Raw genomic sequence first — 54,947 nt, forward strand, 5'->3', positions numbered from 1 at the left:
CGTCGAGGCGCATTCGGGCACGCTGTTCCTGGATGAGATCGGCGACCTGCCGCTCGACGTGCAGGTCAAGCTGTTGCGCGCCGTGCAGGATGGCGAGGTCGATCCGGTCGGTGGCCGTTCCACCGTCAGGGTCGACATCAGGCTGATCTCGGCCACGCACCGCAACCTTCTGCAGCAGGTCAAGGACGGCAAGTTTCGCGAGGACCTGTTCTACCGGCTCAACGTTTACCCGATCGTCGTGCCGCCGCTGCGCGACCGCCGCGACGACATCCCCTATCTGGTCAAGCATTTCATGGACAAGGTGGCGCCGGCGGGCAATCGCCTGCACGGCATCTCGGATGCCGCACTGGCCATGCTGCAGGCCTATGATTGGCCGGGAAACATCAGGCAGCTGGAAAACGCCGTGTTCAGGGCCTCGGTGCTTGCCGAAGGCGATGTGCTCACGACTGACGAATTTCCGCAGATCCGGGCGCAGGTCGACGGCACCGTCAATCTCGACGCCGATGCGTCCTTGTCGGACCCCGGCATGGCCTTGAGCACCGGATCGCAAGGCGATGGCGCGCAGACTGATGACGCCGGTACGGCAGCTGCCGAGCTCGCCCCTCCGGCCAGGTTGCTTCAGCGTTTCGGCACATTGAGGGCGCTGGACGAGCGTGGCAATGTGCGTGCGCTGGCCGATGTCGAACTCGAAATGATCAAGCTCGCCATCGACCATTACAACGGCCAGATGAGCGAGGTCGCACGGCGTCTCGGCATCGGCCGCTCGACGCTCTACCGCAAGCTCAAGGAATACGGCATCGACCCGGAAACCGGCCGCCTCGACCGCCTTGCCTCCTGAACGCCGAATTCCACAGCTTGCCAACGCAACGCCGGGACCAGCTTGCCATGCCACATCCGGCGCTGCATAAGGGGTTGGGGCGGGAATATGGCTGATGCGACGCCGTTGTTCACGCATTAAGGCCAGCGGTAACAGATCGTGTAGCGGGAAAAGGCTGAATCTTGATCTAAACCAGCAGTTTACCAAGAAATCCTGTGTATTATTTTTGACGGGATATCGCCACGGTGTTACCGCATTTCGGCTTCAATAAGCGATGATTAACCATTAGGATCGATATTCGGATGTGAGAACCACGCATCCGTTTGGACAAATCCGGGGACAAACGGCAGCCTGCAAGGCCTTTTGATTTGAACAAAGTCGAACGACACAGAAACGGGCGGCGCGATCACATGGGCGTCTGGCCGAGATGGCTGGCAGCGTTGATCGTTGCGTTCGCTTTCCTCGCCGCAACTGCTGCCGGCGCTAGCGCTGAAACGCGCTCGCTCAAGCTCTATCACCTCCACACGCACGAAAAGGCCGAGATCGTCTACAAGCGCAATGGCCGCTACGATCCGGCAGGCCTCAGGAAGATCAACATCATCCTGCGCGACTGGCGTCGCAACGAACCGACCAAGATGGATCCGCGCCTGCTCGATCTGGTGTGGGAAGCTTACCGGCAGGCCGGCGCCACCGACTACATCCAGGTCGTTTGCGGCTATCGCTCGCCGTCGACCAATTCGATGCTGCGCAGCCGCAGCCGCGGTGTCGCCAAGGAAAGCCAGCATATGCTGGGCAAGGCGATGGACTTCTACATTCCGGGTGTGCCGCTGAAAAAGCTGCGCAACATCGGCCTGAAGATGCAGGGCGGCGGCGTCGGCTACTATCCGTCGTCGGGTTCGCCCTTCGTCCACATGGACGTCGGCAATGTGCGGCATTGGCCAGGCATCAGCCGCCAGGAACTGGTCAGCCTGTTCCCCAATGGCAAGACGCTGCATGTGCCGAGCGACGGCAGGCCGTTGCCGGGTTATGACCAAGCGCTCGCCTCCTACAAGGCACGCAAGGGCGCCGGTTCTCCTGCCATCATGATGGCCAGCGCAGGCGGCAGCACCAAGAAATCCGGTGGCTTCCTGTCCGCGTTCTTTGGCGGTGGCGGTGAAGACGAAGCCGACGACAGCGCCGATGTCGCTACCGCCGCGCCGCCGCCGAGAAGCGTGAAGCCGGTGCTGGCTGCCACGAGCAACAACAACAGCAATCTGCCTGGCATCGCGATCGTGTCGCCGCAGAACGCCAAGCGCGCCAACATTCCGCAGCTTGCCGACGACAGCGCTGACGATGCGGAGCCGCAGGACACGCCGGAGACGATCATCGCCGCGCTGCCCGCCAAGGAAGTGCCGCTGCCCGCTTTCGCACCGCGGCCGAAGGCCGATGTCGGCGCGCAACAACCTGAGACCGTGCCGTTCGGCGTGGCCGATGCCACCACCGAACAGACGGTGGCGACGGCGCAGGCGCCGGCCAATGTGCCGTTCGGAACGGCCGATGCGAGCAATGCCGACCAGGGGGCCGATCAAGCTGCCGCTCCGGCGCAGGTCGCGGTCAACGTCCCGTTGCCGACCTGGCGTCCCGACCGCTCTTCGCCGCCGGCTGAGCTTGCGCCGCAGGACAAGGGCGTTCTGCTGGCGCTGGCCGATACGGCTGCCCACAAGCAGACCGCAACCGACGCGTTCTCGGTGCTGCCGTCGCAGCGTCCGGACGAGGTCAAGGCGGTTCTCGAACAGGCCAGCGCCGCCGATACAGCCGGTGCTACCGACGACTATCAGGTTGCGTCGCTTGAGCCGCGCTCTGCGTTCAACGATCCGTCAGGTGTCGATGCCGCATCGCCGCGCGGCGCTATTGCTGCCCGTCCCGCCGGTACCGATCCAGCCTCGGTGATCGGCGCCGGCGTCAAGACGACACGCAAGGAAGCCAGGGCTTCGGCCCGCGACCTGAAGCCAGGACCGAAGGCAGTGGTGGTGGCGGCCGAACCGCAGGCGGCCCGCTGGGCGCTGAGCAGCGGCGACAACATCGCCACCGTTTCCAGCCCGACGACAGCGCCGCGCTATGCCTACAACATCGTGCATACGCCGCCGAGCGAGGTCTACACCGCAGGCTTCCAGGCGGACAACCAGATGGCCGATGCCAACCGCTTCACCGGCAATGCCGTGAAATTCCTTTCGGTCGCCCGCTTCCAGACGAAGTAAGAGCTCGACGGGGTAAACATCGAAGCCGCGCTGGGCAACCCGCGCGGCTTTTTGCTGTTGGCGAATCTCCAGCGCTGGCTTCTAGCGTCCCGGAATGCTAACCACCAGCCTGCATTCCCGCTTCGTCTAATGGTAGGACAGCGCCCTTTGAAGGCGTGAATCGAGGTTCGAGCCCTTGAGCGGGAACCAAAATCTCAACGCGTAGCAAACCCGGTCGGCGCAGCTGGCGGGTTTTTGTGCCGAGTGCAATTCCGGGAACACTGTGATTTTCCCGGGAAAGCGCGGAGCGCTTCCCTTGGGATTGCGCAAAGATAAAGTAGCGGAGGTTATTTTCCGAGCTTGCTCGCGCTCTGTGCGAGCGCCTCGATCTCATCCCACTTGCCGGCCTTGACCAACTCGTCCGGCGCCACCCACGAGCCGCCGACGCAGATAACGTTGGACAGGCTGAGATAGTCGGCGGCGTTCTTGGCCGAGATGCCGCCGGTCGGGCAGAATTTCACGTCGGCCAGCGGCGAGGCAAAGGCCTTCAGCGAGGCGATGCCGCCGGATTGTTCGGCCGGGAAGAATTTCAGGAACCGCAGGCCGGCCTCGCGGGCAGCCATGATCTCGCCGGGCGTGATGGCGCCGGGCAGCAAGGGAACGTCGCTGTCCTTGGCCGCCGCCAGCAACTCGCGCGTGATGCCGGGGCTGACGATGAACTTCGAGCCAGCCGCCGCTGCCTGGTCGAACTGCTTGGCATCGAGAATTGTGCCGGCGCCGACAATGGCGCCCTCGACCTCACCGGCCACGCGGCGGATCGCTTCCAGCGCATCGGCGGTTCTCAACGTGATCTCGATCGCCGGCAGGCCGCCGGCGGCCAGCGCCCGGGCGAGCGGGACGGCGTCCGCGACATTGGCGATCTTCAGCACCGGAATGACCGGCTGGCCATTGAGCAGCGACAGGAGCTTTTCGGTCTTGCTGGGCATTGGCTTTTCTCTCCCTGGGTGATTTCAACCGATTAGCAGAAGGCCGATTCCGAGTCCACGAAACCCGGCCTGCCGCGATGTCACATGTCGGCCAACGAGCCTGCGGGCGAATACCGACGAAGTGTCTTTAGCTCTGCCTTGAATCCGCTTTGACCACGGTCTAGTGGCTTGGCGATGACCAACCATGAACCCCTGCGCGTCGCCGCGCTCTACAAATTTGCGAGGCTGGGCGACTTCGACGCGCTGCGGGTCTTGCGCACGCCGCTTGCCGCCTTCTGCTGCGGGCGCGGCATCAAGGGCACGCTGCTTCTGGCGCAGGAGGGCATTAACGGCACGGTCGCCGGCAGCGAAGCCGACATAGCCGACCTGATCGCTTATCTCGAGGCCATCGAGGGTCTTGCCGATCTCGAGGTCAAATACAGCACTGCCGCCGAAATGCCGTTCCATCGCATGAAGGTGCGGCTGAAGCGCGAGATCGTCACCATGGGCGTCGAAGACCTCGACCCGGCGACGGGTGCGGGGACCTATGTCGCGCCGGCCGACTGGAACGCGCTGATCTCGGACCCCGGCACCATCGTCATCGACACACGCAACGCGTACGAAGTGTCGATCGGGACGTTCGAGGGCGCGGTGGACCCGCGCACGTCGAGCTTTCGCGAATTCCCGGCCTGGGTGGAAAAACACCGCGACCAACTCGACGGCCGCAAGGTTGCGATGTTCTGCACCGGCGGCATCCGCTGCGAAAAGGCGACGGCCTATGTGAAGTCGCTCGGCTTCGAGGATGTGTTCCATCTCAAGGGCGGCATCCTCAGATATCTTGAAGAGGTGCCGGCCGAAGACAGCCTGTGGCAGGGCGAGTGTTTCGTCTTCGACGAGCGGGTCTCGGTGTCGCATGGGTTGACCGAAGGCGAGGCCGAACTCTGCCGCGCCTGCCGGCATCCGCTGACGCCGGAGAACCGGCTGTCGCCGCATTTTTCCACCGGCGTGTCATGCCCGCATTGCTACGAGGCACGCTCGGATGAGGATCGCACCCGCTATGCCGAGCGCCAGCGCCAGGTCGAACTTGCGCAGGCGCAGGGCAGGGGACATATCGGCAGTTAAGTGCCGCCGACGCCCTGACTGGATCACCACACGACAGAATAGCGGTCGATCACCCACAGCCATGTGCCGTCGGCCTGCCGGCGCGCGACCTCTGAGGTTATCGAGCCGTCGGCAAGCCTGGTCGACCCGAGGTCGCCGTTAATGGCCGCCGGGCGCTGCTCGCCGCGCTGGAATTTTCGCCAGCTCGCGGCAAAGGCTTCGAACAAAGCGCGGATCGCCTCATGGCCACGCGTCAATTCGGCTGCTCCGGTGTCGATGACGGCATCGGGTTCGAACAGCGCTACCATGCCCTCAATGTCTCCCGCCCATTGCCGATCAATTAGCAGGCGCTCCAGATCCTGGGGATCTCGTGCTTGGTCGCGGTCTGGCTGATCGGTCACGGCAAAACTCCTCCCTCGCCGACGTTGCGGCGACACTAACCGAAGCCGAGGCGGGTTTCGACACATCGAATTTGATTTGCGGCATTGCCGGCGCCGATAGCAAAGCGCCGGTCCGTCATTGTAATGTCAACAATCGGGACCTACGTCTGCAACGTCCAAAACCTGCCCGTCCACGTTGGCGCGGGCCCTTTTCTGGAGGCACCATGTTCGACCCCAAGAAGCTTCTCGACGATCTGCTCGGCTCGCAAGTTCCCGGCACAACCGGCACCGTTCGCGACAAGGCCGGGCAGGCTGTGCAGATGGCCAAGGACAATCCGCTGGCCGCCGGTGCGCTGGCCGCGGTGCTGCTTGGAACCGGCACGGGACGGCAGGTCACCGGCACGGCCGTGAAGCTCGGCGGACTGGCTGCGATCGGCGGTCTCGCCTACAAGGCCTACCAGAATTACAAGGCCGGCAATGCACCCGAGCAGGCGCCGGCGGCCGGCCAGCCGGAATTGCTGCCGCCGCCCGCCGACACCGGCTTTCATCCTTCACAGGCGCCACAGGGGGAGGACGAGTTCACGCTGACCCTGGTGCGGGCGATGATCTCGGCGGCCAAGGCCGATGGCCATGTCGATGACGCGGAACGCCAAAAGATCGCCGGCAAGCTCAGTCTGGCCGGCATCGGCACGGAAGCGGAAAAGTTTCTGATGGCCGAGCTGGACAGCCCGCTCGACCTCGATACGCTGGTCGCAGGCGCCAAGACCGATGAGCAGAGGCTCGAGCTCTACACGGCGTCCCGACTGACGATCGACCCCGATACGCGCGCCGAACGCGGCTATCTCGACCTGCTCGCCGGCCGGCTCGGCCTGCCGGATGCGCTCGTCGATCATGTCGAGGCGACGGTGTCGGCGGCCAAGGTGCCGGTTCCGTCAGGCACGGCGCCGAACCCGCGCTGGTAGACAACGCAGCCGCGGCGGGAAAAGCGTTAACTTCTCGTTTACCGAGGAAGCGCATGATTTTAGTTAGTCGGATCGGCTTTTCCTCCTCCCAAGCCCGGTTCAGATCAGGGGGCGGTCGCCAATGACCGCCCTTTTTGTCGGACCGATCACATAAAGCGCGTGGCGCTTCATGTTTTTGTCCGGATGCATGTCGTTCTCTCAGAACCGGGGCCACTTTTGAGCGACATGCATTAGTGTCCGACTTGCCATGATCGCCTTCATTTGCGATGGGTCGGTGCATTCGGATGCACCCCGATCTGTGCCGGGGATGCGCGGCGCGCAGGAGCAAAATCATGACAGTCCTCACAGAGAAAACCGCCATTGTTACCGGCGCCGGCACCGGCATCGGCAAGAGCGTCGCCACGGCGCTGCTCAAGGCGGGCTGGAACACGGTGTTTTGCGGCCGCCGCAAAGCGGTGCTCGATGCCGCCATTACCGAGGCCGGGAAAACGGACGCCAAGGCGCTGGCGGTTGCCTGCGACATCAGCAAGGCCGGCGAAGTCGATGACCTGTTCGAGACGGTGGCCGCAGCCTTCGGCCGCGTCGACCTGCTCTTCAACAATGCCGGCATGAGCTACAAGTCGACGCCGATCGACGAGATCCCGGTCGAGGTCTGGAACGATATTGTCGGCGTCAATCTCACCGGATCGTTCCTATGCGCCCGCGCCGCCTTCGGCGTCATGCGCAAGCAAAAGCCAATGGGCGGCCGCATCATCAACAATGGCTCTGTGTCGGCCTATGCGCCACGGCCGGGCTCGGTGCCCTATACCGCGACCAAGCACGCCATATCGGGGCTGACCAAGACGCTGGCGCTCGACGGCCGGCCCCATGACATCGCCTGCGGCCAGATCGACATAGGCAACGCGCTGACCGATATGGCGCACGCAATGACGGTCGGCGTGCCGCAGGCCAATGGTACCATCGCCGCCGAAGCGGTGATGGACGTCCAGCGCGTCGCCGACGCCGTCGTCCACATGGCCAGCCTGCCGCTCGATGCCAATGTGCTGTTCATGACGGTGATGGCGACCAAGATGCCGTTCGTGGGGCGTGGGTGAAGAGCCGAAGGCCTACCTCTTCAAAAACGACTCGATCCGCTCCAGCGCGCGCAAGATGTTCTCTTCGGAATTGGCGTAGGAGAGCCTGATGTAGCCTTCGCCGAGAATGCCGAAATCGGGGCCGCCGATCAGCGCCACGCCGGCCTCCTCGAGCAGTGCCGAGGCGAGCTTCTTGGCCTTCCAGCCGGTCTTCGAAACATTCGGGAAGGCATAGAATGCGCCCTTGGGCGTGATGCAGGAGACGCCGGGCAGCGCGTTCAGCCCCTCGACCACGATCTTCCTGCGGTTGTCGAAGGCGCGCATCATCTTGTCGACATCGTCCTGGGGGCCGTCGATGGCGGAGATGCCGGCGAACTGGCTCGGCGCGTTGACGCAGGACCAGCAATTGACCGCCAGCTTGCGCACCTTGTCGTAGAGATGCGCGCCCTTGTCGCCATTCGGCCAGATCGACCAGCCCATGCGCCAGCCGGTCATCGCCCATGTCTTCGACCAGCCGTTGAGCACGATCAGCCGGTCGCGAATTTCCGGAAAATTGAGCAGCGAAAAATGCGTCTCGCCGTCATAGGTCATGACGTCGTAGATTTCGTCGGAGAGGATAGCGACCTGCGGATGCGCTTGCAGTCCCTTCACCAGCTTCTCGATCTCGGCGCGCGGCGTGACGCCGCCGGTCGGGTTGGCCGGTGAGTTGAGGATCAGGAGCCTCGTCTTCGACGTGATCAGCGCCAGCGTCTCTTCTGCCGAGAAGGCAAAGCCGTTCTCCTCGCGGATCGGCACCGGAATGGGCGCGGCGCCGGTGAACTCGATCATCGAGCGGTAGATCGGAAAGCCTGGGTCTGGATAGAGGATCTCGGCGCCGGGTTCGCCGAACATCAAGATGGCCGCGAACATGGTCGGCTTGCCGCCGGGCAGGATCATCACATTTTCCGGCGAGACCTCGACGCCGGTGGTGGCCAGCGTGCGCCGCACCACCGCTTCGCGCGTCGCCAGCAGGCCGTTGGCCGGGGTGTAGCCATGGTGACCGTCGCGCAGCGCCTTGATCGCGGCCTCGACAATGTGCTGCGGCGTTTTGAAGTCGGGCTGGCCGATGCCGAGATTGACGATGTCGCGGCCCTGTTGAGCCAGTGCGGTCGCCCGCGCCAGCACGGCAAAGGCGTTTTCCTCGCCGAGACGGTCGAAGGCCGAAATCGTGTGGAGCATTTTTCCCGTCCGTGTGGTTCTTGCTGTTAGGTCGCGTTTTTGTGAGCGTCTGCTCACAAAAGTCAAACGGATTGGAGTTTTGCGTGTCGGAAAATCTCAAAGATTGGCAAGCGCGTCCGCGGCCCGAGCGCAAGCCCATTGACGGCCGCTATGTCCGGCTCGAACCGCTGAGCGCCGAAAAGCATGGCGATGGGTTGTACGAGGCGTCGTCGGTGCCCGACATCGATGGACGCTTTGCCTGGCTGCCCGACCACCCGCCGCAAACCCGCGCCGATTTCCAGCCATGGCTGGACAAGGTCGAGGCGAGCGAGGATCCGCTGTTCTTCGCCGTCATCGACAAGGCCAGCGGCAAGGTCGCCGGGCGACAGACGCTGATGCGCATCGATCCTGCCTATGGCGTCATCGAGATCGGCAACATCTATTGGGGGCCACTGATCTCGCGCAAGCCGGCAGCGACCGAGGCGCAGTTCCTGTTCATGAAGTACATTTTCGACGGGCTGGGCTATCGCCGCTACGAGTGGAAATGCAACAACCGCAACGACCCTTCGAAGCGCGCGGCGGAACGGTTCGGCTTCAAGTTCGAGGGCATTTTCCGCCAGCATCTTGTGGTCAAGGGTGAAAACCGCGATACGGCATGGTACTCGATCATCGACAAGGAATGGCCGGCGCTGCGCAAAGCCTATGAGGCATGGCTCGATCCTGCCAATTTCGATGGCGAAGGCCGGCAGAAGCGGCGGCTCGAGGATTTCCGCGCCGAGTTCGGCGCGTAACAGGAGTTTTTTTCGATGGCGCACAGCCATGATCATGGTTCGCATGCTGGGCATGGCGCCGGCCACGTGCATGGCTCGACCGACAAGAAGCGTGTGCTGATCGCAGCCTGCCTGACCGCCGGCTTCATGGTGGCCGAAGGGCTTGGCGGCCTTTTGACGGGATCGCTGGCGCTGCTGGCCGACGCCGGCCACATGCTCGCCGACTCGATTGCGCTTGGCCTTGCCTGGTACGCCTTCCATCTTGGCGGGCGGCCGGCGACGGTGCGCCTCACCTACGGCTTCGGCCGAGTCAAGACGCTGGTTGCCTACACCAACGGCATTGCCATCTTCGCCATTGCGCTGTGGATCGTCTACGAAGCCTGGGGCCGGCTGATGACGCCGGCGCCGGTGCTGGGCGGGCCGATGCTGGTGGTGGCGATCGCCGGCCTTCTGGTAAACTTCGCCTCGTTCTTCGTGCTGCATGGCGGCGACCACGACAGCCTCAACATGCGCGGCGCCATCCTGCATGTGCTGGGCGACCTGCTCGGTTCGGCGGCGGCGATCGTGGCGGCGCTGGTCATCCTGGCCACCGGCTGGACGCCGATCGATCCGATCCTGTCGGTGCTGGTCTCCCTGCTGATCCTGTCCACCGCATGGTCGCTGATGCGCGAAGCCGCCCATGTGCTGCTCGAAGGCGTGCCGGCAAGGCTCGACCGCGATCTCATCGCCAAGGATATTGCCGGTACGATCAAGGGCGTGCGCGAGGTGCACCATATGCATGTCTGGTCGCTGGACGGGTCGAGCAACATGGCGACGCTGCATGCCTGCCTCAACGATGGCGTCGATCCGCACCAGGCGGTCAGCGCCATCAAGAAGCGGCTCGCCGCCGAACACGGCATCAGCCACGCGACGGTCGAACCGGAATTCGGCCAGTGCGCCGACAGCCATGACGAGCACGATCATGACCACGACCATGGTGCGCCACCGCATCACGGCCATTATCACTGACAGGGAATTTCATGGCATTGGCATCCGAGTTGACGAGTTCCCGCTGTGGCGGGACGGCATGATGGATCGCGACACGCGAAACGCGCTGATTGCCGCAGCCTGGATCATGCTGCTGTTCGGCATCGCGGCGTTCTATCTGCCGACCGTGATGCTGGCCGTCGGCAATGTCTCGACCGTACTTGCCGGCATCGTCGGCATCGCCTTCGTGCTGGCATTCTTTCTGGTGTTCTGGTTGCGGGGCCGCAGCCAGACAAGGGCAAATAAGAGGCTTTGAAATGCGCATCCTGATTACTGGCGCCGCCGGCATGGTCGGCCGCAAACTTGTCGACCGGCTGGCCAAGGACGGCACGCTCAACGGCCGCAAGATCACCGGGCTCGACCTGCACGACATCGTGCCGCCGCAGGCGCCGGCGATGGACGGCGTCAGCATCGCCACGCATACCGGCGACCTTGCCGATGCCGGTGCTGCCGAGAGCCTGGTCGCCTCACGCCCCGACGTCATGTTCCATCTCGCCGGCATCGTGTCGGGTGAGGCGGAAGCCAATTTCGATCTCGGCTACCGCGTCAATCTCGACGGCACACGGGCGCTGTTCGACGCCGTGCGGCTGGCGGGCTTTTCGCCGCGCCTCGTCTTTACCTCGTCGATCGCGGTGTTCGGCGCGCCGTTCCCGGATGTGATCCCGGACGATTTCCACCCGACGCCGCTGACCTCCTACGGCACGCAGAAGCAGATGAGCGAAGCGCTGCTTGCCGACTATTCCAGGCGCGGCTTCTTCGACGGCATCGGCATAAGGCTGCCGACCATCTGTGTGCGGCCGGGCAAGCCGAACAAGGCGGCTTCGGGCTTTTTCTCCGGCATCATCCGCGAGCCGCTCGCCGGGCAGGAGGCGATCCTGCCGGTGCCGCGTTCGGTGCTGCATACCCATGCCAGCCCGCGTTCGGCGGTGAACTTCCTGATCCATGCCGCTGGGCTCGACGGTGCCGCTGTCGGGCCGCGCCGCAACCTCACCATGCCCGGCGTTGCCGTCACCGTCGGCGAGCAGATCGAGGCGCTGGAGCGCACTGCAGGCGCCGAGGTGGCGAGCCTGATCCGTGAGGAGCCCGACGAAACGATCTGGGCGATCGTCAAGGGCTGGCCGACGCGCTTCGAGGCGCGCCGTGCAAGGGGCCTCGGCTTCAGCGCCGAAAACAGTTTCGATGAAATCATCCGCGCTCATATCGAGGATGAGCTGGGCGGAGATATCGCGGGTCAGGCCTGACCCGCCGAGGTCACACAGCTCCGGACAGGCTCGCCGACAACAGCAACAGCCCGAACAGGAAGACGAAGGCGGCGCCGCCGATTTCGACGACTGTGTGGATGCGGTTGCCCATGCGGCCATCGCCGGCGAAATAGACCGCCCAGTTCTTGGCTGTCACCGCGATCGTCGCCAGCGCCGAGACTGTGATGGCGGTGCCGATCGACATCGCCAGCACCGAGAGCAGGCCGCCGAGCCACAGGCCGTTGAGCAGCGCGAAGCTGAGCACAATCAGCGCGCCGGAGCAGGGACGGATGCCGACGGCGGCTACTGCCGACCAGGCCGTGCGCCAGTCGAAGCGATCGCCCGACAGCAGCGCCGGATCGGGCGCATGCGAATGGCCGCATGTGTCGCAGACCTCGCCGGCTGGGTGATCGTGAGCGGCGTGATCGTGATGGGCGTGGTCGTGATGGGAATGATCGTGCGTGTCGTCGTCGTGCGCTGCGTGATGATCATGCGAATGGTCGTGATGCACATGCAAGGCGTGCGAATGCGCCTGCGCCGCGTGGCTGTGACCGGCATGCGAATGGCCGCTATGGGAATGACCGGCGTGGGCTGCCGACAGGCTGTAGGCGGGCGCCCTGCCGAACCAGCGCTGGACCGTGGGCCCAAGCTTGCGCCACAGCAGCCAGGCGCCGAACAGAGTGACGAAGACATAGCTCATGATCTCCATGAACCAGGCTGCGTCGGTCATCGAGATGGCGGTGCCGCGCAGGACGAAATAGGCAAGCAGCATCACCAGGATCGCGGTCAGGCCCTGCAGCAGCGCCGAGACGAAGGACAGCAGGATACCGCGCCTGAGCGCCACTTCATTGGCCACCATGTAGGACGAGATGACCGCCTTGCCGTGGCCGGGGCCGGCGGCGTGGAAAATGCCGTAGGCGAAGGACAGGCCGATCAGCAGCCACATCTTGCTGCCGTCCTCGCGCATTGCTTTCATCGCCGTGGCCAATGCGCGGTAGAATTCCTGCTGGCGCAGATTGATCCACATCAGGATGTGGGCGAACGGGCCGGTGGTGGGCGCCATGCCGTCATTGACACCGATGCCGAGTGAGCTCTGGGCATGGGCCTGCCCGAGAAAGTGCGTCATCAGCAGGGCAGCGGCCACGAGGCCGAATGCCAAACGCAGGGACGGTTTCATCACCGGATATATCCTTCTGGCGGGCAATTCAGTTCGAGCTTGGTGGCGAAGATCTTGCTCATGTCGGTGCCTGTCGGGTCGTTGAAGAACGCGTCCGTCAGGGTCTTCTGGTTTTCCTTGATCGCCTCGTCCGGGTCGGGCCGGATGACGCTCTTGGTGCAGTTCGAGGGCAGGCCTTCCACCGTGATGTTGCTATCCTCGGTGAAGTCGATCGCCGTATAGAAGGTTGGATCGTAGACGCCGAAATCGATCTTGCCGGCGAGCTTGATCGGCATCTTGGGTTCGGATTCGAACAGGATGATCAGCTGGTCGTTTTCGAAATTGGCCATAAGATGCGGTGGCGGCGTCATCGGCACGTCCTTGCCGTCGACGGTGACGAGCTGGAAATAATTGAACTCGGCCAGCGAGGCATGAACGGTGTCGGCGACATCCTTCAGCTCCTTGTCGTCAAGCTTCAGGTCGGAGTTCTTGTCGAACTCCATCATCACCGTACTCGAAAACAGATCATCGAAACGCCAGAGGTGACGCAGCGCTTTCACACTTTGGTGATCCGGAGAGAGGATCACGTCGAGGCGGGCCTCGGCGAAGACATGAGGATGCGCGCCAGCCGCTCCGACGGCGGCAAAAGGCGCCGCCAAGGCCGAAGCCAGCATGATTGCGTGCCGTTTCAGATGCATTCTCGGTCGCTGTTCCATCGGCCTCGGAGAGATGTCGAGAGGTTACCAGAAACGGGGCGAAATTGGGACCGCGGCACGGCAAGACCGGGTCAGGCGCTCTCGCGGTTCTTGAACCACTGCACCAGGAAATCGACGAAGACACGGACCTTGGCCGGCAGATAGCGACGGTGCGGGTAGACGGCGAAAATCCCGCTGCCCGACTGGATGCGGTCGTCGAGCAACGACACCAGCAGCCCGGATGCGAGGTCGGGGGCGGCGATGAAATCGGGCAGGATGGTGAAGCCCAGGCCGGACACGGCGGCGGCTCGCGCTGCCATCGGGCTGTTGACCTCGATGGGACCCGATACGTTGACGCTGACTGACTCCTCGCCATCGCCCCTGAAGCGCCAGTTGGCGAGCGAGCGGCCATTGGTGTCGACGATGCAGGGCAAGTTGGCGAGATCCTGCGGGCGCGTCGGCTTGCCGTGCTTGGCGATCAGCTCCGGCGAGGCGCAAAGCTTGATCGAAAACGGCCCCAGGCGGCGGGCGATCAGCGATGAGTTCTCCAGCCGCGAGATGCGCACGGCAAGATCGAAACCTTCCTCGACCAGATCGACAAAGCGGTCGTCGAGATGGATGTCGAGGACGATGTCGGGATGCTGCTTGGCGAAGTCGATGAGCGACTGGCCAATCGGCGCATCGGCGAAGGTGCGCGCCGCCGACAGCTTGATCCTGCCGCGCACGTCGCCGGAGGATTCGCGCACGGCGTCGGCCAGGCTGTCGACCTCGCGCACGATTTCCGAAGCGCGGCTGTAATAGGTATGGCCGGCCTCGGTCAACGAGAACTGCCGCGTGGTGCGGTTGAGCAGCAGCGCGCCGAGTTCGTCCTCGAGTTCGCGCACATATTTCGACAGCAGCGCCTTGGAGCGACCGATCTTGCGCGCGGCCGCCGAAAAGCCTTCGGCCTCGACGACGTCGATGAAGGCGCGCATGCGGGTCAGTGTATCCATCATCAGGCCTTTCGTGCCGCATCGAGAATTCGCCGGCCGAGCCGTATCAGGGCAATGTCGCTGCCGGGAGGGCCGAGCAGCGAGAGGCCGAAAGGGGCACCGTCAACCGAGCCCAGCGGCAGGGTGATTTGCGGAAAGCCTGAAAGACCCGAAAGGCACAAAAGATGCAAGGCCCTTTCGCGGTAGGCCTGGAGCTGCTGCGGCTCGCTTTTGACCAGAGGTGCGGGGCCTGGAACGGTGGGCAGGACAAGAAACCCGTCCTGGCCGAGCAGCGCGGCTAGCTCGGAGCGGAACGTCAGGCGGCGCACCGCCTCGGCCCGCGCGGTCTTTTCGTCGATCGTGCGGCCAAAACCAAAGCGCTCCTCGACGCCCGGCCCGAGATCGCGCTCGCCAGAAATGATCCAGGCGCCATGCTGCTGCCATGCCTCGGCGGCCTGGAGGCGGCGAAAGCACCAGTAGAGCTCGTCGGGGAAGGAGGCGAAGCTGTACTCTACCGGCGCCGGCTCACCGATAAGACTGGCGGCCAGCGCTCTCATCCTGGCATATTCGGCTGCCTCAGCGGGGCCGGCCACGAAAGCGTCCAGCCAGCGGATCGAAAGCGGCCGGGTGAGCGGATACGGATGCGGGTCGCGGCCGAGCAGCAATTTGCCGATTGTCTCATAGGTCTCGATGTCGTCGGCGAACCAGCCGAATGTGTCGAAGCTCGGCGCCAGCTTCATCGTGCCTTCGAGCGAAATGCGGCCATGCGTGGTGCGCAGCCCGATCAACCCGCAAAAGCTCGCCGGGGCACGGATCGAGCCGCCGGTGTCGGAGCCGGTGGCGATATCGGCAAGCTTGCCGGCCACCGCCGCCGCCGAGCCTGACGAGGAACCGCCGGTGACGCGATCGGGAGCGGCCGGGTTCACCGGAAACGGAAAATGCGCGTTCTGGCCCATCAGCGAGAAAGCGAACTCGTCGGTCTGCGTCTTGCCGATGAAGCGCGCGCCGGCGTCGAGAATCATCTGCACGGCCGGTGCCGTGCTGGACGCGGCATGCGCCTCGTCGAACTTCACCGGATTGCCGCAACCGGTGCGGTAGCCGGCGACGTCGTAAATGTCCTTTACCGCCAGCCTGAGCCCGGCCAGCGGCCCCAGTTCCGCATTGGCGACCGGCATGCGGCGCAGGTCAAGAAAGGCGTTGAGCGGGCCGTGCGTGCCTGGCATCGTTCGATATCCGTATACAGTAGGCCCAGCATTGTTCGATGCCGGAAATTTTACAACCTGGGATACGATTTTTATTGATTGTGAAATCTTTCGATCTTATATCGCGCTTGCCCAAAGTCGCACGTGCCTGTGGGTGTCCGCCGATCCTCGAATGGTGAGGGAAATCGGTAAGGTAACTGGAGCTAACCCCTCCAGTCGGTCTAGCGGCCAACCGCCAGCCCGAGGACACCTTGAAGCAACGACGGTGCGGGCCTTTCTGGTGTTCTGCCGGTCGTCCAAAGACCGGGGTTACTGAAGAGGCACACCTTCATTGCCGGCAGTGCGGACGGGTCTCCCATCCAAGCCAAGGCAGACAAAGCGAACCGAGGCCGGGCAAGGCCAAGGTTCACCGCCGCGAGACGGCGTTTCATGGTTCCGGGGTCTCCACCGGCTGGTTCCATGAATTTCCGTCCCGCCTTTGTTTGACCGCGCGTCGCGAGGCCGAGAGCCCGCGTCCGCAGCCTTATTGCGCGCCGCAAGGCGTTAATGGAGAGACCCCGATGGCCACTCAGCGCATCCTCGACTTCCTCGCCACCCGACGTCCGTCCGGCCCCTGCCTCGTCGTCGACCTCGATGTCGTGCGCGACAATTTTCGCGCCTTCGAAAAGGCGCTGCCCGATTCCCGGATCTACTATGCGGTGAAAGCAAATCCGGCGCCGGAAATCCTGCGCCTGCTTGCTGCGATGGGCTCATCCTTCGACACCGCTTCCGTTGCCGAGGTCGAGATGGCGATGGACGCCGGTGCGCCGGCGGACCGTATCTCCTTCGGCAACACCATCAAGAAGGAGCGTGACATTGCACGCGCCTACCAGCTCGGCATTCGGCTGTTTGCCGTCGATTGCGTCGAGGAAGTCGACAAGATCGCCCGCGTCGCTCCCGGCGCGCGCGTGTTTTGCCGCGTTTTGACCGATGGCGAAGGCGCCGAGTGGCCGCTGTCGCGCAAGTTCGGCTGCGTGCCGGCGATGGCCGTCGATGTGCTGCGCCATGCCAGGACGCTCGGCCTCGACGCCTATGGCGTGTCGTTCCATGTCGGCTCGCAGCAGACCGACCTGACGGCGTGGGACCGTGCGCTGGCCGACGCCAAGAAGGTGTTCGCCACGCTCGCCGATGAAGGCATCGTCCTCAAGATGGTCAATATGGGCGGCGGTTTCCCGACGCGCTATCTGCGTGACGTGCCGGCGGCCCAGGCCTATGGCCAGGCCATCTTCTCGGCGCTGCGCAAGCATTTCGGCAATGCGATCCCTGAGACCATCATCGAGCCGGGTCGCGGCATGGTCGGCAATGCCGGCGTCATCAAGTCGGAAGTCGTGCTGATCTCGAAGAAGGCCGAAAACGACAATGTGCGCTGGGTGTTCCTCGACATCGGCAAGTTCGGCGGTCTGGCCGAGACGATGGACGAGGCGATCCGCTATCCGATCGTCACCCGCCATGACGGTTCGGAGACCGCACCTTGCGTGCTCGCCGGCCCGACCTGCGATTCGGCCGACGTGATGTACGAGAAGACGCCGTATCCGCTGCCTCTGTCGCTGACCATCGGCGACGATGTGCTGATCGAAGGCACCGGCGCCTACACGACCACCTACTCGGCGGTCGCCTTCAACGGCTTCGAGCCTCTCCGATCCTACGTGATCTGACGGCTTCGGCCTTCAGATCACCCCAGGCGGACGTTTGCGTCCGCCCGGGTTCGCCTGTGGAACAAGCTCCGCTCGTGAAGGATCGCGGAAATGGACATTGTAAATTACATTGACGGCATTGGATTCTCCCCCCCCGAGGGGGAGATGGCCGGCGCCATTCCCATCGTCGCCGAAACTGCGGCAGACATTGCATCGCGTGAAGCGTTGCTCGATCGCGCCATGGGGCCGATGCGGCGCAAGAAATCGTCGGAGAAGCTGCGGCGCGGCCGCCGGCCTTCCGAAGGCCTCGCTTTTGTCGTGCGCGATGCAACCGGCGCGGTTGCTGGTACGGTGCGGCTGTGGGACGTGCGTCTTGGCGAGGGTGGCCCGGGAGCACTTCTGCTCGGACCGCTCGCCGTCGATCCGGCGCTGAAGAACGCCGGCATCGGCTCGGCGCTGATGCGCCATGCTTTGGCCGAGGCCGCGCGTCTCGGCCATGCCGCGGTGCTGCTGGTCGGCGATGCGCCTTACTATGGCCGCTTCGGCTTCTCGGCGGAGAAGACCGGCGCGCTCGCCATGCCTGGTCCGTACGAGCGGCACCGCCTGCTGGCGCTGGAACTGATCGATGGTGCGCTCGACGGCGCGCATGGCACGCTGAAGGCTGCAGGTCGCAAGCTCAAGGCACAGAGGCTGTCGCTGGCCGCCTGATTGTCCAAAAACAAACGCCGCCGGTCCTTTGCATTTCAGCGAGGGCGGCGTTTTGTTGTTGCGAAGGGCTCAGCCGATCAGTTGGCTGAGCGCCATGGCGACCGACATATCGCCTTCGACCTTTATCTTGCCGGACATGAACGCCATGGTCGGGTTGAGGTCGCCGGCGATCAGCGAATCCAGATCGTCGAGCGACAGCTTTATGGTGCAGTCGGTCGGCGCGTCGGTGGTCGAGACGGTCGCGCCGTCGATGACGATGACGCCGTTGCTGCCGGTATCGAACTTCACGGAATGTTCGAACCCGGCGCTCGCCACGCGCGACCTCATCTTCTCGGCAATATCCTGAACGCTCATGACTGTTCTCCTGGTCTCGTTGCGTTTTGCCGCGCTTCAGTGACCGGCCTCCGCCGAAGTCACTGTCTCGCGCGTACCGCGATCTGGTCGCTTGGCGCATATAGCTTCGAGTTGACGTAAACGTCAACGCGCGATGCGTCATCTCGTTTCAGTCGGAAGGAATGCGGCAGAGAACATTCGCCCTGCGACGAAGGTTAGTGTTCAGCAGCGGGCTTCGCCGCCTCGGCCTGGGCCGATTCCGCCGGGGCCGGTTCGGTCGGCGTGGCCGGATCCTTGCGGCGGCGCATGGCGTTGTCGCGGATTTCGTCCTTGGTCAGGAAGTTGACCTGGTCGATCAGCACTTCATGCACCAGGTCGGCGCCGACGCGGGCGTTGACGGTGTCGCGTATGGCCTTGCGGAAGGCATCGAGATCGATGGTTTCCTTCTTGGTGAAGTCGATCTGAGGATTGGAGTAGAGATAGGAATAGACCTGATCGGTCATCAGCGCTTCGGCCGGGATCGACATCTTCTTTATCTCGGCCGGCTCGACCGTGTAGACGAGCTTGGTGAGGAAATAGCCGTCGATCTTGGAATCGCGGATCAGCGGCACCGAGATGATGTCGGTCTTGACGTAGTCGAGGCCACCCAGCATCGGTTTCGGCGTCTCGCCGACGCCGCGCTCACCGGCCGCCTGGAACGAATAGAACACCGCGCCAAGCGTGGCGGCGCAGATCCAGATCGCGGCAGCGATGAATTTGATCACCGGTTGTTCCCGCCTGTTGCCGAGATCATCAGCTCGCCCAACCGAATTCGCCGGCCGAATAGGTGCCGTCGGCTTCGGCGCGCTGAATGGCGTTCTTCAACAGCGTGGCGACTTCGTTGACCGCGTTGAGGTGGGCGAGGATTGCAGCCTCGTTTTTCGCGAGCTTCTGGCGCAGCCGCGCCAGACTGTCGCGATGCTGTTCCAGGAATTCGATCTCGTTGGCGCCCTTCATGGCGCGGGTCAGCTCATAGAGGTAGCGGCTCTTGCGGGCGTTGGAGGCCTTGAGGTCATAGCTGGTGTCGTTCTTCAAACCGGCCGTCTCTTCCTCGACCGCTTCCTCGATGCGGCCGATGATGGCGGCAAGGTTGCCCGGCCGTGCAAACGGGATCGGCGCTTCGGACGTACGCGCCGGCAGGTTGGAAGAGTATTTTGAAAAATCGGCCATTGAAAATCCTGGTCTAGATCTTGATTTCGGTTTTGATGGTCGTCTCGTCGCCGGTCATCGACCCTGCGGCCTTGCGCTGCAATTCCTCGACCAGCGAGGTGGACAGCCGGGTCTGCTGGTCGATCTCGGTCTTGTGCGGCCCGGTTGACACCGGGCCGATCGGCACGGTGCGCTTGCCGTCCTTGTAGTGGTCGGCGAGCAGCGATTTGGCGATGCCGATCCCTCCGCGCTCGGCCATGACGTCGGCGACACGCTCGGCAAGCTGCGATTTCCATATGTCGCCGGCCAGCCCCTTGCCGTAGACGCCCTCTGTGTCCTTGGGCAGCATGTTCTGGATGAAGGTCTGCAAGACCATGGCCTCGAACTTCTTGAATTTTCCCGCGGGATCGGCGCCTGCCGCGGCCTTGTCGGCCGTGGCACGCGACAAGATCGAGCCGGTATCCACCGAAGCCGCCATGTCGACCAAAAAGGCGCCGCCAACGCCGTTGGCCCGCTTGGCCAGCGCGGCACGGGCAGCCTCGATATCCGCCGGGTCGACGGCTCGGGCAACATCGAGAACGATGTCGCTGGGTGGAGAAATCGCCAAGAAAGTCCGCCTCTTTGCCGGGTTTCCTGAGCGACCATGCCGCAGCAAGCTTGTGGCAGGCTTGCCGGCTCGAAATCCTTCGCCGGATGCTAGGCCATTGCTATCAGCAGCGGCAACTCCGGCTGGGTCGATGCGATCTGGTCGTTTGCGGTGGGCGCTGCCGGCGTCGCCATGGTCAGATCGTAGGTGGCGTAGGCGCAGAGGCCGAACACGGCGCCGTACACCCAACACAGCCCGCCGCACGGAACGAAACCGAACGCCGTCCGCAGGTGACCCGGCTCTAACTTCCGATTATTCCTGCCCTCGCCTCTGCGCGATCAGATCGAGCCGGTCGCGGTCGGAGCGTTCGCGTTCGTCCTGTCGGCGCACGTCCTTGTAGGCGCGCTCGACCATGTTGGTGCGCGCCGTCGCAGTGGCGATGAGCGTGACCTCCTGCCTGGCGCCTTCCAGGCTCGCTTCCTGCCGGACCAGCGCATTGGCGATGCGGCGATGGTAGAGGTCAGGGAACAGCACCGCCATCGACTGGTCGGCGTCGAAATGCTGGACAAGTTCCCTGGCCTCGGTTTCGGCGGTTGCCGCTGCCGCCAGGAAGGCCGCATGGCGCGTCTCGTGCAGGGCCTTCAGCTGCTCCTGCACCTTGACCAGTTTCTTCAGCCGTTCCTTGCGCGTGCTCATCTCACCTCGCCAGCGTCAGATCGACAAAGCCGTCGACGAACAGCGACAGCATGGTGCCGATGGCGAAGTAGAAGATGATCATGCCGCCGGCGATGACGAAAGGCAGTGAGATGAAGTAGACCGGAATCTGCGGCGTCAGCTTGTTGACGAAGCCGATCGTCAAATTGACCAGGATGGCATAGGCGATGAACGGGCTGCCGAGCCGGATGACCAGGAAGAAGGCGTCCGACACCGTGTCGGTGAGATCGACCAGGGCGGCCTGCGGATTGAAGAAGACGTTGACCGGCGCCACCGTGTAGGAGGCGACCAGAGCGCGGATGATCTCGTGGTCGAAATCGAAGACGAAGAGCAGCAGCAACGCTGAAAACGAGATGATGGCGGCGAGGGCCGCCTGCGGCTCTGGCTCCTCGATGGCGGGGCCGCCGGTGCCGCCATAGCCGATCAGCATGGCGATGGCCGAACCCATGAAGCGCAGCGCCTCCATGTAGAGCCTCGTCATCGCGCCGATCAGCCCGCCGACCAAAAGTTCGGAGATGATCATCGGCGCCAGCACCTGCGGACGCGCATCGACGAAGGGAAAGATCTTGTCCCACAGGAAGGCGAGCAGGCCACCGGTGGCGGCGATCGACACGAACAGCCGGACCTGGACCGGCACGCGGGCGCTGGACAGGCCCGGCATCAGCATGAAGCAGGCGCCGATGCGACAGAAGGCGAGGAAGGCGGCGATGACGAGGCCTTGCGACAGTATGTTCACGAGATCGTCCCGAGCACCTTGATCTCGACGCCCTTGGCGATTTCGACATGGGAGAGAACGGGAAGCGTCGTGAACAGGCGCTCGATGATCATGCGCACATAGGGGCGAGCATCGGGCGCGGTGACGAGGACAAAACGCTCGCCGGCCTCGAGATGCTTGCGGATCGCCTTGGTCGCGTCCTGGCCGAATTCCTCCAGCTGGCGCGGGTCGATGTCGAATTCGCGCACCTCGCCCTTGGCGTCGCGCTTGAGGCTCTGGTGGAAGGCGAGGTCCCAGCGGTTGCCGAGGCGCAGCACCTTGAGCATGCCGCCCTCGGAGAGATCGCCGCAGATCTGCTGGGCCATGCGGATGCGGACATGCTCGACGATCTGCTCGGTGCGGCGCACATGCGGCGCGATCTCGGCGATAGCTTCGATGATCAAATGCAGGTTGCGGATCGATACGCGTTCGGCCAGCAGCAATTTGAGCACCGCCTGCAGGCCGGGATAGGAGATGTGCGAGGTGCAGATCTCGTCGGCGAGCTTGCGGTATTCCGGATCCTGGCGCTCGAGCAGCGCCTTCATGTCCTTGTAGGACAGAAGCTGCGGCAGGTTGTTGCGGATCACCTCGGACAAATGGGTGAGCAGCACCGACATGTTGTCGGCAAAGGTATAGTTCTCGCGCTTCAGATCCTCGGCGAAGGTTTCGAGCACCGAGAAGGCGCGCATGCCGAAGGCCGGCTCGCGGATTTCCTCGCCGGGAACGTCGGGCAAATCCCGGTTGCCGAGCAGCACCATGATCTCACCGACGCGCATCTGGTATTCGGCGACGACGGTGCCGTGGACCTTGATCTGATAGCTTTTCGGCGGGATGCCGAAATCGTCGGCGACGCGCACTTCCGGCACGACGAAGCCATATTGCGTGGCAAATTTCTTGCGCATCTTGGCCATGCGGAACACCAGTTCCTGATGCGACACCAGCAGCCGCGTCGACAGCTGTTTGCCGATCAGAAGCTCGATCTCGGCGGTGGTCAGCGAAGCCTTGACCGAGTTCTTCTCTTCCTCGACCTTGTTCGCCTTCTCCAGATCCTTGATCGCTTCGGCGGCGGCAGCCTCGCGGTTGGCGCGCATCGGGATGACGTAGCCAAGGCCGGCCATGCCGGCGGCTAGCGTGAAGAACGGGAAGAACGGCAGGCCGGGCATCAGGCCGAGCAGGACGAGCAGCGAGGCCGCGACATAGAGCGCGCGCGGATGCGCACCGAGCTGGCCGAACACCGCCTGGTTGGTCGAGCCGCGCGTGCCGCCCTTGGACACAAGCAGGCCGGCGGCGAGCGAAACGATAAGCGCCGGGATCTGGGTGACGAGGCCGTCGCCGACCGACAGTTTGATGAAGACATCGGCGGCTTCGCCCATGCCCATGCCGTGCCTGATGTAACCGATGGCGATGCCGCCGACGATGTTGATGGCGGTGATGATGAGGCCGGCAATGGCGTCGCCGCGGACGAATTTCGAGGCGCCGTCCATCGAGCCGAAGAAGGAGGATTCCTCTTCCAGCTCGCGGCGGCGCAGTTGCGCTGTCTTGTCGTCGATCATGCCGGCGGACAGGTCGGCGTCGATCGACATCTGCTTGCCGGGGATGGCGTCGAGGGTGAAGCGGGCGCCGACTTCGGCAATACGGGTGGCGCCTTTGGTGATGACGATGAAGTTGACCACAATCAGGATCATGAAGACGATCAGGCCGATGACGAAATCGCTGGCCATCACAAGTTTGGAGAAGCCGGCGATGACATAGCCGGCGGCGTGCGTGCCCTCATTGCCGTGCGACAGGATCATGCGCGTGGTGGCGATGTTGAGCGATAGCCGTAGCATGGTGGCGATCAGCAGCACGGTCGGGAAGGACGAGAAATCGAGCGGCCGCTGGATCCACAGCGCCACCATCAGGATCAGCACCGACAGTGCGATCGAGAAGGCGAGGCCGATGTCGATGAGGAAGGCAGGGATCGGGAGGAACAGCACGGCCAGGATGATGACGATGCCGATGGCGAAGAAGACATCGCGGCCGTTCTTGGCCACTGTTCCTGTCGCTAAGCTTTCGCTGACGGCCATATCGTCCCCAATCACAAGCCTGCCGAGCACGCGACAGCCCTTCGAGCCTAACCGGTCAAGCTTGCGCGAGGGTGGGAGGACTGGTTACTTGCCAGGACGACAGAGGCCTTGAGGAGAGAGATCATGCTGGTGATCATCGGCACCATTCGCCTGCCTGCGCAACGGCTCGACGAGGCAAGGCCGGCCATGCGGCGCATGATACTGGGCAGCTGGGCGGAGCCCGGCTGCATCGAATACTCCTACGCGCAGGACGTGCTCGACGCCGGGCTCATCCATGTAATCGAGGTGTGGAGCGACAGGGCCGCGCTCGACGCGCATTTCCGCTCGCCTCACATCGCCGATTGGCGGGCGAGCTGGGCATCGCTCGGCATAGGCGAGCGCAACCTCATGCTCTACGAGGCCGGCGAGCCGAAGCCGATCTGAGGACCAGGCACAGTCAAGAAGGCGTGGGCCCAAGAAAGTCTAGCAGGCGTTGACCTGTCTGCAGACCATCCGCCGCCATCGGTATCGTGGCAGTCTTCATAGCTGCCGTAGCAGGTGTTCGTCGAATTGCGATACCAAGGATAGCCGCCAGGACAGCAAACATCTTGTTGTGCAGTCTGGATAAATTCCTTTGCCGGCCGGCTTTGGTTTTCCGGATTGCCTCCCGCCAAAAAAAGAGACATCGGGTGTGACACAACAGACCTAACCGGCATATCCATGCTTGAATTGCTCACCGCAGACGAGCTCAAAAAAATCATGCCAACAGCTAATGAAAAAAATCCCCGCGCACTCATCTTCTCCTCCTTGAGGGAAATAGAGACGGCCAAAAATAACACAGCTGCGTCGATTGCGTAAGCGATCGCTCATATACCTCGACGCGCTCGCGGGGAATTGAAGCGGGGCGGCAAGCCTGACTGCGCCTCAGCGCCAAAATGGCGCCGCAAGCAGCCGGCATTATGTCGGCGTGCTGATCGTCGCCGAACTGCACAGCGATCCGTCCGATGGTGAGACGCCGGTGCTGGCGCCGGCCAAATTCCGGCATGCGGTGCTGGTGCCGACCATGAACGTCCAGTCCACCGCCGAAACCATCCAGCGCGCCGTCGCGGAGGAACTGGAGGTGGTCGAGAATTTCGACAACCGGGCCGTTGTCGGGCTTTTGACCGAGGGCCATCTGATGCGGCGCTACGCCGAGGAACTCGACAAGGCGCGGCGCGACCTGTCGGGCGAAGACTAGGCCTCGGCCGGCATCTTAAATGTCCCTACTCGGCGCTTGCCACGTGTACAGTGTCACTGTACAAATTGTTCAGTGGGAGAAAAAGACGGGATGAGCACCGACCAGGCTCCGGTCAAGAATGGCGTCGCCTCGACGGCGACGCATGCCCATCAGATGTTGGGCCAGCGGCTGAAGAGCCTGCGTCTCGGCCGGCGGCTTTCGCTGCGCGAACTCGCCGAGCTGACCGGGACCAGCGCCAGCTTCATCAGCCAGCTCGAGCGCGGCCTGACCGGCGCCAGCACCGCCTCGCTCAACCAGATGGCCTCGGCGCTTGGGGTGAGCGTGGCGATGCTGTTCGAGGATAGTGCCGCCGGGCAGCGCGGGGTCTTGCTGCGCAGCGAGCGGCCGAGCCTGCCGCCCAGCGACGGCTGCCGCAAGATGCTGCTCTCGCGTCCCCCTTTAAGCGACATGGAAGTCTATGTCGGCGAGTTCGAAATCGGCGGCTCGACCGGCCCAGCGCTCTACACCCATGGCGACGCGCACGAGATGCTCGTCGTGCTGCGCGGCATCGTCGAGGTTTCGCTCGGCGATGTCAGGCATGTGCTGGAAGAGGGCGACAGCATCGAATACGCGACATCGACAGCACATCGCTCAGAGAACATCGGCAGTGGCCGAGCCGAGGTGATGTGGATCATTGCGCCACCGACTTCGGTGCGCGCCGAACTCGATCAATACAGGGCCTGGAAACCGCTCGCAGCCAGGTAGGTTCAATCCATGCGGGTCAAATGGGAGAACAATAATCATGCTGAAAACAAGACATCTTGGCCTTGGCGCCGTGCTGGCGCTCGGCGTTCTGGCAACCGCAGCGTTCGCGCAGGAAAAGCCTGTCGCGGGTGAGGTCAAGGAAGGCTCGCTCAAGGGCAAGACGCTGACGCTCGTCTCCTATGGCGGCATCTACCAGGACGGCCAGGCCGCCGCGCTCAAGGAGTTCGTCGAAAAGTCCGGCGCCACGCTGCTCAATGACGGGCCGACAGAGATCGCCAAGCTGCAGGCGCAGGTCGAATCCGGCAACGTCACCTGGGACGTCGTCGACACCGCCGACCTGCCGCCTTACGTCTATTGCGGCAAGCTGTTCCAGAAGCTTGATTTCAGCAAGCTCGACGTCTCCAAGGTGCCCGAGGGCCAGGTCGGCGAATGCTCGGTGCCGGCCATGAACTACGGCGTCGTGCTGATGTACAACAAGGAGAAGTATGGGGATAACCCGCCCAAGAACTGGGCCGATTTCTTCGACACGGCAAAATTCCCCGGCACGCGCGCGCTCGACGGTTCGGGCGACCCGACGGGCGGCCTGCTGGAGCAGGCGTTGAAGGCGTCTGGCGGCGACCCGAAGGCGATGACGGTGGCCGACATCGACAAGGCCATCGATGTCATCCGCAAGCTCGGTCCCGACACGATCTATTGGAAGACCGGCGCTGAATCGCAGCAGCTTGCCGAATCTGGCGAAGCCGACATGCTGATGATGTGGACCGGACGTGCCATGACGGCGGTGAAGAACGGCGCCAAATATGCGCCGGCCTGGCAGGACTGGCTGGTGGTGATGGACCAGATGACCATTCCGGTCGGCATCAAGGATACGGATGCGGCTTATGCGCTGCTCAATGCCTATCTCGGCAAGGGGGCGCAGGAGATCCTGGCGCAGCAGACCTCCTATACGCCGATCAACAATGACGCGCAGCCCAAGGTCGATGCGTCGGTCGCCGCCTTCCTGACCAACACGCCCGAGCGCCAGAAGCAGGGTTACAAGCAGAACATCAAGTTCTGGGTCGAGAACTTCCCGGTGGCGCAGGAGAAGTGGTCGGCGCTGATGGCCGGCAACTGAACAGCCAAGTGAGAGCCAGGCCGTGAGCGCGTCCGAACCCATCGCCCAACCCGCCGCCCATGCGCGGTCGGGTCGGGCATGGCGGCCGTTCGCGCTCACGGCGCCGGCGCTCATCCTGCTCGTCGCGGTGATCGGGTATCCGCTGCTCACCATCGTGCTGCGCAGCCTGTCGGAACCTGAGTGGGGGCTGCAGAACTATGCCTGGTTCTTCGGCGCGCCGGTCAACCTGACAGTGCTGCAGCGGACTTTCGTCATTTCGGCCTGGGTGACGCTGGTCTGCGTCATCGCGGCCTATCCCTATGCCTATCTTATGACCGCGGTCGGGCCGCGCGTCCGGCTGGTGCTTGTGCTTTGCGTGCTGATCCCGTTCTGGGTGAGTGGTGTGGTGCGAACGCTGTCATGGGTGATCCTGCTGCAGGATTCGGGCGTCATCAACTCGTTGCTGCGATCGGTCGGGTTCGGCGGCGTCAAGCTGATCCGCACCCAGACCGGCGTGGTTATCGGCATGGCGCAGGTGCTGTTGCCGTTCATGATCCTGCCGCTCTATTCCGTGATGCAAGGTATCGACCTCAGGCTGATGCGGGCGGCGCAAAGCCTTGGCGCGCGGCCGTCCCGAGCGTTCTTCACCGTCTATCTGCCCCTGTCGCTGCCCGGCGTCTATGCCGGCGCGATCATCGTCTTCATCCTGTCGCTCGGCTTCTACATCACGCCGGCTTTGCTCGGCGGCCCGCGCTCGACCATGCTGTCGACGCTGGTGCAGACGCAGGTGCTCAGCCTGCTGCAATGGGGCAGGGGCGGCGCCATGGGCGTCGTTCTGCTGGTCACCACCTTCGTGCTGCTGGCGCTGGCAGCACCCGTGATGCGGTCCAGGCATCGGGAAGCGGGGCGGCGCTGATGGAGATGAAGCCGCTCACCCGCGTTCTTCTCGGGCTCGTCTGCCTGCTGGTGGCGATATGGCTGGTGGCGCCGACGCTGGTCGTGGTGCCGATGTCGTTCAACGAAAACAAATCGCTGGCGTTTCCGCCGCAAGGCTTTTCCTGGCAGTGGTACCAGAATTTCGCCACCAATCCGGACTGGTCGAACAGCTTCCTGAACTCGCTGAAAGTCGCCTCCATCGTTGCCGTCCTGGCAACGGTGCTCGGCACGCTTGCCGCCTTCGGCCTCGACCGCATGAAGGCGCGGCCGGCGAACCTTTTGCGTATGCTGATGCTGACGCCGATGGTGGTGCCGGGCGTGGTGCTGGCGATCGGCATCTATGCCGTCTATCTCGACACGCAGCTCGTCGGGACGCTGCTCGGCTTCGTGCTGGCCCACACCATCCTTGCGCTGCCCTTCGTGCTGATCGCGGTCTCGGCCAGTCTCGAAGTGTTCGACCGCCGGCTGGAGACAGCCGCCGCGAGCCTGGGCGCCGGCGCACTGACCACGTTTCGCACGGTGACGCTGCCGCTGATCGCGCCGGGCGTGCTCTCAGGCCTGCTGTTCGCTTTCGCCACGTCGTTCGACGAGATTGTCGTGTCGCTGTTCATCACGAACCCCTATCTCAAGACATTGCCGGTGCAGATTTTTGCCTCGATCACGCGCGACGCCGATCCGACGGTGGCGGCTATCGGCACGATCCTGCTTTTCGCGACCACGATCCTGATCGGCGGCGGCATGCTCCTTCTTGGCCGCGAGCGGAAAGGACGCCAATGAATCCGAAGCCGACAAGCAAGGGCGCGGCGATCGATCTCGAAGCGATCAGCAAGGCCTATGGCGGCTTCAAGGCGCTGGACGGCGTGTCGCTGCGCATCGAGCCCGGCGAGTTCATGACGCTGCTCGGCCCCAGCGGCTCGGGCAAGACGACGACGCTCAACGTGATTGCCGGTTTCACCGATGTCACCAGCGGCAAGCTTCTGGTCGGGGAAAAAAGCGTCGTCGGCGTGCCGGCGCACAAGCGCAACATCGGCGTCGTCTTCCAGCATTACGCGCTGTTCCCGCATATGAGCGTCGGCCGCAACGTCGCCTATCCGCTGACGCTGCGCGGCGTCGACCAGGCGACGCGGCAGACACGCGTGGCAAGGGCGCTCGACATGGTCAAGATGGGCGATTTCGCGCATCGCTATCCCAGCGAATTGTCGGGCGGCCAGCAGCAGCGCGTGGCGTTGGCACGCGCCATCGTCTTCGACCCGCCGCTGCTCCTGATGGACGAGCCGCTCGGCGCGCTCGACAAGAAGCTGCGCGAATGGCTGCAGCTCGAGATCAAGCGCATCCATCGCGAACTCGGCACCACCTTCGTCTATGTCACGCACGACCAGGAAGAGGCGCTGGTACTGTCGGACCGCATCGCCGTGTTCAACCGCGGGCGCATCGAGCAGGTCGGCACCGGCCGCCAGCTCTATGACGAGCCGGCAACGCTCTTCGTCGGCCGCTTCATCGGCGATTCCACCGTGCTGCGCGGCAAGGCGCGCAGCGATGGCAACAGCACCGCGCTGAGCATCGCCGGCGAGACGGTGACGGTACCGCGTAAGCTGTCGGGGGAAGCCAGTCCGGTGATGCTGCTGCGTCCCGAAAAGCTCGCGATCCGAAGAGCCGGCCAAAGTGCTGCCAATGGCGCCAACCGCCTGTCGGGGACGATCGCGGAAGCCATCTATCTCGGCTCGGAATCGAAATACGAAGTTAAGCTCGCCGACGGCTCGGCCGCGATCGTGCGCTCACCGCTAACCGGCGAGAGTTTTGGCCTCGGCGACAAGGTCGAGCTCTGCTTCGACGGCAGCGATGCCAAGCTGCTCGCGGACGACGCAAGCGCCGACACCACACTCACCTGATTCCATCTGGCCTGATCCCATCTGGCCTGATCCCATCTGAAAGTCATTCCATGCAAGCCAAGCGCAACGGCGACATATCGTTCTGGTATGCGGATCTGGGGGCGGTTCCCGTTCCGCGCCCGCCCTTGCCTGGAAACATCGAGGCCGATGTCGCCATTGTCGGCGCCGGCTATACCGGCCTGTGGACCGCCTACTATCTGAAAAAGGCGAAGCCATCGCTGCGCGTCGTGATCGTCGAGCGCGAATTTGCCGGCTTCGGCGCTTCGGGGCGCAATGGCGGCTGGCTGTCGGGCGGCTTCAGCTGGTCGCGCGAAAAATATCTCAAGACATCGAGCCGGCAAGGCGTGATGGCGATGCAGGCTGCGATGGCAGGCTGCGTTGACGAAGTGATCCGGGTCGCGACCGAGGAAGGCATCGACGCCGACATTCGCCGCGTCGACAACCTGACGGTGGCCACCAACGCAGCGCAGTTGGAGCGCGTGCGCGAAGAATGTGAGACGATCCGTTCCTGGGATGTCGACCCGAACCGCGCCGAGATGCTGGACGCCGCCTCAACGCGCACGCGCATCAACATCCGTAACGTCATGGGCGGCTTCGTCGTGCATGGCCAGGCGCGGGTGCAGCCGGCCAAGCTGGTGCGTGGGCTTGCCGATGCCGTCGAGCGGCTGGGCGTGCCGATCTATGAGAAGACGACGGTGACAAGCATCGCCAAGGGCAGTGTGACGACAGACCGCGGTACGGTGCAGGCGGAGACGATCATCCGCGCGACCGAGGGTTTTACATCAGGCATCCCCGGCGAGGAGCGGACCTGGCTGGCGCTCAACAGCGCGCAGATCGTGACTGAGCCGCTGCCGCCCGACCTGTGGCGCGACATCGGTTGGGAAGGGCACGAACTGCTCGGCAATGCGGCGCATGCCTATTGCTATGCCCAGCGCACGCGTGAGGGACGCATCACCATGGGCGGACGCGGCGTGCCTTATCGCTACGGCTCGCGCACCGACGTCAACGGCCAGACGCAGCAGGCCACGATCGACCAGCTGCACACGATCCTGACGACGCTCTTGCCGCAGACCAAGGGATGCCGCATCGATCACGCCTGGTGCGGCGTGCTCGGCGTGCCGCGCGACTGGTGCACCACGGTCGGCCTCGACCCCGCGACCCGCATCGGCTGGGCCGGCGGCTATGTCGGCCTCGGCGTGTCCAGCGCCAACCTTTCGGGGCGCACGCTGGCTGACCTTGTTCTCGGGGCAAACACCGAGCTGACGAAGCTGCCCTGGGTCAACCGCAAGGTCAGGCCATGGGAACCGGAGCCCTTCCGCTGGCTGGGCGTGCATTCGATGTACCAGCTTTATCGCATTGCCGATGGCCGCGAGGCGGCAGGGCTTGCGCGCACCTCGAAGCTGGCCGCGTTGGCCGACAGCATCACCGGCCACTAAAGCCATTTGTTCTCACGCAATTCCGGGGCAGACACCTTTCCTGGAATTGCTCTTATCCATGGAGCTAGACTTGATCGATCTTTCGACCTTCCACGATCTCGCCAAGGCCGAGATCGGCGCGTTCTCTCCTAAGCCAACCTCGATTGAAGGGGATCAGGTCGAGGCCGTGCGCTCATTCTTTCAATCGCCGGACGGGACTGTCGATGTCGGCATCTGGGAATGCACGCCCGGCCGCTTCACCGCCGATCGTTCGGACTCGTCGGAGATCTGCCACATCATTTCGGGGCGCGTGGAACTGAGCCGCATCGATGGCGAGGTGCGGGAACTCGGTCCGGGCGATCTCCTCGTCCTGCCGCAGGGCTGGAAGGGCGAGTGGCTGATACGCGAGACCACGCGCAAGCTCTACATGATCCAGAGCGCCGGCTGACCGGCGCTACGGCTATGGCGAGCTCAGTGATCGATCGGCCCCTTCGGCGAGACCAGCGCGGTGCCGGCGGTCGTCGGGCGCTCGATCAGGCGGCGCACGCGCGGCGGTTCGTCGCCGCTGTGCAGCGCCCGCACCCGCTCGCCGACGACGGCGTCGGCATGGGTGGCGCGCCGGTTGTGGCGGATGTATTCCAGCCAGGTCGGCGTGTGGTAGTGTTCGATCCAGACTGCGGGATTTTCTAGGTCCCGAGCCAGCGTCCAGTTGCGGGCGCCGTCGCGGCGGCGGATGCGCCCGCGCTCGGCCATGGTGGCGAGGAATTCGGGCACATCTTCGTCGCGGATAATGTACTCTATCATGATGGCGATGGGGCCGCTGCGCGGCTTCAGGTCGAGGCCGAGATGCGGCTCTTTGAAGCGGTTGAGCGGGTCGAGGTTGAGAGTCGTCTGCTGCGGCAGCGGCAGGAACAGGCCGATGGCGCCGCCAACAAGCATCGCGATGGCCGCCGCAATCAGCGCGGTTTCGGCGCCATGCGCATCGGCAACGACGCCCCAGATCCAGCTGCCCAGCGCAATGCCGCCGAAGGTCGCCGTCTGGTAGACCGACAGCACCCGGCCGACGACCCAGCGCGGCGTCGACATCTGCACCGTGACGTTGAAATGCGACAGCGCGATCACCCAGCAGGCGCCGCCGATGAGCAAACCCGCCGCAGTCTGCCAGGCATTGAGGCTGATGGCGGCATTGAAGGCGCAGACGGCAAAGCCGGCGAAGGCCATCCGCACCATCGTTTCGCTGGACAGCAATTGTCTGAGACGCACGCTTATCAGCGCGCCGCCGACGGCGCCGATGCCGAAGGCGCCGAGCATGATGCCGTAGGTCAAGGCATCGCCCTTGACGACGTCGCGCGCCACCAGCGGCAGCAGCGCCAAAACCGCGCCGGCGCTGAAGCCGAAGGCGGAGCCCCTGACCAGCACCTTGCCGATATTGGGCGACATGGCGACATAGCGCAGGCCGGCGCCCATGGCGGCGCCCAGCGTCTCGCGCGGTAGCGTCGAGACCGGCAGCTCCGGCTTCCAGCGGAATAGCACGATGATGAGACCTATATAGCTCAGCGCATTCGCGGCGAACGCAGCAGCCGCACCAGCGGCGGCAACGATGATGCCGCCGATCGCCGGGCCGACGCTGCGTGTCAGGTTGAAGCCCAGTGAATTGAGTGCAACCGCGGCCGGCAGCTTGTTGCGCGGTACCATGTCGCCGACCGATGCCTGCCAGGACGGGTTGTTGAGCGCCGTGCCGCTGTCGATCAGGAAGGTGAAGGCAAGCAGCGTCCACGGCGTCATCCAGCCGTTCCAGGTGAACAGCGTTAGAAGTGCAGAGACGACCAGCATGAAGATTTGGGCGATCAGCATCACCTTGCGCCGGTTGAAGCTGTCGGCGATGGCGCCGGCGACGAGTGCAAACAGCATGATCGGCAGAGTGGCCGAGGCCTGGACCAGCGCCACCTGATAGGGCGACGTGGCGATGGTGGTCATCATCCAGGCGGCGCCGACGCCCTGGATCAGGCCACCGAAATTCGACACCAGGCTGGCCGACCAGACGGCGCGGAAGATGCCGTGCCGGAACGGCGCCAGCGCCGAGACGCGTTCGCTGTCCGGCTCGTCATCGATCATTGGACCTGTCCCACCTTCACGTGCTGGTTTCGTCCGCCGGGACGACAATCATGGCATCCGTTTGAAATAGAGCACGACATCCAAAAGGGCGAACGCGTCTTCGAAAAAGATCATGGTCCAACAACAGGATAGCAAGGCGAAAATACGTCAGCCGGGAAGGGTCCGCTACCCAGAGCGATGTTCTCATTGGTCCACTGCGCGGGGCTGTCGGCCGCGCGCGAAGTCAGCTTCTGTCCCGGGCAGCGGCATGCAAGGCTTCGGTCAGCGTGCTTGGCGTCTCGCCGCCGGCGTGAAGGCGCAGGAAAAGCTCCATGCCGACAAGCCGCAGCCTGGATGGTTGCTCGCGCCGCGCGAGCTGGACCATGTCCTCCAAATTCGCGGCGGGCCATTTCAAGGCATCGCGCAGGAAACCGCCGCGCAGCAAAGTCTCCGTGCCGGCCGAAAATTGCGACGACATCTCGAAGCCGATCTTGCGCGCATGGACGTTCTGGCGCGGAATATGCTTTTCAGCGACCTTTCGCAAAAGCCATTTTCCTGTTTTGTCGCGGTATTTCTGCCGCCTCGGCAAATGGATGGCGAAGTCGATCAGGCGGTTTTCCAGGAACGGGACCCGCAGTTCCACGGACGCTGCCATGCTCAGCCGGTCGTGCCGGTGCAGTATGTCCTGCAGATGCGAATAGAGGTCGTAGAGGCAACTACCGAGAAAGGCGCGATCCGCGGGCGGCGTCACCGGCTCCAGCCGGTCGAAGATCTCGGTTTGCAGGAAATTCAGCTCCGGCGACAAAGCACGCAGGACCATGCTGCGATCCATTTGTGAGTGGCTTCCAGCCGAGACCTTGTAGGGGGCATGACGCTGTTGCTCGAATCTCCGGTCGAGCGAGCGCTTCGAATGGACCAGGCGCCGGGGCCACGACCAGGAACGCCACTTCTTCATGCTCAAGGCCTGCAATGGGTAGCCGCCAAACAATTCGTCTGCGCCTTCGCCGGTGAGCAGCACCTTGACGCCATCGGCCCGGCATTGTTCGGCAAGCGCCAGCAGCGCGACATGGCTGGCGTGCCAGCCATCGCTTTCAAGATGCCAGATTACCCTTGGCCAAAGTTCGAAAAACCGGTTCCTGTCGACCGGCACCCGGCGCAAGGGCACGCCGACATGGCGGCCGGTGCGTTCGGCGTCTTCGGCCTCGCTGTTGCCGAGCTGCGGGTCGACGACATAACCGTGGACTTCCGGCCTGAACCGCTTTGCCAGCGCCGTTATCAGGCCGGAGTCGACACCGCTGCTGCAGGCGGTGGCAACGCTGGTATCGGCGATGCAGTGAAGCCCGACGCTGTCCTTGAGCAACGCCTCGAGCGTCGCCATGTGCTCAGCATCAGAGGATACGTCACCGGTAATGCGCGCGGTCTCCAGCACGTCCAGCACATGCCAGAAGCTGCGCTTCTCGATACCCTGGTCGGTGATCTTCCACAGGCCGGCGGGCGGCAGGCGCTCGATGCGGTCGAACAGGCTGTAGCTGGAATCGCGGCTCTGCCAGGCCAACCGCAAGGTCATCTCGCGGCTGTCGATGTCGCGCGGAAAACCGTCGCAGGCGAGGATCGCCTTGTCCTCCGAGGCGAACAGGATTCGCTCCGGCGTGTCGGCCACCGACATCGGCTTGATTCCAAGACGGTCACGCGCAAGCCACAGCGCACTGTTGCGAGCGTCGAAATAGGCGAAGGAAAACATGCCGTCGAACAGCGGCACGGCTTTTTCGGGACCCCAGTGATGCAACGCTTCGAGCACCACTTCGGCATCGCAGATGGTTCGAAAGACGACGCCTTGCGCCTGCAGCGTTTCGCGCAGCGAGCGGTAATTGTAGACCTCGCCATTGTAGACGAGAACGCCATCGCCGGAAGAAGTCAGCATCGGCTCACGGGCGGCGGGCGAGGGATCGATGATGGTCAGTCGGCGGTGGCCGAGGGCCAGCCGATTGTTGTGCCAGCTGTCATGATCGTCGGGGCCGCGATGTACCAGCGCCTGCATCATGCTGGCGACATCCGACAGGTCGTTGGCGTCGATCGGGTTTCGTTTGCGCCAGACGCCGGCTATTCCGCACATGGCCTGCCGGTGAGTTCTGCCTGAGTCATGGCCTGCAATCTAGCCGGAACACAGCCGCCTGCAAGCGCTGCCTAGAACCCGTTTTCGATGCGCTCGAAGATGACGTTGGTGAAGGCCGAGATCTGGCTGCCGATGAACGGACCGGTCAGCGCCACGACCAGCATGATGGCCACGATCTTGGGCACGAAGGTCAGGGTGATTTCCTGGATCTGGGTCAGGGCCTGGATCAGGGCAATGCCGATGCCGACCACCATGGCGACCAGCACCACCGGCGCGGAAGCGACAAGCACCGTCCATACCGCGTACTGGACGATGTCGAGTGCGTCGGCCTCGTTCATGTGAGCGCGCCTCTATGGAACTGTCTAGCTGGCCGGCTTTATCGAAACGCCCGCGCCGACCGGCACTTCGGTGCCGTTCTGCAACACGGCGATCACGCCGTTGCTTGCAAGCTTGACCGAGGCCACGACGCCGGTCGTCTTGCCGTCGGCCGAGGTGATCGAGCGGCCGATCAAGGCATCGGCCTGCGACAGCGCCGAGGACTGCATGATCTGGTCGAGCTTGGTGTTGGTCTGCACCGATTGCTCTACCTGCGAGAAGGTGGCGAGCTGGGCGACATACTGTGTCGAATCCATCGGTTTCGTCGGATCCTGGTTCTTCATCTCGGCGATCAACAGCTTCAGGAACGACTGGTAGTCGACCGCTGTCTTCGACGTCTGCTGGGTGCCCTGGTTGGCGCCCGTGGGGATCGTCGTCGTCATGTCCACATTCATCAGTATTGTGCTCCCACGGCCAGCGGGCGCTTCGCACCCTGAACATCGTCATTGCCGCCAAGTGCGTGGCGTTCGAGCGGATAAAGCGCACGGATAGCCTTCAGCGCTTCATAGATATGGTCTTCGCCGACCATGCGGTCGATCTGCTTCAGCGCGCCACTGATCTGCTCGTCCTCGAAGCTTGCCAAAAGCAAGGGCAGCGAGCGGCGGAACATGGCGCGCGCCTCGATGGCGCCGGCCGGGTTCATCAGCATCACCTGCAGGATGAAATAGAGCTGCTTGAGCGGCGTCGAGGCGTCGTCGGCCTGGATGACATGGTTCTCAAGCAGGAACTGTACGTCGTTCATCAGCTCGACGGTGACCTTGCGGTCGACGCGGATGACGGCGCCGTTGATGTAGATCTTCTCGTTCGGCTTCAGCGATATCTTCAGCGTGTTGGTCATTGAATGCCGTCCCGGATGATCTGGGACACTTCGATCAGCCCTTCGAAATTGTCGGTGCGGCCCTGGCGGATGTCCTCGGCCTCGCGCAGCAGCCACAGGCCGATGGAGATGAGGTTGGCGCGCAGTTCCTTGGGCAGGACATTGTCGCTGGAACCGAGATCCTCGACGAAGGTGGTCCAGACCCGGTTGGTGAAGTGCAGCGCCTCGACCGCTTCCATCGAGGTGTGGCCGACCGCCGCCGCCGCCGCCAGCATTTCGATCGAGCGGGTCAAAAGCTGCCGCTCGCGATCTTTCGCATCGGCAACGGAGTCTGTCTGGATGTCGGCGTAGGAGAATTGGTACATCGTTTGGCTCTACCGTTGCAGTTGAGATTGTCAGGTCAGGTAGTTCAGCAGGCTCATCTGCTGCAGGCGCGCGGTCAGCGCGAAGGACGTCTCGATATGCTGCGTCAGATCCGCGACGCGGGTGGCTGCCTCGGCGGGGTCGACGCCTTCCAGATCGAGAATATGGCGCTCGAACAGGTCGACCTGCGTCTTCATGCGGTCGCTGGCGTCGGAGACCCGCTTCTCGGCAAGGCCGGTCTCGGCCTGCAGTTGCCCTAGCCCGCCCAGCGCCTCGCCGACCATCGCCTGGGCGCGGCCGACAACGGCGGTCTTCGCCGCCTGGCTGATATTGCCGGAGAGCAGGCCGGTGATCAGGGCGGAAGCCATGGCGAGCTTGCGGATGCTGTCGTCATTGGCGCTGGCCGAGGTCTGGGTGGTTTCCCCCAGCGAAATGCGGCTGACGATCTGCTGGTCGGTGGCGTTCGACCAGTTGGCCTGCCAGCCGGCGCCCATGAACTGCGGCACGACATTGCTGGTGATGAAGCTATCCATCTGGGCGGCGGTGATGTTGGCGGCGAGCGGATCGGTCTGCGTGAAGCCGAAATACGACGAGAAGGAAGCGTCGAACGCCGCCTTGGCCGGCGAGCCGGCGGCGGTGAAATCGTCGATCGGCTTGACGTCGGTGTTGGTGCCGGCAAACAGATATTCGCCGTTGACGCTGGCGTTGAGGATAGAGGTCATCTGCTGCACGGCGGCCTTGCCGGCTTGCTGCGTGATGGTGCTCGAGGAATTGCCGGCGGCGGTCAGCGCGGTCAGCAAATTCTGCGCAGTGTCGGAAAGCTGGCCAAGCGCAGCCTGCGTCGAGGACAGCCGAGCGGTGACCAGCGAATTGGAATCGATGATGACGTTCAACCGGTCGAGGTCGCGCGAGAAGGTGACCGCCTGCGAGGTGCGCGCGCCGAGCGCCAGACCGACATCGGCGACGGTGCCGGTCGTCGATTCCTTAGTGGCTTTGACCAGTTCGCCCTGCATGCGCATCTGCTGATAGCGCGCGGCGTTGGAGAGAGCGGCTGAGGAGACGGATGTGGCTTTCATGGCTTATCCCACGGCATCGAGCAGGGCCGACAGCATGTCGTCGACGGTTTTCATCATGCGCGCCGAGGCCTGATAGGTGTGTTCGAGGTCGAGCAGCAGCGACATCTCCTGGTCGACATTGACGCCGGTGTCGTTGGACAGCGCCTCGGCGGTGCGCGATGCCAGCGCTTCCTTGGCGTCGGCGTTGCTCGAGGCCTGCTGGCGCTGGCCTTCGAACCAGCCAATGGCATTGGCGGCGTAGTCGGAGACGCTGGACGTCACGGTGATGCCGGCCGCAGCGTCGAAAGGCATCGGCTTGTCGAGCTTGTCGCCATAGCCGATCAAGAGCTGCGAGTAGGAGGCGTTGCCGGCGGTGTTGGCGATATAGGCCGCACCATTGGCGCCGCCGTCGCGCAGCAGCACCGGATTGCCGCCGACGCTCGGGTCCATTGCGGCGTTGACCTTGATCGAGCCGGCAACGCCGTCGATCAGTGTGCCGGCGGCCGGAATGGCGGGCGCACCCGACCAGGTGAACAGGCCGGTTCGGTCGGGCTGCGAAGGTGCTGTTTCGGCAAAGGCGGTGATGAGGCCGCGCGCGACTTCGTCGAGCTGGCTCTGCATCGTCGCCGCGACGCCGTCGCGCAAGGTGATGAGCCCGGCGAGCTTGCCGTCGGCGCTGGTGTTGCCGCCAGCCCCGGCGCTGACCGGCACATTGTCGATGTAGATGGTGTTGCCTGGTGTGCCGGCCGTGTAGCCCGCCGACGGGGTGAAACTTACCGAGCGCGGAATGGTCTCGAACAGTGTCGTGCCATCCTTGGTGGTGATGACCATGTCGTTGTCGCCACGCGTGAAGGTCGACACCGGCACATAGTCCGCGATCTTCTTCAGCAAAGCGTCGCGCTGGTCGAGCGCGTCGGATGCGTCGGTACCCGAACGGGTTGCGGAGATGACCGCCTTGTTGGCGTCCTGGAACTGACTAAGCAGCGAGTTGAGATCGTTAACCGCCGTTGATATCTCGCCATCGGCCTGGGTGCGGAAATCCTGGATCGCGTTGGTGCCGTCGTTCAGAGCGCGCACCACCTGCTGGGCCGCGTCGATGACGCTGGAGCCGAGGTTCTGGTTGGATGGCGTAGCGGCGTAAAGCTGCAGCGCGTTCTGCAGCTTGCCGATCGCGGTCGAGGCAGAGGAGGCGTTGTCGACGCCGTTGACGGCAACGGCGAGGCGGTCAATTCCGCTGTAAAGCGTGCTCTGGCCGCTCCATGCCGATTGCGCGCTAAGGTTCTGGCGAAACAGCAGGGCGTTGGTGGCGCGCTGGATCTCGACCGAGCGGGCGCCGGGCGCGCTGCTGACGACGACCGCCGTGCGGCGGGCATAGTCGGGGTTGCTGGCGTCGGCAATATTGCGGGAAAGGACGCTGGTCTGCTTCGATGTGGTCTGAAGCGACTGTTGGGCTATGGTCAATGCGGAAGTCAGCGACATGCGGGTCTTTCACGAGGCCAGTGGGGAGGGGATGACGTCTCTGCCCTGTCGGCGGCGTCGGCGTTCGGAAACCTGCAATTCCAGACCACCCCGGCCGGTTTGCCGGTGTGGCCTTGAATTCGAAATCCGCGCACCGCGCTGCTCTGGTTTGGGTTCATCCCACTAGTGCCCGTCGTTTATCTCTTCAGGTTGACAAGGACATCCATGAGGTCGGAACCGGTCTGGAACACTTTCGAGTTAGCGGTGTAGCTGCGCTGCGCCGCGATCATGTTGGTCAATTCCTCGGCGATATCGACGTTGGAATTTTCCAACGCGCCGGAGATGATGCTACCGAGCTTGCCTTCATTGGCGAAGCCGATGCGCACGGTCCCGGAGTCGGTGGACTGTGCATAGACATTGCCCGGCAGTGCGGTGAGGTTATCGGCGCTCTGGACGTCAGCCAGCGGGATCTTGAACAGCGGCTTGGTCGAGCCGTCCTGATACTGGGCGTAAATGACTCCGTCCTCGCCGATCTGGATCTTTTCGATCGTGCTGGGCGCGTTGCCGTTGACCTTGGCTTCGGAGACTGTGAAGCCGGTGCCGAGCTGAGTCAGCTTGGACAAATCGAGGTCGAGCGACGCACCGCCCGGTACGGGGATCGTTATGCTGTCGACCGCGCCGGTTAGCTTGCCGGTGGTGGTGTCGAAGGTCAGGTTGGCCGTGGCCAGCGCGCCGCCCGTATAGGGGAAGGATGTGCCCGGCGTCGCCTGGGACTGGTCGAACACAGAGACCGACCAGGCGCCGGTGCCGGTGTTGGTGAAATAGACGTCGAGCAGCTTCTTGTTGCCGAGATTGTCGTAGGTGACCATCGAGGACTTCGACGTGTATTCGGCGGTCGGGCTGTTGGTGGAAGGCAGCGGACCGGCGGGCGGCGTGGCGCCAGCCGGCAGATTGGCGTTGAAATTGCCTGTGGTGCTGGGCGTCGCCGTCATTTCCTGGTCGGAGATCTGGACCGGAACCAGCCCTTCGAAGCCGTTGGCGGTGGCTGCCGGCGTGCCGTTGGCGTAGCTGTATGCCATCAACTGGTAGCCGGCGGCGTTGACCAGCCTGCCCTGAGCGTCGGGAACGAATGCGCCGGCGCGGGTGAGGAAAGGCGTTCCGCTGGGGTCCTGGACGACGAAGAAACCGTTGCCGTTGACCGCAAGGTCGGAAACCGAGGTCGTGTACTGCAGCACGCCCTGGGCGCTGATGGCCGAGCGGATGGTGGTGTTGACGCCGCCGGAATTATAGGCGCCGCCGACCTGCGGCATGATCAGCGTCGAAAACTCGGCCGAGGATCGCTTGTAGCCGGTGGTGTCGGAATTGGCGATGTTGTCGGCTGTCGCCGAAAGGCGGTTGGCCTGCGCGTTCATGCCGGAAACGCCGGTCCGCATCATTCCGTAAAGGCTCATCGAACGTCTCCTCAATGCCCAACATCGTTGGGCCCATCTGTGGTCGCGAGGATATAATTTCTGTCTTGCGCGAGGCTGGCGCAGACCGCCATCAGAACACCAGCCGGTAGCCAAGGAAGCGCTTGGAATCTATCGGGTCCTGGCCGAGCTTTTCGCGCAGCTTCTTGCGCAATTTGGAGATGTGGCTCTCGACCACGTTCTCCTCGACCTCTTCGTCGAAGATGCCGTAGATGGCGTTGAAGACCTGGGTCTTGGTGACCCGGCGTCCGCGGTTGCTCGCCAGATATTCGAGGATGCGGCGTTCGCGACGCGGCAGAGGCAGCGGCTGGCCATCGATCTCGGGATCGCGGCCATCCATGAAGATGCGCATGGCGCCGATCTCGGTGTAGCTGACGTCCTCATGGGCGCGGCGGCGGATGGCGGTGATGCGGGCCAGGATCTCCCGAATATGGACCGGCTTGCGGATGACGTCGTCGACACCGCTCTCGAACAGCCGCAGCGTATTCTCGAGCGAGTGCTGTTCGCTCAGCGCAATGACCGGAGCGCCGGTGCGGTCGCGGATCTGGCGTGGCGAGATGGCGCCTTCGCGGCAGTCGCCAATGAGGAAGGCTCGGACCGATCGCAAATCCGTGTCGGCGGCCGATGTCACCCACTCGCCGAATTCACCGGACGCGAAGCCTGCACAGGCAACGCCCTCACGATCGAAAAGTGAATTGTAGCCTTCAGTTACGAGCTCTCGCTCGTCAACGATTACAATCATCGGCCCCGCCCCCGAATCAGATCATCTGCCCCGTGGGAAGAGCCGTAACCGGTGCCGGGAATCCTGAACAACCATCATTTCTTGTAGCTATTTTCTTGGGAGTTATTTCGAGTTTCGAAATAACCGCAATCAGGAGGTTGTATCGTTGGTTGCCGAACGGGTGACGTGGCACGTCACCCGCCGGGCGTGGATTTGCAGCCGTTCGCAAGAGATGATTCACCTAAGGGTTGCAAAAGTTGCGGGCGTTCGGGGTCCATTTGCCGAAGCCGGTGGCGACCATATTGGCGATGACGCGGCAGACATAGAATTTCTGCGCGGGGTCATTGTCGGGGCCGGCGTGGTAGCGGGCGACGGCCATCGACCAGCTGACATGACGCGCATGCAGGCTGGCCAGGAAGCGCGCGGCATAGTCGACATTCTGGCGCGGGTCGAGCATGTCGTCGACGCTGCGGAAATGCGCGGCGTGATAGTGATGGTTGATCTGCATGCAGCCGAGGTCGATCAGCGTCTTGCCCTCACGTCGGGCTGCTTCGAAGGCGGCTAGGGCCTCAGTGCGGCTCCTTGGAAATACCGCTTTTCCCTCTATATTCATGTCGTTAGGTTGCAAGCTACCCTTCTTGCCGGTCTCGGTCAGCCCGACCGCATAGAGGATGCCGGCGGGCACGCCATAGCGGTCGGCGGCACGCAAGATCTCGGGCTCGCAAGGGTTGGTGGCGGCGGTGGCCGGCTTGGTGGCGAGGCTAGATAAACATATCGTCGCCAGCGCGCTCGCGAGCAGGCGCGCCAGCGCGGCCGAATTCCTGGGCATCATCATTGCGGCTTCTTCCCGACTGCTGGCCGCCCGAACCCGTATTGTTGCCGCTCGAGTTTCCGGGCTGAAAAGCGGACTGGTCGCGGCCTTGCGGCATATGCGAGTTCGCTGCATCGCTGCGGGCCGCTGCGTGGATCGCTATCGAGGGTTGCAGGATGGTGACCTTGTCGACATCGAAGCCGAGCCCGCGCAACGACTTCACGATGGCGTCGCTGTCGGTGGCGAGACGGCGGTAAGCCTCATGGGTTTCGGGCTTCAATTCTATCGAAAGTTGTTCTCCGGAAAGCCTGAGACTGGCGGTGACCATGCCGAGCTCTGCCGGGTGAAGCTCGATCTTCAATATATGTGTCGGAACGGCAACAGAACCGGCCGTCTGGGCGGTCGTCGACGGCGTCGAAACCGCTTGCCGCAGGCCGCTATCCGAGGCCAGCGCGTCGATAAGCGCCGAAGTCGTCTGGTTCATCGGGCTTTGCGCCGGGGCCGGGAAACTCTGCTCGGCGACAATGTCGACGCGCGCAGCGAATGGCGGCTGTTTTCCCTGTGTGGACGATGCCGCGGAATGGGCTCCATCGACGGACTTCGCCGACGGCGCGGACCGTTTTGCCTCGGGTGCCGAAACGTCGCTTGCCGTCTGGTCCGCCGGTAGAGGAGGCGTCGGACCATCCTGATGCGGCAGTTTGCCGGACTGGAGCCCGATCGCGGGCAGCTTTTGCCCCTGATCCCGTGCTGATACGCTGGTACCGGTCTTGGCCCGTTCGGATCGCGTCGTCGTGTCGAGTCTGTCGTCAATGCCGGAAGCTGCGCGGTGTCTCTTCAGAGGCGACGTCTGTGCAGAAATGGCCTCGCCAGCGGGCGCCGGTTGCCCAGTCTGTCCATTCGTCGCGATGCCGTTCCCGCTTGTCCGGACCGTTGAGAAATGCCTGATATCGTGCAGCGCCAGCACCAATGGCAAATGATCCTGCAGCGGTCCTGCATCCGCGTCTCGTCCGGCCACTTCAGCGTCGTTGGATGGTTTGTCCGGGCCACTATCGGCATGTTCTTTTGCGGCCTTGCCGGCAGCGGATTTCGTCCCCGTCTTGCCAGACTGGGTGTGTGGGATTTCGCTTTTGCCGGGACCGGCAGGGCTGCGTTTGGCCCAATGCAGCTCGTGCGACGCGGCCTCAATTGCTCCCTGGCCTATCGGTGTCGGCGCATCGTCGTCGCCGCGCACCATGTCGCCGAAGCTTTTGTCGCCACCTTTGGCGTTTGAGGCCGACTGCTTCGATCCGGCGTGCGCGGGAGCCGGCAGGGCCTGGCCAACATTGGTGGTCATTTCGGGGCTGCTCCAAGCATCTGGTCGATCAAATCGAGCTGGTGACGCGTCCTCGCCATGGCGGCGTCGGTGGGATCGGTAGGCTCTACTGCGGCGGGGGCCGGCACCGATGCCGGCACGACCGGAGCCGCATCGCTGGCCGAGGCCACTGCAGGCGTTTCCGCCGCCTTTGCCTCTGGCGTGCTCGGTGCCTTCGCGGCCGGCTCACTTGCCGCCTTCGGTTGGTCGGTTGCGGGCTGTTCACTCGACGTTGTGGCGGCTGGCTGTTCCGGCATCGCGCCTTCGACCGGCGGCAGCTCTGGCTCGTCGGGTCTTTCCACGGCCGCGGTCTTGACCGGCTCCTGCCTGGCCGCGGCAGGTGCGGGCTTTTCGGCAGGCAGCGGCGCCGGCGGGGCGATGACTTCACCCGCCACGGCCTGCGCGGCATCGAGCAGGTCGCGGTCGCTTTGCGAAAGCTGGTTGCGATCGATCTTGTCCAGCTTGGCGCGGACCTCGCCGATGGTGCCGGACGTTACCGTGGACAGGCTGGAATAGAGCTGGGCGCGCGGATCGTCCTGATTGTGGATGCCGTCGCGGCCCCGTTCAGCCCTGGCCGAGGCGAAGGCGGAGAGATCGGCAAAGCCGTCGATCGCGGCGCGGCGGGCGATGCGCAGATAGATCACCTTCTCGCGCTCGGGATCCATCATTGCGGTGATGTCGGCGAGCTTGTCCTGGCTGATTGCCATGTGCAGCGTGATGACGCCGGAGACGAATGCGTCGGCGAACTGGCTGGCATAGGGCGAATAGAGGTAGTCTTCGACATATTGGGTTGAGGCAAGCGCGAAACGCGCACCGTCGCCTTGCGCGGCGGCGATGCCGACCGAGCGGCGCAGCGCTGCTTCCTCGACCAGCGTGCCGGGGCTGAGCAGGCGAGCATCGTCGAGCAGCGCAAGCGCGCTGACCGGTTGCTCGGTGGCGAGAAGCGAGCCCTTGACCAGCGCCAGAAAGGCACCGAGATCGGGGGGCAGGGTCATCGGATCGATCGGCTTCAGCGCCTCGATCGCAGCCGCCGGCCGGCCGTTCAGATAATCGACGATGCCCTTGGCGATGGTCAGGCTTTGCGGGTCGGTCTTGGCGCGCGACACCGCCGCCTCGACGGTGACGGGGTTGCCGCCACTCATGCCATAGACCAGCAAGGCGCGAAAATTCTTCGGGTCGCTGAAATCATCTGCGTCCGCCGCGCGCAGCCTTGTGTCGGCCATTTCGAGCAGCTTGGCCTGCATCGGCAGCGCGGCGTGATCGCCGGCGGCGATGCGGTCCTGCACAAGCTGCAGCGAGCGCACCAGCTGATAGGGCTGCAAGCCGTCCTCGGCGAAGGCCGATGGCGGATGGACAGCGCTCAGCAGCAGCAGCCCGACGGCGCGGCCGATGATCGCGGCGCGCCTCATCCGTCGGTCGCCATCAGGATTTCGATGCGGCGGTTCGCGGCCGCCATCGGGTCGGCTGCAATTTTCGGCTCGCGATCGGCGAAGCCGGCGACCTCGGTGATGCGGCGCTCGTCGACGCCGCCGCGCACCAGCATGTAATAGGCGGAATGGGCGCGCGCCGTGGACAGCCGCCAATTGTCGTAAGTGTCGCTGCGGAACGGCCGCGCGTCGGTGTGGCCGTTGATGCTGATCGTGCCTTTCTGCTCGTTGACGATGCGGCCGATCTTTTCCATCGCCAGCACCAGTTCACGCCTAGGCACCGCCGATCCGATCTCGAACATGCCGAAATCGAACTGGTCCGTGATCGAAATGACGACACCCTTGTCGGTGGCTTCGACGGAGACGCCATTATGCAATTTGTCGCCTGGCTTGAAGGCCTCGGCCAGTTCCTGCTTGACCTGCGCCGCGGCTCTAACAGTGGCGGCCGTCGGCGCCTTTTCCGCGGCTTCGGGTTTGGGTGCGGGTTGTGCTTCGGCAGCTTCGGCCTTTGCAATCTGGGCCTTCGCTGCTTCAGCCTTGGCCTCTGCCTTGGCTTCAGCCTTGGTCAGTGGCTTATCGGAAACGGATTTCGCCAGCGGCTCGAGCGGCGCCGCGGCCACTGGCGGCGCGGCCGGCACGGCCTTCACCTCCGCCACTTGCGTCTGTGCCGCCTTGTCACCCGGCTTCAGCGGATCGCCTTCGATCTTGCTGCGTTCGGCGGTGGCTTCGGCGCCTGGTGCAGCCACCTGCTGCGACCAGAAATCCGGCGCGAACGGGTCGCGGTAGGATTGGCCACCGGATGCGCCGGTAGCCGGGCCGGACGCCTGCGCGCCGCCATCGCCCTTCTCGCTGACATTTTGCATGACGCCGGTGTCGGTGGCGATTTCCGACAGCACCGCATAGGGATCGGCAAACAGATGCTCGTCGGAAAGATCGGTCTTCGGCGCCGATTCCTTCGATTGCTTCTTGTCCGAGGTGCCGGCGCCGCCGATGCCGTCCTGTCCCGCCTTGCTGGTCTTGTCCCGCGGGTCGTCCGCCGTCAGCCCGACCTTGCTCGGGCCATCGCCGAGGTCTTCGAGGCCCTTGCGGCTGGCGTTGCGATCGACCAGCTTGACCGGATTGAAGTAGCTGGCAACCGCCGCCTTGGTCTGCTCGTTGGCGGCGTTGATCAGCCACATGACGAGGAAGAAGCACATCATGGCGGTCATGAAATCGGCAAAGGCAATCTTCCAGACGCCGCCATGGTGGGCGTCGTCGTGGTCGTCGTGATTGCGCCGCACGATGATGATCTCGTGCCTGGCGTCTGCGGCCTCGACAACGCTCATGACGTCCACTCGTTCATAATAGGGCCCCCGCGCATGACAGGGCCTCCGACAAGGCGGCCGACCATTCGGCAATGCGGGTTTCGAACACCGCCTCGTCAATGGCGACGGTAAGGTCGAAGCCGGGCGCCTCGATGAAATCGAGATTGGCCGCGCGTGGGCCGAGCGAAGCCTTCAGTGCCTCGAACAATGACAGCGGTCCGCGCACGGCGATGCGCACCGCCTCGCTGTCGCCGACGGCTTCGCGGATCGTGCCGGCAAGGGCTTCCAGCGAACGCTTCTGCAGATCGTCGCTGACAAGGCCGCCAATGATGCGCGCAATGGTGGCGCCGACGAGGTCGCTGACCTTGGCCTCCATGATCTCGATACGGGCAGTGACGACCGCGCCGAGATCGCCGCCGAAACTTTCCAGAAAGGCCTTTGCTTCATCGGCATTGGCCTGTCTCTGCGCCTCGAGCGCTGCCTGGTGGGCGATGGCAAGGCGGGCTTCAAGGGCGGCTTCGGCATCGATGACCGCTTCGGCGATCAGCGCGCCGATGTCGGCCTGCGGCGCCGACGTCTCCGGCCTTGGCTCGGCCATGGCCGCGAGCGAGGGCTGGCCGGCACGCTGGCTGCGTGCGCCGAAATCCGGCAAAAGGTCGAAAAGCGCTGCCGAGGCCATGGTCTATACCGCTGCTTCCTGGGCCGCCCATTTGCGCAGGATCTGCGCGGTGCGCTCCTCATTGATGTCGACCATGCGGGCAAGCCGCTCCTGTGGCGCCGGCCTGATCTTCTGGCGAAGATCATCGAGTGGAGTCGGGCCGGGGCGGCTGCCGGGCAAGGCAGCCGGCGCCGGTTCGGCGCCGGCGGCTTCGGGTGTCGGCAGCGAACGCTGGACGTCGTCGAAGCTCGGACCGGCAAGTGCCGGCGTCGGCCGCGCGCTCAGCGCGGTGGCCATTGGCCTCAGGCCGAAGAAGGCGACCAGGAACACCACGACGATGAACGCGCCGGCGTTGATCATCGTACCGGCATGGGTTCCGATCGACGCCATTATGCCCGGCTGTTCGACCGGCTCGCCGTCCAGCCCGTCGATGAACTCGACCGCCGAGACATCGATGATGTCGCCGCGCTTGTCGTCGAAGCCGGTGGCTGAGGCGACCATTTTCTGGATGTCGGCGACGCGCTTGGCGATCTGTTCGGGTGTGGCGTCCTTGCCGAGGATGGTCATCAGCCGCTGCTGGTTGACGACGACGGCGATCGACATCTTGGTGACGGAATAGCCGTTCGAGACTGTGGCGATCTTCTTGGAGTTGATCTCGTAATTGGTGATCTCCTCCTTGCGATCATTCTCCGATGACGTCTGCGGACCATCGGTGCTGGTCGCCTGGGTCTCGGGCAGGTTCTGCTCGACGGTGGCCGGGGTCGAGGCCTGCCTCTGATTGCTGTTTTCGTTGGCGCGCACCGACTGCACGGAACGCTCCACGCGTGACTCCGGATCGAAGATCGTCTCTTCGGTCTGGCGGGTGTCGGTGTTGACATCGGCCTTGACGCTGGCGCGGAAATTGTCGGGGCCGAGATAAGGCGTCAGCGCGCGGCGGATGTTGTCGCCGATCTGCGCCTCGACGGTCTGCTCGACGCCGAGCGTGCGGGCAGCACTTGTGTTGGAGGGATCGTCGCCGGCGGCGAGAAGGTTGCCGTTGGAATCGAGCACGGTAACCTTGTCGGCCGACAGGCCCGGCACGGCGGCGGCGACGAGATGGCGGATCGAAATGGCGCTCTTTTCGGCGTCGATGCCGGAATAGCGGATGACCACCGAGGCGGAGGGTTGCTGTTCGTCGCGGCGGAAATTGGCGCGCTCGGACATGACGATGTGAACGCGGGCGGCCTTGATGCCGGATATCGACTGGATGGTGCGGGCGATCTCGCCTTCCAGCGCGCGCACGCGGGTGATCTGCTGCATGAAGGAGGTCAGGCCAAGAGAACCGACATTGTCGAACAGTTCGTAGCCGGCATTGGCGCTGGTCGGCAGGCCCTTTTCGGCGAGCAGCATGCGCGCCTGCGCGGTGGTGCCGGCCGGCACCAGCACGGAGGTGCCGTCGGAGCCGACGTCGAAGCCGATGCCGGCTTCGCCGAGCACCAGGCCGATCTGGTTCACGTCGGAGCGATCGAGCCCGACATAGAGCGTCTCATAGGCCGGGCGGTTGAGATAGACCGAGCCGATGCCGATGACGGCCATCACCAATGCGGCAATGCCGGCCAGCATGGCAAGGCGCCTGACGCCAAATGCCCTGAGATTCGAGATGATGCTCTGGATCTGTTGCGGCACGATTCAAGCGCTCCCAGCATGATATTCCGTGGGAACACTAGACCGCGAAGCTTGTGCGAAGATGATAGAGCATGTCGCCCGGAAGTGTGCAGCGGTTCCGGGTCAACGACATGCGTCAAAACACACCCATACAGGAAAGGGCCGCGCTGTTGGCGCGGCCTATTCAAGGAAGAGAAAGCCGGGTCAGGCTTACTGCTTGAACAGCGCCAGGATCGACTGCGAGTTGCCGTTGGCGATCGACAGCGACTGGATGCCGAGCTGCTGCTGGACCTGTAGGGCCTGCAGCCGCGTCGATTCCTTGTTCATGTCGGCGTCGACCAGCGCGCCGACGCCCTTGTCGATCGAGTCCGACAGGTTCGACAGGAAGCTCTTCTGGGTATCGATGCGCGACTTGGCGGCGCCGAGATAGGCAGCGCCCGTGGACAGCTTGGCAAGCGCCGTTTCAACGGCGCCAAGTGCGGTGTCGATGGCTGCCGGAAGGACCTGGGTTGTGCTGGGATCGAAGAAGGTCGTCGCCAGCAGAGCGCCGACGATGCCGCCGGTGCCGGGAAGATCGAGGACCTGCGTGTCGGCCGCCTTGACGTCGATGGTGTCGATGGCGACGGTCGTGCCGGTGCGGTTATAGGACGCGACGATCTTCAGGTCGGAGGTCGCAGCAGCGTCGTTCTGCAGCAGGTTCGAGCCGGCATAGGAGGCGTTGGTGACCGACGACTTGATCTGGTCCTGGATAGCCTTGATCTCAGTGGCGATCTTCTGCTGGTCGTCCTTGCTGGCGCTGCGTGCAGTGACCAGCTTGGCCTTGATCAGGTCGACCTGGTCCTTGATGTCGGTGATGGCGGTGTAGGCGGTGTCGACCTTGCCGGCGCCGAGGCCAAGCGCGTCCTGAACGGCCGAAAGCGCCTTGTTGTCGGACTTCATCGTGGTGGCGATCGACCAGTAGGCGGCGTTGTCGCTGGCGGTGGCGACGCGGTAGCCGGTCGAAATGCGTGACTGGGTGGTTTCAAGCTGCTTGTTGGTGTTGTTCAGGCTCTGCAGCGCGGTCAGAGCCGAAGCGTTCGTCATGATGCTAGCCAAGATATTTACCCCTTTTCAAACACTGGCGTGTCCCGAACGCGCCGGATCAACTTCATCAAGGGGGTAGGCATAAGCCCATCGACCGTATGGTCTGCCCGCCATGGAATGGTTAACCATGACTACCGGGATATGGTTAACGGCCTGTTAAACCAAGCCATTCAGGGCGCTGGCCAAGAGCAAAAATCGGCAGCCATTTAGCAAGAAAATCAACAGCCGCAAAAAGAAATCGGGCCGCGCTGTTGGCGCGGCCCGACGGATGGTGTCAGTCGTAATGTCGAGAGATCAGCCGCGGAAGAGCGACAGGATCGACTGCGAGTTGCCGTTGGCGATCGACAGCGCCTGGATGCCGAGCTGCTGCTGGACCTGGAGGGCCTGCAGACGGGTCGATTCCTTGTTCATGTCGGCGTCGACCAGAGCGCCGACGCCCTTGTCGATCGAGTCCGACAGGTTCGACAGGAAGCCCTTCTGGGTGTCAATGCGCGACTTGGCAGCGCCGAGCGAGGCAGCGCCGGTGGACAGCTTGGCAAGCGCGGTTTCAACAGTGCCGAGCGCGGTGTCGATGGCGGCGGGGGTAACCGCCGTGGTGCTCGGGTCGAAGAAGGCAGCGGCGAGCAGGCCGCCGACGATGCCGCCCGTGCCGGCGACATCGAGAACCTGCGTATCGGCTGCCTTGACGTCGATGGTGTCGATGGTGACGGTCGCGCCGGTACGGTTGTAAGCCGCAACGATCTTCAGGTCGGACGCAGCGGCAGCGTCGTTCTGCAGCAGGTTCGAGCCGGCGAAGTTGGCGTTGGCGACCGAGGACTTGATCTGCGCCTGGATGGCGTTGATTTCGGTCGCGATCTTCTGCTGATCTTCCTTCGAGGCGCTGCGGGCCGTGACCAGCTTGGTCTTGATCAGGTCGACCTGGTCCTTGACGTCGTTGATTGCGGTGTAGGCGGTGTCGACCTTGCCGGCGCCGAGGCCGAGGGCGTCCTGCACGGCCGAGTTGGCCTTATTGTCGGACTTCATCGAGGTCGCGATCGACCAGTAAGCAGCGTTGTCGGAAGCGGTGGCAACGCGATAGCCGGTCGAGATGCGGGCCTGCGTCTGCTCGAGGGATTTGTTGGTGTTGTTCAGGCTCTGCAGCGCGGTCAGCGCCGAGGCGTTCGTCATGATACTGGACATGGCTACTCGTACCTTGATTTTTACAGGGTGTTTTTGACATACCGGCTTTTCCGGTATGACGGAGCGGCATCATGCCAATGATCGTGAAACCCGATCACCCGCCATCTGCGAGCAATATGCGGGCAAGTCCCTACCAAAGGGCTAAACGGGACGGTTAACCGGAAATATATTGCATAAAATTTTAGCAAGGCGCCAAGGGCGCGCGGACGGTCAGGTGAAGGAGCGCACCAGGCTGCCGACAAGCAGGTTCCAGCCGTCGATGAGGACGAAGAACAGGATCTTGAAGGGCAGCGAAACGACGGTCGGCGGCAGCATCATCATGCCCATGGCCATGGTGATGGTGGCGACGATCAGGTCGATGACGAGGAACGGCAGCACGATCAGGAAGCCGATCTCGAAGCCGCGGCGGATTTCGGAGATCATGAAGGCCGGCACCAGGATGCGCAGGTCGACGGTGTCCCTGGCAACGACCTGGCCGCGTTCGCGGGCGAGATCGGCGAACAGGTCGAAGTCCTTGTCGCGGACATTGTGCAGCATGAAGGTGCGGAACGGGTCCGAAATCTTTTCGAACGCCTCGGTCTGGCTGATCTGGTTGTCCATCAGCGGCTTGACGCCGGTGTTCCAGGCCTGGTCGAAGGTCGGCGCCATGACGTAGAAGGTCATGAACAGCGACAGCGAGATCAGGATCAGATTGGCCGGCGTCGACTGCAGGCCGATGCCGGCGCGCAGGATCGAGAAGGCGATGACGAAGCGGGTGAAGCTCGTCACCATGATCAACAGGCCCGGCGCCACCGACAGCACGGTGAGCAGACCGAACATCTGGATGATATAGCCGACGGTGGCGCCGTCGGCCTTGCCGATGCCGCCGAGATCGAGCTGCTGGGCGGCGGCGACAGAGGTGGCGGCGACGACGATCGCGGCGGCGAGGACGAGTTTTCTCATTCGAGCAGCAATGTCCTGATCAGAACCTGTTTGGCATGGCCACCGCTGCGGATTGCGGCGCGCTCCTCGAGGTCGGCTTTCAAATGCTGGTAGCCGCTGGCGCCTTCGATCTGATGCATCTTCAGGGTGCGGACCATGGCAAGCAGGTCCTGGTGAATGCTTTCGGTAAGTTCCGGCGGCTGCGGCGCATCGTAGACCACCGACGCTTCCAGCCTTATCCAGGTGTCAGCAGGCGAAGCCAGATTGGTGGTGATCGGCGCCAGCTGGACAAGCGTCGGCCCGGTGCCGGGAGCATGTTCGGCCGCCTTGCTCGGTTGCTCGCCATTGGACTGGTTCTCCGGTGCGGCGGGCACAGGCACCGGTCCCCCGACGCCCTTCAGATAGCCGCCGGACATCCAGCCCATGCCGATCGCGGCGCCCGTCACCGCCAGCAGCATCGCAAGCTGGATGACAAGCGACGGGCCCTTTTTTTGCTGAACCTGTTCGACATTTGCCACGGCGCCGTTCTCCAGTCCTAAAAGGGGAGGACTTGGTCGAGGATCTGCTGACCGTAAGCGGGCTGCTGGATTTCGCTGACGCGGCCGCGGCCGCCATAGGAGATGCGCGCCTCGGCGATGCGTTCATAAGAGATGGTGTTTTCAGCGCCGATATCGGATGGACGCACCATGCCGGCGATGGTCAGCACCCTGAGCTCGTAATTGACGCGCACCTCCTGTGAGCCCCGGATCATCAGATTGCCGTTGGGCAGGACTTCGGTGACGACGGCGGCGACGTTGAGCTCGAGGTTCTCCGAGCGCTTGATTTCGCCGTCCGCATTGGTTTCGGTGGTGGAGCTCAGCCCCGCGTCGCCCTTGCCGCTGGTGGTGGCACCTTCCCATCCGAGGTTGACGTCATAGCCGAGCTTGCGCCCGGCGGTGCGGCTGCGATCGTTCTGGTTCTTGAAGTTGGCCTTGTCGTTGAGCTTGATCCTGACGGTCAGGATGTCGCCGTCGCGCAGCGCGCGCGGGTCGGTGAACAGCCGGCTCTGGCGGTCGTCCCACAGCGAGAATTTCTTCACCGGCGCGGCTGGCGTTTCGGGATAGGAGTAGGGCGCATTGACGCTGCCGGTAATGCCGGTGCCGACCGGCGACAGCGCCGGCTCCCTGCCGATCTCCCTGGGGTCGGAGGCGCAGCCGGCAAGTGAAGCCGTGGCGACCAGGGCGAGAATATGCGACTTCATGACGGATCTACCCTTCGGGCCGCGCTGGCCATGATGCCGGTGAGTGTGGCCGCTGCCTTCTGGTCCATCTCGTTGAGAATGACGCCGGCCTTGCGCGAATCGAGTTTCATCAGGATGGCGGCGGCGAGATCGGCGTTGACCATGGCCAGGCGCTCGGCCGCGGCATCCGGTTTCATGCCGGCATAGATCTTGACGACGCCATCCTCGGCGCGGGCCAGGAAGACTTCACGCCGTTTCAGCCATTGCTCGTATTCGGCGCGCTTGTCGTCCAGCGCCTTCATGCGCAGGTCGATGCCGGCCTGCAGCTGCTTCAGCTCTTCGGCCTGCAGCGCGTAACGGCGGTCGCGGGCGGCGTCGGCGATGTTGGAGCAGAAGCGCTGGATCTCGCTTTCATCGGGCACCTTCTCGCGGACCAGCTGCTGCACTGCCGCCGGCTGTTGCCCGCCAGGCAGAACCTGCCGCACCGCTTCTTCCGCGCGGACAGTGCCGCCGGCAAGGACGGTGGCGGCGATGACGCAAGCTGCCAAGGCTGCGCTGCGGCGGTGCTGCTTTTGGGAAAAGAAATCGATCATCGGCATGGCCTATTGGAGAACCAGATCGGCCTGCAAAGCGCCGGCCGACTTGATGCCTTGCAAAATGGCAATGATGCCGTCCGGCTTGACGCCGAGACGGTTGAGGCCCGACACCAGCGTTTCGAGGTTCGGTCCGTCGAGCACATTGACGCGGGCGTCAGGCCGCGTGGCGTCGATGGTGGTGAACGGTTCCTCCGCTGTCACGCCCTTGGAGAACGGTTCGGGCTGGACGATCTTCGGCTGCTCGGTGATCCGCACGGTGAGCGTGCCGTGGCTGATCGCCACCCGCGAGATCTTGACCTCGTTGCCGATGACGATGGTGCCGGTGCGTTCGTCTATGACGACGCGTGCCGGCGTGTCTGTCTCGACCACCAAATTCTCGATCTCGGCGTAGAAACGCGCCGCCGAAACATTCTTCGGCCGCCTGATCTGCACGGTGCGTGCATCGCGCTCCGCCGCCACGCGCGTGCCGAAGCGTTGCGAGGTGTAGCCGTTGATGGCGTCGGCGATGCGGACGGCAGTGGAGAAATCGGGATTGCGCAATTGCAAGGTGAGCAGCGCCTGATCCTCGAATTCGGCGCGCACTGTGCGCTCGACGATGGCGCCGTTGGGCACGCGACCGGCGGTCGGCACGCCTTGCGTCAGCTTTTCGGCATCGCCCTGGGCAGTGAAGCCGGAAACAATGACCGAGCCTTGCCCGACAGCATAGATTTCGCCATCGGCCGCCTTCAGTGGCGTCATTATCAGCGTGCCACCGGCAAGCGATGTGGCGTCGCCCATCGAGGAGACGTCGATGTCGATGCGGGCGCCCGACTGCACGTAAGGCGGCATGTTGGCGGTGACGATGACGGCGGCGACGTTCTTGGCACGCGCGCTGCCGCCTTCGGTGGCAATGCCAAGATTTTCGAGCATGGCGCGGATCGATTGTTCGGTGAAGGGCGAATTGCGCAGGCTGTCGCCCGATCCGGCGAGGCCGATGACGAGGCCGTAGCCGACGAGCTGGTTGTCGCGCGAAGCCTGCAGTTGCGCAATGTCCTTGATGCGCGATGCGACCTGGCCGGGTGGCAGAGAGCTTGGGCCGTTGGAGACCCTGAACATGCGGTTGGTGGTGGCCGGATCGTATTCGGGATCGACAAAGGCGCCGCCATTCTGGCCGGCAAGATCGCGCTTTTGCTTCGGCGTAAGACCGTCGGCCAGCGCCGGCT

General features: G+C 63.8%; 59 protein-coding genes and 1 tRNA gene (2 of these 60 cut by a window edge). 22 read left to right on the top strand and 38 right to left on the bottom strand.

Annotated elements, in window-relative coordinates:
* The 3 genes from ACYG9Y_RS01855 to ACYG9Y_RS01865 form a co-directional block, all read left to right on the top strand.
* On the top strand, positions 1 to 838 hold the 3' portion of the coding sequence (locus ACYG9Y_RS01855; protein ID WP_023686396.1) for a sigma-54-dependent transcriptional regulator. 701 nt of this gene lie to the left of the window's left edge; 838 of the gene's 1,539 nt are visible here — the last part of the coding sequence; its start codon lies off the left edge, out of view; the stop codon is at positions 836 to 838.
* Positions 839 to 1,227: 389 nt separating this feature from the next.
* Positions 1,228 to 3,054: a DUF882 domain-containing protein gene (locus ACYG9Y_RS01860; protein WP_023686395.1), complete on the top strand. Its 1,827-nt coding sequence runs from the start codon at positions 1,228 to 1,230 to the stop codon at positions 3,052 to 3,054.
* 115 nt (positions 3,055 to 3,169) lie between these two features.
* A tRNA-Gln gene (locus tag ACYG9Y_RS01865) sits at positions 3,170 to 3,243 on the top strand.
* 137 nt (positions 3,244 to 3,380) lie between these two features.
* Here ACYG9Y_RS01865 and ACYG9Y_RS01870 read toward each other — a convergent pair.
* Complete coding sequence (locus ACYG9Y_RS01870; RefSeq protein WP_023671938.1) at positions 3,381 to 4,019, bottom strand: 2-dehydro-3-deoxy-phosphogluconate aldolase; 639 nt, start codon at positions 4,017 to 4,019, stop codon at positions 3,381 to 3,383.
* A gap of 174 nt (positions 4,020 to 4,193) precedes the next feature.
* Here ACYG9Y_RS01870 and trhO point away from each other — a divergent pair, with 174 nt between their 5' ends.
* Entirely contained in the window at positions 4,194 to 5,120 is a 927-nt protein-coding gene (gene trhO / locus ACYG9Y_RS01875) for an oxygen-dependent tRNA uridine(34) hydroxylase TrhO (protein WP_023737652.1), read from the top strand.
* A 23-nt stretch (positions 5,121 to 5,143) separates the two neighbouring features.
* On the opposite strand, the gene ACYG9Y_RS01880 is transcribed toward trhO, so the two are convergent.
* Positions 5,144 to 5,500 (bottom strand): YybH family protein, encoded by a 357-nt coding sequence (locus ACYG9Y_RS01880; RefSeq protein ID WP_023737653.1) that lies wholly within the window; start codon positions 5,498 to 5,500, stop codon positions 5,144 to 5,146.
* A 203-nt stretch (positions 5,501 to 5,703) separates the two neighbouring features.
* On the opposite strand from ACYG9Y_RS01880, the gene ACYG9Y_RS01885 reads away from it, so the two are divergent.
* A complete protein-coding gene (locus ACYG9Y_RS01885; protein ID WP_023671935.1) occupies positions 5,704 to 6,441 on the top strand; it encodes a tellurite resistance TerB family protein in 738 nt (245 codons plus the stop codon).
* Between the two features lie 332 nt (positions 6,442 to 6,773).
* A complete protein-coding gene (locus tag ACYG9Y_RS01890; RefSeq protein WP_023737654.1) occupies positions 6,774 to 7,535 on the top strand; it encodes an SDR family oxidoreductase in 762 nt (253 codons plus the stop codon).
* A 12-nt stretch (positions 7,536 to 7,547) separates the two neighbouring features.
* Here the strand turns inward: ACYG9Y_RS01890 and ACYG9Y_RS01895 are convergent, their stop codons facing one another.
* Positions 7,548 to 8,732, bottom strand: coding sequence for a pyridoxal phosphate-dependent aminotransferase (locus ACYG9Y_RS01895; RefSeq protein WP_023737655.1), 1,185 nt, complete (start codon positions 8,730 to 8,732; stop codon positions 7,548 to 7,550).
* 83 nt (positions 8,733 to 8,815) lie between these two features.
* On the opposite strand from ACYG9Y_RS01895, the gene ACYG9Y_RS01900 reads away from it, so the two are divergent.
* From ACYG9Y_RS01900 to denD, 4 genes are read left to right on the top strand one after another with little or no spacing between them, the layout of a single operon-like run.
* Positions 8,816 to 9,502 carry a GNAT family N-acetyltransferase gene (locus tag ACYG9Y_RS01900; protein WP_023737656.1) on the top strand — a complete coding sequence of 229 codons (687 nt, stop codon included), beginning with the start codon at positions 8,816 to 8,818 and terminating at the stop codon, positions 9,500 to 9,502.
* A gap of 15 nt (positions 9,503 to 9,517) precedes the next feature.
* Entirely contained in the window at positions 9,518 to 10,489 is a 972-nt protein-coding gene (locus ACYG9Y_RS01905; RefSeq protein WP_023737657.1) for a cation diffusion facilitator family transporter, read from the top strand.
* 58 nt (positions 10,490 to 10,547) lie between these two features.
* Positions 10,548 to 10,763, top strand: coding sequence for a hypothetical protein (locus ACYG9Y_RS01910; RefSeq protein ID WP_023737658.1), 216 nt, complete (start codon positions 10,548 to 10,550; stop codon positions 10,761 to 10,763).
* Between the two features lies 1 nt (position 10,764).
* Positions 10,765 to 11,748 (top strand): D-erythronate dehydrogenase, encoded by a 984-nt coding sequence (denD, locus tag ACYG9Y_RS01915; protein ID WP_023737659.1) that lies wholly within the window; start codon positions 10,765 to 10,767, stop codon positions 11,746 to 11,748.
* Between the two features lie 10 nt (positions 11,749 to 11,758).
* On the opposite strand, the gene ACYG9Y_RS01920 is transcribed toward denD, so the two are convergent.
* The 4 genes from ACYG9Y_RS01920 to ACYG9Y_RS01935 form a co-directional block, all read right to left on the bottom strand.
* Entirely contained in the window at positions 11,759 to 12,925 is a 1,167-nt protein-coding gene (locus ACYG9Y_RS01920) for a nickel/cobalt transporter (RefSeq protein WP_032923663.1), read from the bottom strand.
* A complete protein-coding gene (locus ACYG9Y_RS01925; protein WP_023737661.1) occupies positions 12,925 to 13,602 on the bottom strand; it encodes a DUF1007 family protein in 678 nt (225 codons plus the stop codon). Before ACYG9Y_RS01925 ends, ACYG9Y_RS01920 begins: the two co-directional genes overlap by 1 nt.
* An 89-nt stretch (positions 13,603 to 13,691) precedes the next feature.
* Positions 13,692 to 14,591, bottom strand: a complete 900-nt coding sequence (locus ACYG9Y_RS01930) for a LysR family transcriptional regulator (protein ID WP_023671925.1) — start codon at positions 14,589 to 14,591, stop codon at positions 13,692 to 13,694.
* A gap of 2 nt (positions 14,592 to 14,593) precedes the next feature.
* Positions 14,594 to 15,793: an amidase gene (locus ACYG9Y_RS01935; protein ID WP_023737662.1), complete on the bottom strand. Its 1,200-nt coding sequence runs from the start codon at positions 15,791 to 15,793 to the stop codon at positions 14,594 to 14,596.
* A 539-nt stretch (positions 15,794 to 16,332) separates the two neighbouring features.
* On the opposite strand from ACYG9Y_RS01935, the gene odc2 reads away from it, so the two are divergent.
* Both odc2 and ACYG9Y_RS01945 read left to right on the top strand, forming a co-directional pair.
* A complete protein-coding gene (gene odc2, locus ACYG9Y_RS01940) occupies positions 16,333 to 17,466 on the top strand; it encodes an ornithine/lysine decarboxylase (RefSeq protein WP_023671923.1) in 1,134 nt (377 codons plus the stop codon).
* Positions 17,467 to 17,610: 144 nt separating this feature from the next.
* Entirely contained in the window at positions 17,611 to 18,153 is a 543-nt protein-coding gene (locus ACYG9Y_RS01945) for a GNAT family N-acetyltransferase (RefSeq protein WP_023686385.1), read from the top strand.
* 69 nt (positions 18,154 to 18,222) lie between these two features.
* Here ACYG9Y_RS01945 and ACYG9Y_RS01950 read toward each other — a convergent pair whose 3' ends face one another.
* From ACYG9Y_RS01950 to flhA, 8 genes are all read right to left on the bottom strand, one after another.
* Complete coding sequence (locus ACYG9Y_RS01950) at positions 18,223 to 18,507, bottom strand: SCP2 sterol-binding domain-containing protein (protein WP_023683274.1); 285 nt, start codon at positions 18,505 to 18,507, stop codon at positions 18,223 to 18,225.
* Positions 18,508 to 18,701: 194 nt separating this feature from the next.
* Positions 18,702 to 19,250: a hypothetical protein gene (locus ACYG9Y_RS01955; protein ID WP_023683275.1), complete on the bottom strand. Its 549-nt coding sequence runs from the start codon at positions 19,248 to 19,250 to the stop codon at positions 18,702 to 18,704.
* 28 nt (positions 19,251 to 19,278) lie between these two features.
* Entirely contained in the window at positions 19,279 to 19,695 is a 417-nt protein-coding gene (locus ACYG9Y_RS01960; RefSeq protein WP_023671919.1) for a hypothetical protein, read from the bottom strand.
* 13 nt (positions 19,696 to 19,708) lie between these two features.
* On the bottom strand, positions 19,709 to 20,281 hold the full coding sequence (locus ACYG9Y_RS01965; RefSeq protein WP_023710959.1) for a rod-binding protein: 573 nt from the start codon (positions 20,279 to 20,281) through the stop codon (positions 19,709 to 19,711).
* 89 nt (positions 20,282 to 20,370) lie between these two features.
* Positions 20,371 to 20,505, bottom strand: coding sequence for a hypothetical protein (locus ACYG9Y_RS01970; RefSeq protein ID WP_023691742.1), 135 nt, complete (start codon positions 20,503 to 20,505; stop codon positions 20,371 to 20,373).
* Between the two features lie 67 nt (positions 20,506 to 20,572).
* Positions 20,573 to 20,956, bottom strand: coding sequence for a hypothetical protein (locus tag ACYG9Y_RS01975; protein ID WP_023691741.1), 384 nt, complete (start codon positions 20,954 to 20,956; stop codon positions 20,573 to 20,575).
* A 1-nt stretch (position 20,957) separates the two neighbouring features.
* Positions 20,958 to 21,710 (bottom strand): flagellar biosynthetic protein FliR, encoded by a 753-nt coding sequence (fliR, locus tag ACYG9Y_RS01980; protein ID WP_023710960.1) that lies wholly within the window; start codon positions 21,708 to 21,710, stop codon positions 20,958 to 20,960.
* Complete coding sequence (gene flhA, locus ACYG9Y_RS01985) at positions 21,707 to 23,794, bottom strand: flagellar biosynthesis protein FlhA (protein ID WP_023671908.1); 2,088 nt, start codon at positions 23,792 to 23,794, stop codon at positions 21,707 to 21,709. The genes fliR and flhA overlap by 4 nt, the downstream gene beginning before the upstream one ends.
* Positions 23,795 to 23,917: 123 nt before the next feature.
* Here flhA and ACYG9Y_RS01990 point away from each other — a divergent pair, with 123 nt between their 5' ends.
* The 9 genes from ACYG9Y_RS01990 (at position 23,918) to ACYG9Y_RS02030 (ending at position 31,535) form a co-directional block, all read left to right on the top strand.
* The gene (locus ACYG9Y_RS01990; RefSeq protein ID WP_023733453.1) at positions 23,918 to 24,217 is read left to right on the top strand and encodes a putative quinol monooxygenase; all 300 of its coding nucleotides are present in this window, start codon (positions 23,918 to 23,920) and stop codon (positions 24,215 to 24,217) included.
* A gap of 523 nt (positions 24,218 to 24,740) precedes the next feature.
* On the top strand, positions 24,741 to 25,010 hold the full coding sequence (locus tag ACYG9Y_RS01995; protein WP_023737663.1) for a hypothetical protein: 270 nt from the start codon (positions 24,741 to 24,743) through the stop codon (positions 25,008 to 25,010).
* Between the two features lie 90 nt (positions 25,011 to 25,100).
* On the top strand, positions 25,101 to 25,754 hold the full coding sequence (locus ACYG9Y_RS02000; protein ID WP_027049833.1) for a helix-turn-helix domain-containing protein: 654 nt from the start codon (positions 25,101 to 25,103) through the stop codon (positions 25,752 to 25,754).
* A gap of 37 nt (positions 25,755 to 25,791) precedes the next feature.
* The gene (locus ACYG9Y_RS02005) at positions 25,792 to 26,868 is read left to right on the top strand and encodes an extracellular solute-binding protein (RefSeq protein ID WP_023737664.1); all 1,077 of its coding nucleotides are present in this window, start codon (positions 25,792 to 25,794) and stop codon (positions 26,866 to 26,868) included.
* A 22-nt stretch (positions 26,869 to 26,890) separates the two neighbouring features.
* On the top strand, positions 26,891 to 27,763 hold the full coding sequence (locus ACYG9Y_RS02010; protein ID WP_023686367.1) for an ABC transporter permease: 873 nt from the start codon (positions 26,891 to 26,893) through the stop codon (positions 27,761 to 27,763).
* On the top strand, positions 27,763 to 28,560 hold the full coding sequence (locus ACYG9Y_RS02015; RefSeq protein ID WP_023737665.1) for an ABC transporter permease: 798 nt from the start codon (positions 27,763 to 27,765) through the stop codon (positions 28,558 to 28,560). The genes ACYG9Y_RS02010 and ACYG9Y_RS02015 overlap by 1 nt, the downstream gene beginning before the upstream one ends.
* Positions 28,557 to 29,672 (top strand): ABC transporter ATP-binding protein, encoded by a 1,116-nt coding sequence (locus ACYG9Y_RS02020; protein ID WP_023686365.1) that lies wholly within the window; start codon positions 28,557 to 28,559, stop codon positions 29,670 to 29,672. Before ACYG9Y_RS02015 ends, ACYG9Y_RS02020 begins: the two co-directional genes overlap by 4 nt.
* 50 nt (positions 29,673 to 29,722) lie before the next feature.
* Positions 29,723 to 31,108, top strand: a complete 1,386-nt coding sequence (locus ACYG9Y_RS02025; RefSeq protein WP_023737666.1) for an NAD(P)/FAD-dependent oxidoreductase — start codon at positions 29,723 to 29,725, stop codon at positions 31,106 to 31,108.
* A gap of 58 nt (positions 31,109 to 31,166) precedes the next feature.
* Positions 31,167 to 31,535 carry a cupin domain-containing protein gene (locus ACYG9Y_RS02030; protein WP_081726812.1) on the top strand — a complete coding sequence of 123 codons (369 nt, stop codon included), beginning with the start codon at positions 31,167 to 31,169 and terminating at the stop codon, positions 31,533 to 31,535.
* 23 nt (positions 31,536 to 31,558) lie between these two features.
* Here the strand turns inward: ACYG9Y_RS02030 and ACYG9Y_RS02035 are convergent, their stop codons facing one another.
* The 12 genes from ACYG9Y_RS02035 to fliK all read right to left on the bottom strand — a co-directional run bounded on the left by ACYG9Y_RS02035 (position 31,559) and on the right by fliK (position 42,847).
* Positions 31,559 to 33,202 (bottom strand): MFS transporter, encoded by a 1,644-nt coding sequence (locus tag ACYG9Y_RS02035; protein WP_023671898.1) that lies wholly within the window; start codon positions 33,200 to 33,202, stop codon positions 31,559 to 31,561.
* 223 nt (positions 33,203 to 33,425) lie between these two features.
* Positions 33,426 to 35,294 carry an asparagine synthase (glutamine-hydrolyzing) gene (asnB, locus tag ACYG9Y_RS02040; RefSeq protein ID WP_023737667.1) on the bottom strand — a complete coding sequence of 623 codons (1,869 nt, stop codon included), beginning with the start codon at positions 35,292 to 35,294 and terminating at the stop codon, positions 33,426 to 33,428.
* Between the two features lie 71 nt (positions 35,295 to 35,365).
* The gene (gene fliQ / locus ACYG9Y_RS02045) at positions 35,366 to 35,632 is read right to left on the bottom strand and encodes a flagellar biosynthesis protein FliQ (RefSeq protein ID WP_023671896.1); all 267 of its coding nucleotides are present in this window, start codon (positions 35,630 to 35,632) and stop codon (positions 35,366 to 35,368) included.
* A gap of 24 nt (positions 35,633 to 35,656) precedes the next feature.
* A complete protein-coding gene (flgD, locus tag ACYG9Y_RS02050) occupies positions 35,657 to 36,064 on the bottom strand; it encodes a flagellar hook assembly protein FlgD (RefSeq protein ID WP_023671895.1) in 408 nt (135 codons plus the stop codon).
* The gene (flbT, locus tag ACYG9Y_RS02055) at positions 36,064 to 36,507 is read right to left on the bottom strand and encodes a flagellar biosynthesis repressor FlbT (RefSeq protein ID WP_023737668.1); all 444 of its coding nucleotides are present in this window, start codon (positions 36,505 to 36,507) and stop codon (positions 36,064 to 36,066) included. Before flbT ends, flgD begins: the two co-directional genes overlap by 1 nt.
* Positions 36,504 to 36,851 (bottom strand): flagellar biosynthesis regulator FlaF, encoded by a 348-nt coding sequence (gene flaF / locus ACYG9Y_RS02060; RefSeq protein WP_023671893.1) that lies wholly within the window; start codon positions 36,849 to 36,851, stop codon positions 36,504 to 36,506. The genes flbT and flaF overlap by 4 nt, the downstream gene beginning before the upstream one ends.
* A 30-nt stretch (positions 36,852 to 36,881) precedes the next feature.
* Entirely contained in the window at positions 36,882 to 37,925 is a 1,044-nt protein-coding gene (locus ACYG9Y_RS02065) for a flagellar hook-associated family protein (protein WP_023737669.1), read from the bottom strand.
* A 3-nt stretch (positions 37,926 to 37,928) separates the two neighbouring features.
* Entirely contained in the window at positions 37,929 to 39,383 is a 1,455-nt protein-coding gene (flgK, locus tag ACYG9Y_RS02070) for a flagellar hook-associated protein FlgK (protein ID WP_023737670.1), read from the bottom strand.
* A 176-nt stretch (positions 39,384 to 39,559) separates the two neighbouring features.
* Positions 39,560 to 40,813: a flagellar hook protein FlgE gene (locus tag ACYG9Y_RS02075; RefSeq protein ID WP_023671890.1), complete on the bottom strand. Its 1,254-nt coding sequence runs from the start codon at positions 40,811 to 40,813 to the stop codon at positions 39,560 to 39,562.
* Positions 40,814 to 40,904: 91 nt separating this feature from the next.
* On the bottom strand, positions 40,905 to 41,573 hold the full coding sequence (locus tag ACYG9Y_RS02080) for a response regulator transcription factor (protein WP_023683295.1): 669 nt from the start codon (positions 41,571 to 41,573) through the stop codon (positions 40,905 to 40,907).
* A gap of 220 nt (positions 41,574 to 41,793) precedes the next feature.
* Positions 41,794 to 42,381 (bottom strand): transglycosylase SLT domain-containing protein, encoded by a 588-nt coding sequence (locus ACYG9Y_RS02085; RefSeq protein ID WP_444849031.1) that lies wholly within the window; start codon positions 42,379 to 42,381, stop codon positions 41,794 to 41,796.
* Positions 42,314 to 42,847 carry a flagellar hook-length control protein FliK gene (gene fliK, locus ACYG9Y_RS02090; RefSeq protein WP_198018608.1) on the bottom strand — a complete coding sequence of 178 codons (534 nt, stop codon included), beginning with the start codon at positions 42,845 to 42,847 and terminating at the stop codon, positions 42,314 to 42,316. The genes ACYG9Y_RS02085 and fliK overlap by 68 nt, the downstream gene beginning before the upstream one ends.
* A 453-nt stretch (positions 42,848 to 43,300) precedes the next feature.
* Between fliK and ACYG9Y_RS02095 the strand changes: the two genes are divergently transcribed.
* Positions 43,301 to 43,633 carry a hypothetical protein gene (locus ACYG9Y_RS02095; protein WP_198018609.1) on the top strand — a complete coding sequence of 111 codons (333 nt, stop codon included), beginning with the start codon at positions 43,301 to 43,303 and terminating at the stop codon, positions 43,631 to 43,633.
* Positions 43,634 to 43,692: 59 nt separating this feature from the next.
* Here ACYG9Y_RS02095 and ACYG9Y_RS02100 read toward each other — a convergent pair whose 3' ends face one another.
* The 11 genes from ACYG9Y_RS02100 to ACYG9Y_RS02150 form a co-directional block, all read right to left on the bottom strand.
* Entirely contained in the window at positions 43,693 to 45,123 is a 1,431-nt protein-coding gene (locus tag ACYG9Y_RS02100) for a chemotaxis protein (RefSeq protein WP_023737673.1), read from the bottom strand.
* On the bottom strand, positions 45,120 to 46,466 hold the full coding sequence (locus ACYG9Y_RS02105) for a MotB family protein (RefSeq protein WP_023737674.1): 1,347 nt from the start codon (positions 46,464 to 46,466) through the stop codon (positions 45,120 to 45,122). The genes ACYG9Y_RS02100 and ACYG9Y_RS02105 overlap by 4 nt, the downstream gene beginning before the upstream one ends.
* A 13-nt stretch (positions 46,467 to 46,479) precedes the next feature.
* Positions 46,480 to 47,124, bottom strand: coding sequence for a hypothetical protein (locus tag ACYG9Y_RS02110; RefSeq protein WP_023737675.1), 645 nt, complete (start codon positions 47,122 to 47,124; stop codon positions 46,480 to 46,482).
* A gap of 3 nt (positions 47,125 to 47,127) precedes the next feature.
* The gene (gene fliF / locus ACYG9Y_RS02115) at positions 47,128 to 48,768 is read right to left on the bottom strand and encodes a flagellar basal-body MS-ring/collar protein FliF (protein ID WP_023737676.1); all 1,641 of its coding nucleotides are present in this window, start codon (positions 48,766 to 48,768) and stop codon (positions 47,128 to 47,130) included.
* A gap of 189 nt (positions 48,769 to 48,957) precedes the next feature.
* Entirely contained in the window at positions 48,958 to 49,842 is an 885-nt protein-coding gene (locus ACYG9Y_RS02120) for a flagellin N-terminal helical domain-containing protein (RefSeq protein WP_023683302.1), read from the bottom strand.
* Between the two features lie 282 nt (positions 49,843 to 50,124).
* Entirely contained in the window at positions 50,125 to 51,009 is an 885-nt protein-coding gene (locus tag ACYG9Y_RS02125) for a flagellin N-terminal helical domain-containing protein (protein WP_023737677.1), read from the bottom strand.
* Between the two features lie 210 nt (positions 51,010 to 51,219).
* Positions 51,220 to 51,951, bottom strand: a complete 732-nt coding sequence (gene fliP, locus ACYG9Y_RS02130; protein WP_023710973.1) for a flagellar type III secretion system pore protein FliP — start codon at positions 51,949 to 51,951, stop codon at positions 51,220 to 51,222.
* Positions 51,948 to 52,448, bottom strand: a complete 501-nt coding sequence (locus tag ACYG9Y_RS02135) for a flagellar basal body-associated FliL family protein (RefSeq protein ID WP_023735023.1) — start codon at positions 52,446 to 52,448, stop codon at positions 51,948 to 51,950. Before ACYG9Y_RS02135 ends, fliP begins: the two co-directional genes overlap by 4 nt.
* Before the next feature lie 17 nt (positions 52,449 to 52,465).
* A complete protein-coding gene (gene flgH / locus ACYG9Y_RS02140; RefSeq protein ID WP_023691727.1) occupies positions 52,466 to 53,170 on the bottom strand; it encodes a flagellar basal body L-ring protein FlgH in 705 nt (234 codons plus the stop codon).
* Positions 53,167 to 53,748 (bottom strand): MotE family protein, encoded by a 582-nt coding sequence (locus tag ACYG9Y_RS02145; protein ID WP_027049841.1) that lies wholly within the window; start codon positions 53,746 to 53,748, stop codon positions 53,167 to 53,169. The genes flgH and ACYG9Y_RS02145 overlap by 4 nt, the downstream gene beginning before the upstream one ends.
* A gap of 3 nt (positions 53,749 to 53,751) precedes the next feature.
* Positions 53,752 to 54,947, bottom strand: partial view of a flagellar basal body P-ring protein FlgI gene (locus ACYG9Y_RS02150; RefSeq protein ID WP_023749089.1) — the 3' portion only. 46 nt of this gene lie beyond the right edge of the window; only the last 1,196 of its 1,242 coding nucleotides appear in the window; its start codon lies off the right edge, out of view — the gene reads right to left on this strand; the stop codon is at positions 53,752 to 53,754.

The sequence above is a fragment of the Mesorhizobium sp. W050 genome (assembly GCF_054719535.1).

Bases quoted from the DNA above. Each gene is read 5' to 3' on its own strand.
- ACYG9Y_RS01860 (WP_023686395.1), top strand. From the start codon at position 1,228: ATGGGCGTCTGGCCGAGATGGCTGGCAGCGTTGATCGTTGCGTTCGCT.
- ACYG9Y_RS01870 (WP_023671938.1), bottom strand. From the start codon at position 4,019: ATGCCCAGCAAGACCGAAAAGCTCCTGTCGCTGCTCAATGGCCAGCCG.
- trhO (WP_023737652.1), top strand. From the start codon at position 4,194: ATGACCAACCATGAACCCCTGCGCGTCGCCGCGCTCTACAAATTTGCG.
- ACYG9Y_RS01885 (WP_023671935.1), top strand. From the start codon at position 5,704: ATGTTCGACCCCAAGAAGCTTCTCGACGATCTGCTCGGCTCGCAAGTT.
- ACYG9Y_RS01890 (WP_023737654.1), top strand. From the start codon at position 6,774: ATGACAGTCCTCACAGAGAAAACCGCCATTGTTACCGGCGCCGGCACC.
- ACYG9Y_RS01895 (WP_023737655.1), bottom strand. From the start codon at position 8,732: ATGCTCCACACGATTTCGGCCTTCGACCGTCTCGGCGAGGAAAACGCC.
- ACYG9Y_RS01905 (WP_023737657.1), top strand. From the start codon at position 9,518: ATGGCGCACAGCCATGATCATGGTTCGCATGCTGGGCATGGCGCCGGC.
- ACYG9Y_RS01910 (WP_023737658.1), top strand. From the start codon at position 10,548: ATGATGGATCGCGACACGCGAAACGCGCTGATTGCCGCAGCCTGGATC.
- denD (WP_023737659.1), top strand. From the start codon at position 10,765: ATGCGCATCCTGATTACTGGCGCCGCCGGCATGGTCGGCCGCAAACTT.
- ACYG9Y_RS01920 (WP_032923663.1), bottom strand. From the start codon at position 12,925: ATGAAACCGTCCCTGCGTTTGGCATTCGGCCTCGTGGCCGCTGCCCTG.
- ACYG9Y_RS01925 (WP_023737661.1), bottom strand. From the start codon at position 13,602: ATGCATCTGAAACGGCACGCAATCATGCTGGCTTCGGCCTTGGCGGCG.
- ACYG9Y_RS01930 (WP_023671925.1), bottom strand. From the start codon at position 14,591: ATGGATACACTGACCCGCATGCGCGCCTTCATCGACGTCGTCGAGGCC.
- ACYG9Y_RS01935 (WP_023737662.1), bottom strand. From the start codon at position 15,793: ATGCCAGGCACGCACGGCCCGCTCAACGCCTTTCTTGACCTGCGCCGC.
- odc2 (WP_023671923.1), top strand. From the start codon at position 16,333: ATGGCCACTCAGCGCATCCTCGACTTCCTCGCCACCCGACGTCCGTCC.
- ACYG9Y_RS01945 (WP_023686385.1), top strand. From the start codon at position 17,611: ATGGCCGGCGCCATTCCCATCGTCGCCGAAACTGCGGCAGACATTGCA.
- ACYG9Y_RS01950 (WP_023683274.1), bottom strand. From the start codon at position 18,507: ATGAGCGTTCAGGATATTGCCGAGAAGATGAGGTCGCGCGTGGCGAGC.
- ACYG9Y_RS01960 (WP_023671919.1), bottom strand. From the start codon at position 19,695: ATGGCCGATTTTTCAAAATACTCTTCCAACCTGCCGGCGCGTACGTCC.
- ACYG9Y_RS01975 (WP_023691741.1), bottom strand. From the start codon at position 20,956: ATGAGCACGCGCAAGGAACGGCTGAAGAAACTGGTCAAGGTGCAGGAG.
- flhA (WP_023671908.1), bottom strand. From the start codon at position 23,794: ATGGCCGTCAGCGAAAGCTTAGCGACAGGAACAGTGGCCAAGAACGGC.
- ACYG9Y_RS01990 (WP_023733453.1), top strand. From the start codon at position 23,918: ATGCTGGTGATCATCGGCACCATTCGCCTGCCTGCGCAACGGCTCGAC.
- ACYG9Y_RS02000 (WP_027049833.1), top strand. From the start codon at position 25,101: ATGAGCACCGACCAGGCTCCGGTCAAGAATGGCGTCGCCTCGACGGCG.
- ACYG9Y_RS02005 (WP_023737664.1), top strand. From the start codon at position 25,792: ATGCTGAAAACAAGACATCTTGGCCTTGGCGCCGTGCTGGCGCTCGGC.
- ACYG9Y_RS02015 (WP_023737665.1), top strand. From the start codon at position 27,763: ATGGAGATGAAGCCGCTCACCCGCGTTCTTCTCGGGCTCGTCTGCCTG.
- ACYG9Y_RS02020 (WP_023686365.1), top strand. From the start codon at position 28,557: ATGAATCCGAAGCCGACAAGCAAGGGCGCGGCGATCGATCTCGAAGCG.
- ACYG9Y_RS02025 (WP_023737666.1), top strand. From the start codon at position 29,723: ATGCAAGCCAAGCGCAACGGCGACATATCGTTCTGGTATGCGGATCTG.
- ACYG9Y_RS02030 (WP_081726812.1), top strand. From the start codon at position 31,167: ATGGAGCTAGACTTGATCGATCTTTCGACCTTCCACGATCTCGCCAAG.
- ACYG9Y_RS02035 (WP_023671898.1), bottom strand. From the start codon at position 33,202: ATGATCGATGACGAGCCGGACAGCGAACGCGTCTCGGCGCTGGCGCCG.
- asnB (WP_023737667.1), bottom strand. From the start codon at position 35,294: ATGTGCGGAATAGCCGGCGTCTGGCGCAAACGAAACCCGATCGACGCC.
- fliQ (WP_023671896.1), bottom strand. From the start codon at position 35,632: ATGAACGAGGCCGACGCACTCGACATCGTCCAGTACGCGGTATGGACG.
- flgD (WP_023671895.1), bottom strand. From the start codon at position 36,064: ATGAATGTGGACATGACGACGACGATCCCCACGGGCGCCAACCAGGGC.
- flbT (WP_023737668.1), bottom strand. From the start codon at position 36,507: ATGACCAACACGCTGAAGATATCGCTGAAGCCGAACGAGAAGATCTAC.
- flaF (WP_023671893.1), bottom strand. From the start codon at position 36,851: ATGTACCAATTCTCCTACGCCGACATCCAGACAGACTCCGTTGCCGAT.
- ACYG9Y_RS02065 (WP_023737669.1), bottom strand. From the start codon at position 37,925: ATGAAAGCCACATCCGTCTCCTCAGCCGCTCTCTCCAACGCCGCGCGC.
- flgK (WP_023737670.1), bottom strand. From the start codon at position 39,383: ATGTCGCTGACTTCCGCATTGACCATAGCCCAACAGTCGCTTCAGACC.
- ACYG9Y_RS02075 (WP_023671890.1), bottom strand. From the start codon at position 40,813: ATGAGCCTTTACGGAATGATGCGGACCGGCGTTTCCGGCATGAACGCG.
- ACYG9Y_RS02080 (WP_023683295.1), bottom strand. From the start codon at position 41,573: ATGATTGTAATCGTTGACGAGCGAGAGCTCGTAACTGAAGGCTACAAT.
- ACYG9Y_RS02085 (WP_444849031.1), bottom strand. From the start codon at position 42,381: ATGCCCAGGAATTCGGCCGCGCTGGCGCGCCTGCTCGCGAGCGCGCTG.
- fliK (WP_198018608.1), bottom strand. From the start codon at position 42,847: ATGAACCAGACGACTTCGGCGCTTATCGACGCGCTGGCCTCGGATAGC.
- ACYG9Y_RS02095 (WP_198018609.1), top strand. From the start codon at position 43,301: ATGCCTGATATCGTGCAGCGCCAGCACCAATGGCAAATGATCCTGCAG.
- ACYG9Y_RS02100 (WP_023737673.1), bottom strand. From the start codon at position 45,123: ATGAGGCGCGCCGCGATCATCGGCCGCGCCGTCGGGCTGCTGCTGCTG.
- ACYG9Y_RS02105 (WP_023737674.1), bottom strand. From the start codon at position 46,466: ATGAGCGTTGTCGAGGCCGCAGACGCCAGGCACGAGATCATCATCGTG.
- ACYG9Y_RS02110 (WP_023737675.1), bottom strand. From the start codon at position 47,124: ATGGCCTCGGCAGCGCTTTTCGACCTTTTGCCGGATTTCGGCGCACGC.
- ACYG9Y_RS02125 (WP_023737677.1), bottom strand. From the start codon at position 51,009: ATGTCCAGTATCATGACGAACGCCTCGGCGCTGACCGCGCTGCAGAGC.
- fliP (WP_023710973.1), bottom strand. From the start codon at position 51,951: ATGAGAAAACTCGTCCTCGCCGCCGCGATCGTCGTCGCCGCCACCTCT.
- flgH (WP_023691727.1), bottom strand. From the start codon at position 53,170: ATGAAGTCGCATATTCTCGCCCTGGTCGCCACGGCTTCACTTGCCGGC.
- ACYG9Y_RS02145 (WP_027049841.1), bottom strand. From the start codon at position 53,748: ATGCCGATGATCGATTTCTTTTCCCAAAAGCAGCACCGCCGCAGCGCA.